Below are 57,671 nucleotides of genomic sequence, written 5' to 3'. Positions count from 1 at the left end.
TCAACAATGTTGAGGGGGGGATAAAGGATTTGTACAACTGGTATTGCGCCTATCGCAGTGAGTCCGTGTGGAAGCGCGCGGCCGGTGTGTATGTCCGAATCCTCAGCAAGCCGCAATTGTTCATTGAAGGTAACAACCGCAGCGGGTCGCTTATCGTCAGCTATTTGCTCATGCGTGCAGGTTTGCCGCCGTTCGTGCTGACGCTGGAAAACGCCGAGGGCTACTTCAACCCGTCATCGGTCATACGCAACTCTGCCAAGCATGGAGTCAAGGCGTTGTACGAATTGCCCAAGATCAAGAAAAAATATGCAGCCTTCCTGGAAGAACAGGCGCCTGATCCAATGAAATTTTTTCTTAAAGACAAGCCCTTGCCCCTCTACCAGGAGGGTCACTGATGAGCTGGAATCCAATGCTCGCTACTAAATGCCGAGCTTCCGGCAGCCGGGTATGGCAAGCCATCCGGCGTGCCATCCCGTTGCAGTTATTCAGGCGTCAGCGCATACGAATTTCGTTCGATATCGATGACACCCTGGCCTGCCAACTTCACCATTGCTCGGTCGAGGCCAGCCGGCTGCCTGCCTGTGTTCATCGTTGGCTGGGTGAACCGTTGCGTATCGGAACACGCTCCCTGACCCAGGAATTACGTCGCCAGGGCTGCAGTATCTGGGTCTACACCTCGTCCGGTCGTACTCCGTCCTACATCAGGCGTTGGCTATTGCTGTACGGCATCCGCGTCGACGGCGTGGTCAACAGTGTGCTGCATAGTCGCGCTCTGACAGCGCATGGCCTGTCCAATGCCCCCTCGAAATTTCCGCCGGCATTCGATATCGACTTGCATGTCGATGATTCCGAGGGCGTGCGGATTGAAGGGCATGATCACGGTTTTCGCGTTGTTGTCGTGCATCCGCAGGATGAGAGCTGGGCGCAGAAAGTCCTGGATGCTGTCGCTGTAGTCAAGGCGCAGCTCGCTAGGCAGCAACCGCTCAGGCATAAGGAACCAGCGCAACAACCCTCGCAAGTTTATTCCTCCTGACGTCGAAACGTCTGAGTTATCTGGATCATTCACAGCAGCATCTTGGGTGGGGCAGTAGGGCGTGTGTCAACACTCCTGCCATAGACCTTGCCGTCCAATAGATCGTAAAGGTGGGATGGCTGGACGCTTACAACCAAGCAACAGGGGCTGTCCATTCACGGGCCTGCTTGGCCATTGAGCTGAGTTGATCCCGGTTTGCCCTATTCGGCCTCTGGTTACATGAGCCCTGGTGGGTAATTGTAAGACTCCCCTATACATGGCACTCGGCCTGCCCAATCATTTACATCAGATTCGATGAGCACACTTCGCGTACACAGGGGCAGAGAACGGCCGGTTTCAGCCCTTCGCGACGGGCAGTAGTCGACCAGTAGTACTACCATTTGCGACAACATCATCTCGCGATTTGAAAAATTAGGCGCTTGGCAATTGATAATAGTGAATGAATAAGCTCCTAAAGAACGCACTAACGCACATGTACGTCTAATATCCACAGACACACATCGGAATTTCTTGAGCCATGTCTAGGTTATTCTCAGATGAAAACGTCTCTCACGATTTTTATCGCGCTTTTGCTGCAGGCGCCGATTTACGCTTGGTCGCAGCTCTCTAGCAGCGCAATTCCAGACTTTACAGCGACTGTGCTGACAGGCGAAAAAGTCAGTTCCGCCCAGTTGATCGGCCAGCCGACGATACTGATCGTTACGCCAAGCACAGATGCTGCAACGGACACCCGCCTATGGGCCGAGGCGCTGCGTAAAAATGTTGACCAGAGTGAGGTGCGCATTATTGACGTGCTTGCGATCGACCTTCCGTTTTTCATGAGCGAGGAAGATGCCATTGGCCGGGCGAAAGAGAAAATCCCGGCGCGCTATCAGGACCAAACCTGGATTTTGAGTAAGTCAAACCTCGAGACCGCTTTGAACATCCCGAGCAGTAGCGCCAAAGCATTCGTATTTGTTTTGAATACTCAAGGGAACATTCTTGCCCGCGTCAAGGGCAAGCCGAACAATGCCAAGCTCATGGAAATAAAACAGGCTCTTCGCTCGATGAAGTAGGAAGAACTTTGTTGGATGCAGCATCACTCATTTAAGGTTGGCGAATTGGAGAAATACCTTGAAAACGTTGCTGCTGAAGTATTGGTATCGTCTTCGGTCGAGTTTCTGGTTTGTACCAACAACCATGGCATGCTTGGCCGTAGCTTTGGCTTTCTCCTGCGTCGCGCTCGACAAAACCGTTACTGACGATTGGTTGCAGCTAGTTGGCTGGAGCTATTCGGGTGGGGCGGAGGGTGCAGGTCTAGTGCTGAGTACCGTTGCGGGGTCGATGATCGCCATTGCCGGGACTGTGTTCTCGATGACATTGGTGGCGCTGTCGCTTGCATCGTCCCAGTTGGGCCCGCGTTTGATGCGCAACTTCATGCGCGACACCGCTAACCAAGTGGTGCTTGGCACCTTTGTTGCGACGTTTGTGTACTGTCTGCTCGTCCTGCGAACCATCCGTCGTGCCGACGAGGTGGCATTCGTACCTCATCTCTCCGTCAGCATTGGTGTGCTGCTGGCGATTATCAGTGTTGGAGTGCTGATCTATTTTATCCACCACATATCGGTCTCGATCCAGGCAGATCAAGTCGTTGCGCGAGTCGGTCGCGAACTCGACGGCGGGATCGACAGTTTGTTTCCCGACGACTTTGGAAGTCCCGGTTCTGAAGCCTCAAACCCCGTAATCGAAGCTAACCTGCCAGCAGTGTTCGCTGGCGACGCTGCTGTGGTGAGCGCCCTTGATGACGGCTATCTCCAACTGATCGATGATGACGTCCTGATGGCGTTGGCCATCAAGGAAGATCTATTAATTCGGCTTGAGCGCCGGCCTGGGCATTACCTCATTAAAAGCAGGGCGATGCTAATGGTCTGGCCTGCTGAGCATGTTACTGAAACCTTGGCGGCCAAACTGCAAGCCGCCTTTGTACTGGGTAACCAGCGAACTGCTGCACAGGATGTGGAGTTCTCCTTCCAGCAGTTGGTCGAGATTGCTTTGAGAGCGCTGTCCCCGGGCATCAATGACCCATTCACGGCTGTCGCCTGCGTGGATCGACTGGGATCGGCCCTCTGTCGATTAGCCCGACGGGACATCCCGTCCCCCCTACGATTCGACAGCGAAGGGCGACTGCGGGTGATCGCGCCAGGATCCACGTTTACAGGCATCGTGGACACTGCGTTCAACCAGATCAGGCAAAGCGGGCGGTCGAACCCGGCGGTAGCTATTCGCATGCTCGATGCCATCGCCCAGATTGCTGACCATGTGCATTGTTCGCAAGACGCGGACTGTCTCCAGCGTCACGTCAACATGATCGTCAAAGGGGCGCGAGAAGCAGTGCCGGATCCGGACGACGTGAGCGCCGTGGAGACGCGCTATACAGCCACAACACTCAGGTTGCGTGAGGTTCGGTGCTGAGAAAACGATGCGTCTTGTCTTCAGATAGATCAAATGTGTTTCGAGTATATATTTCATACCTGAGATGTCAGACCATCGGTTCAAATTGCGAGCGATTCCAACCAATTTAGTGGAGCGCAAAAAAAATTCTGTTTTATTGGGCTGAAGATTCGATCAGCGTTCTGCTACATCGCAGGGAATCACCTTTTTTACCAATTTACCTACGGATATTCCCTGGACCAGAATCGAAAAAGCCACAACCTGGTACGTCAGGGCCACCACAACATCGCGAGCTTCGCCTCGCGGCAGCGACAATGCCAGTGCCACTGATATTCCGCCGCGCAGCCCTCCCCAAGTCATTACACTCCAGGCGCCTTTGGGAAGCCTGAAGCGTTGACCTAAGACTGCAATCGGAGCTCCGACCGTCAGCAATCGAGACAGTAGAGTCAACGCTATGACCATCATGCCCGTAGCGAGCAGTGGACTGGAAAACTGAATCAGAACCACCTCCAAGCCGATTAGCACAAACAACACAGCGTTCAGAATTTCGTCGATCAACTCCCAGAACATGTCGAGATTTTTTTCGGTCTGTTCGGACATCGCGTGGGATCGCCCTTGATTACCTATGATCAATCCCATTACCACCATCGCCAGCGGTCCGGAAACATGCAGGTGCGTCGCCAAGGCATAACCGCCGAGCACAGCAGCCAATGTAATAAGGACTTCTTCCTGATAGCTGTCGATACTCTTGAGCATGCGATAGGTGATGTACCCGAAGACGGCGCCTAAAAGAATGCCTCCCCCCGCTTCCGTCAATAAGAGTTGCGATGCGTTGCTGATCGACGGTACGTCCCCGCTTGCGATGATCGCCAGAATTAGCGAAAACAGTACGACGCTGACGCCGTCATTGAATAATGACTCTCCCGAAATTACCAATTCAACACTATTTGGTGCGCCGGCTGACTTTAGAATGCCCATCACGGCAATTGGATCGGTGGGCGAAATCAATGCCCCAAAGACCAGGCAGTAGGAAAGCGGCAACTCCAGGCTGGTCAGGAATAACAATCCCCAGAGCCCGAAGCCAATGAGCAGTGTCGATAGAGTGGTCCCGATCACTGCTAAGGATGCAATCTGCCATTTGTAGGCACGCAGCTCAGACAAGTCGATGTGCAGCGCACCAGCAAATAGCAGCAGCGACAACATGCCTTGCATTAGCAGCTCGGAAAAATCGATGGACTCAACTAGCGATTTCTCCAAAGTGTGTAACGCGTGGAAACCCAGCGAGTCCGATGCCATGTTTAACAATGACAGACTCAAGGCAATAGCCATTACCCCGATGGCGGAGGGTAGACCGACATAGCGGCGATTGAGATAGGCGAGCACTGCGGTGATACAGAAGAAAGCCGCAATAGTGTCCAGCATGGTCGGATGTCTCCATTAAGGACAATTATTTCGTTGGAAAGAAATTGCCAGTGAACAGACAGATCCTGTTGCCAAGGTAGCTTAGGCACTCTTCATATTTCCACGTTGTTATTAGCCTGACAACCCGTGCGTTCATCGCCAACTCATCGATCAGGATGATTTTTTGTGAGATGCAAGCCCCACCGTTACCGCCAAAGCGTGTAGCCAGTCTAGCTGTGATTAGCCGCGGAACGAGGATAAACACCCGTTATCTAGACATTCACTCACGATAGTTCGGTCCGTGAGGCGTGAAATTGGAATATGCGGCTAGGACGAGTACTCGTTTATCCCATTCAGTTTGCAATAATCCTTCCAGTCCATTTCTACCATTTCTGCAACTTCTCGATGGAATTCCAGGGTCAGGAATTTCAGTTCTTCGGGAGATTCTGAAATCAGCGTTAGCGTCAGTTCCCACACCTCTATCCCCAGACGCGCGGCCTCTTGCTCAAAGGCCGACTCAATGCACAGTTTTGTTTCATCCTGACTCAGTCCCTGGACAGCGTCATTGAGTGATGAGTCGCCATTAAAGAATTTCGAGAGCGCCAATTCTCTTCGTAAATCATCTGAGTTCATCAGCTGTTCCAGCCCTGTGAGCCGTCCGGATCTTTTTGCCTCGACGTAGTATGGTATTGACTCTAGTCAGGCAATATCAGTCTCATCGAACCACTCGCGGATCGTTTTGGTAAAAAATAGATGCATTGTGTCCCACCAACGTTTCCACCAGTTGCCTGGCTCCCCGTTTTCAAGTGCTATCAATGGTTGGCTTCCGAGCTTTTGCCCAGCGTCGTACAGTTCCAGTCTTCCAACGACGGCCCCAATAGCGATAGGCGCTTCGAGCGGTCCATCAATTTCCATGCGTGTCTCTAATTCTCGATTTTTATTCTTGGGTAAGGTGAGGGTCATATCGTCCAGCAACCCCACGGCGATCGATCGTTCTTTACCTTTCCAGAGCGCAGACCACATGAGTATTTTCCCGGCTCTTTTGTAGGTTTGGGTATCGTAGAAACGAAAGCCGTAACCCATGAGTTTTTCCGTTTCTGCAGTGCGTTTATGTGTGCTGCTTGCGCCAAGTATCACACTGATCAAACGCCGCCCGCTCCGATGAGAGGAAGCGACCAGGCAATAACCTGCTGCGTCGGTATGGCCGGTTTTCAATCCGTCGAAGCTTGCGTCACGCCATAACAGAAGGTTGCGATTGGCTTGCCGTATTCCATTCCAGGTGAAGTGTTTCTTGGCGTACAGCCCGTAGGAGTAAGCACCTTCACTGATGATCGCCCGAGCCAATGTGGCCATGTCTCGGGCCGATGAATAATGCTCGCGCTCAGGCAGCCCAGTGGAGTTCATGAAGTGCGTATTGCTCATTCCCAGTGTATTGGCAGTCGTATTCATCATTCGGACGAAGACGCCTTCGCTTCCGGCCACATGTTCGGCGAGAGCAACGCTTGCGTCGTTACCAGAGTCGATGATCACACCGCTGAGTAAGTCGTGAACCGAAACAGAACTGCCGGGGTCGAGAAACATGCGTGAGCCGCCGGTACGCCAGGCATTTTCGCTGACCGTGACCATGGCATCCGCTTTCATACGCCCGGCCTTGATCTCACGTGTGGTGACAAACGCCGTCATCATTTTCGTCAGGCTGGCTGGCGGTAGACGCTTATCGCTGTTGTGGCTGGTGATAACGGTACCCGTTGCAGCGTCGATGAGTATCCAGGCTTTGGCGCCGAGCTTTGGCGCAGCAGGGATCATAGCCCCTCGTGTGGGATTGTCAGCCAGAGCAGGGCTCGCCCAGGCAAAAGGCGTTGTTACGCAGAGAACGGTTAACAGGAGCCGGAACAACAGGTATTTCACAAGCAAAAGGCCTTGGGTCAGCAGAAGTTGCTGACAAGCTAGCCCTCAGGGCCGGGGGGGCCCAAATTAAGCTGGATTAAGTTAAATTTAATGTTCGGCCACCGATGATTACGTAGATCAGTCGGAAACCATCGGGCAGTGAATCAAAACACGGGTACCACGACCGATGGCGGCAGGCTGGATATCCAGCGAGTAATCGTGCAATTTTACAATGGCAGCGACCAACGATAAGCCAAGGCCGTGTCCGGGTTGCATACTGCTTGCCTCACCTCGATAGAGCCTGCGAATGACATGTGTACGGTCCGCCTCTGGTATCCCGGCCCCATCGTCGGCGACCTCAATGATGACCGTTGAGTCCTTTATGCTACCGCGCAATTTGATATGCCCGCCCACCGGCGTAAACTTGATGGCGTTATCCAGCAAGTTGACCAGCGCTTCGAACAGCAACGATGAGTCGCCATACAATCTGGGCAAGTCGCTGGTGATTTCCAGGGACAGCGTCTGAGAGCGGTCCAATGCAAGAGGTTCATAAAACTCATGTGCCTGCTGCAACAGCGCCATGATCGGAAAAGGAGCAAAGGCCGAGCGGCGACGGATATCGTCGAGTTCGGCAACCCGAAGCAGTCCTTGAAAGCGCACCATGATTGATTCGCTTTCTTCAAGGGCCTGATTCAATGTGTGTTGGTGATCACTGTCCAGAGGCAATTGTTGGAGCTGATAAAGCCTTGCGCGCAACCGGGTCAGTGGCGTTCGTAGGTCATGGGCGACCCCATCGCAGACGCTCTTGACCTCATGCATCAGTTGCTCGATATGGTCGAGCATCGTATTCACGGCGCTTGCCAGCATATCCAGTTCATCACGGCGGGCTGACAAGGGCAAACGCTCCGCCAAGTTGCCTGAAACGATACTTTCCGTACAAAGCTGCAGGCGTTTGACACGACGCAACGGTCGGCGTCGCAACAAACGCCAGCCAATTAGCCCGGGAATCAGTGTTAACGAAAATCCCCACATCAAGGCCTGTTCGATAATCCCGCCCACGGCAGAAATCGAGCCGCCGTCACGCGCCAGAATAAGAATATGCCCGTCGGGTCGGCGTGCTAACAGCGCATAACTGCTTCTGGTTTCTTTGTCGGGTAACGCAATGCTCAGTCCGCGCTCAAGATAATGAACCTTGCCGTCATCGGGCAAACTGGAGCGAAGTTTGAGCAGGTCCCCGGCAACGTGCCGTCCTTCGGGAGTGAATAATCCGTAAGCATCGATCCCGGGTGTCGAATAGGCTTCGCTGGCAGCCAGTTCCTTCACCAGTTGTTTATCATCGATCTTTTGATAGTAATGGGCACGCTGCAGTAATGTTCGCTCTGCAACGGTTCCCAGATAGTGGGAGATTTCCCAGTACAACACACCGGTAAAGAGTGCACCCCAGGCCACAAAAAACAGGGCGTAGAAACCGATCAATCGACTACCGGACGAGCGCCATTCTTCAGTCTTTGGCAGCAAGGACATAACCGGCACCGCGTATTGTATGAATGGCGGGGGTCCCTTCATCGCCTTCAATTTTTTTGCGCAGCCGACCGATGTGAACATCTATGATGTTTGTCCCCGGGTCGAATCGATAACCCCAGACCTCTTCAAAAAGCATGGTGCGGGTGACCAGTTGGCCGGCACTGCGCATCAAGTAATTGAGCAGCTTGAATTCCGTTGGCAGCAGCAGGATGTGTTCGTCATTTCGCGTCAGTTTGTGCTCGACCAGGTCCAGTCGCAGGTTTCCGCAACTGAGTTGCGGATGGCTTGCATCTGTACTGGTGCGCCTTAGCAACGCGTCAAGACGCGCAACCATCTCGATAGCAGAAAAGGGTTTGGTCAGATAGTCGTCGCCGCCCGCGCGAAGCCCTTGGACGCGTTCATCCACATCAGAAAGCGCACTGATCATCAGGACTGGCGTCTGAATACCCAGACTACGCAACGTACTGACAATCGTCAGTCCATCAAAGTCGGGAAGCATCCGATCCAGGGTAATAGCGTCGAAACCTCCTGCAATCGCCAGGGCAAGGCCGTCTCGTCCAGTAGCGGCCCATCTTGAACTGAACCCATGGCGTTGGAGTTCAGCAATGATGACCTCCGCCGTCACCTTGTCGTCCTCTATGACCAGCGCGCAACTCATAACTTCCTCCATTGCTACCTGTACTCGGGCGACTCCGACGCAACGTCGACAGCCAATGCAGGCGTACCCTAGTGACCAACGAGCCCGCCGAATATTAAATATTTCTTAACCCACCTTAACCCCATCGCCAGCTAAAGCACGGATATATTCGCCACGACAACGGATCACTCGAACTGAAAGGATGAAAGATGTGACCCCTTATCTGGCTTTCTTTTTACTGACGTTCGGCTTGGTGTGTTCCTACGCGACATGGGCCGCAAAGACTACCAGCCGGACCGTTCTGCAACGTGACGCTGGCGCCAAAAATGGACCCGGCCTTCGAGTATCACCACGTCGCCCTGGACCTTGACGTGTATCCCGTCGGCTTCTACCTCGGCATTGCGCTTGATGTCGCCTTCGGCGACGGCGCGTACACCTTTGAGGCGCCTGAACGACGAAAAATCCTTGAGGTGAATCAACAAAGCGGCCGACAGCCCCGCGGTGTTCAAAACGCCAACTTCGGCCCCAGGTAGGCATTGGCGCTGGCGATGTCGTCATCCCCCAACGCGCCCACATCCGCCGCCAGCCGCAGTTTGGCCAGCAGGTAACGCAGCTTGGCTTCGAACAGATCGCGCCGGGCGGTGTAGATCTGTTCCTGGGCGTTGAGGATGTCGACGTTGGTGCTGGAGCCAGCGAGGAAGCCCTTTTTCGAGGAGTCGAGTGAACGCTCGCTGGATTTGACGGCTTTTTCCAAGGCGCGGATGCGCGCTTCGCCGCTCTGCACCCCGCGAAATTCCCGGGTGGTGCCGGAGATGATTTCCTCGCGGGTGGCGTTCAGATCCTCTTCGGCCTGATCCCGGGTGGCGACGCTTTGCCGGGCGCGGGCGCTGACGTAGCCGCCGCTGTACAACGGAATATTCAGCTCCACGCCAGCCGAGCTGTAGCGGTTGCGCTGGTTTTGAGTGGACAGGGTTTCACTGTCGGCGGCGGTGTAGCCCAGCACCAGATCCAGGGTCGGCCAGTGACCGGCCTTGGCCTTGGCCACTTCTTCGTCGGCGGTGTTGACGTTCAAGCGGCGGGCCCGGATCGAGGGGCTGTTTGTCCCCGCGCGAATAATCCATTCCTGCAGATTGTCCGGTTGCAGCGGTGGCGTGGGGAAGGTGTCTTGCAGGGTGGCGATTTCATCGGGTGTCTGCCCGAGGTATTCCTGCAACAGTCGCCGTGCCACGGTCACGCTGTCTTCGGCTTCGATCAGCTCGGCCTGGGCCAGGTCACGACGGGCCACCGCTTCGTCGACGTCTGTGATGGTGCCGTCGCCGAGATCCTTGCGCCGTTGGGTCGAAGCCACTTGTTCATTGAACGATTTGAGTTTGGCCGTCGCCAGTTCCACGGTCTCGTGGGCCAGCAACACGTCAAAGTAGCGCCCGGCCAGCTTAACGGCCGCATCCTGCGCCTTGCCGTCGAACACCGCCACACCGTACTCGGCCTGATATTCGCCTTGGCGATACTCGGCCATTTTCTGCTTGTTGAAGAGCGGTTGGCGCAGTTGCAGTGTCGCGCCCCGGGAGTTGTAGTTCAGGTCATTGGTCTGGCTATTGCCGAAAAAATCCGGCTGCTTTTGCGTGCCGTTGATGTGGTTGTCGAAGGCGGTGATGCCGATTTTCGGCAGCAGCCCGGATTGACCGATAGTGCGGTTTTCCAGCGCCGCATCGCGTTCGTGACCGGCAGAAAGATAGGTCGGGCCCTGGAACTGCATCAGGTTCCAGGACTCGCGAAGGTCCAGCGCCGCCACCGACTGAGCCAGGCCCAACAGGGCGACGAAACCGATGAACCGACCCCGGCTGCTCACGTCATTGCTCCTTGAACGCACTGTTGACGCGGTCCAGCAGCGGCTTCAACAGGTAGCTGAGCATGTTGCGCTCACCGGTCTTGATGGTGACTGACGCGGGCATGCCCGCGCGGATGTGATTGCTGCCGAGCAGGGCCATGCCGGCGGGCGTCACTTCGATCTGTGCCAAATAGTAGGGCTGTTTGTTGTCGTCGCTGACCAGGCGGTCGGCGGAAATGGTCAGCACCTGGCCCGGAATGTTCGGTGTCTGCACGTGATTGAACGCGGGGAACGAGATGGTCACCGGCAGGCCTGGCGTCATCCGGTCGATGGCTTGCACCGGCACCATCGCGTCGATCTGCAACGGTTCGTGGGCCGGCACGATCTCCATGATCTTGAAACCGGGCGCGATCACGCCGCCGATGGTCGACACGTTCAGGCCCTGGACCATGCCGTCGATGGGCGAGCGGATTACCGTGTGCCGGACCTGATAATCCAGGGCCTGCAAACGGTCGGTGAGGGCACTGTTTTCCTTCTGCACATCAGCCAGTAGCGACTGCACTTCCTTGCGGTAGTCGTACTCGCGTTGCAGGATGCGCAGCTTGATGTCGGCGACTTGGCCCCGCGCCCTGGCAATGTTGTTGAGGTTGTCGGCCTGCGAGGCGTTCAAGTCCGAACCGGTGCGTTCGAGCTCCAGCATGCGGTTGCGGGGCACGTAGCCTTCGGCGGCGAGTTGGCGGACCCCGACCAGCTCCTGATTGAGAAACCCTATCTGAGCCGAACGGGCACTGAAGATGTGCTGCAAACCCTTGATCTGCGCCTCGGCGGAGTTGAGCGACTCGCGCAAGATGCCGATCTCGCCCTCAAGGCTGGTGCGGCGCGTGGCAAACAGATGACGTTGCAGGTTGATGGCGTCTTTCAGGTGATCGTTGCCGGCATAGCGCTGCAACATGGCGGGGTCGAAAACCACGTCGGCGGCGCCATCGCGTTCGGCTTCCAGGCGGTTTTCCATGGCTTTGGTGGCGATGTACTGCGCGTTCACCACCCCTTGTTCCGAGAGTGCCTGGGTGGCGTCGAGCCGCACCAATTCCTGATCCTTGCTGACGCTGTCGCCTTCACGCACTAGAATCGCGTCGACACTGCCGCCGGTGATGTGCTGGATGGCTTTGCGGTTGCTGGTGACCTTGACTGTGGCGGTGGCGACGATGCCGGCGTCCAGCGGGGCCAGCCAGGACCAGAGCAGAAATCCGCCAAAGCCGAGGATCACCAGCAGCACGCCCCAACGTGCGGGGCGAAGGTCGTCGACATCGATACTGGCTGCCGCGCGCACCAATTCCTGGCCTCGCGGATCAAGACTCAAGGCGCCCATTTATTCTCTCCCGCGAACGGCTGACAGGGTTGGAGCGCCCACCGACGGCAGCACGCTGGTCTGGCGCAACGCCGCGAACACTTCATCCCGGGGGCCGAACAATTGTGTGCTGCCTTCACGCAGCATCAGGACTTTATCGACGGTGCCGAGGATGCTCGGGCGGTGGCTGATCAGCACCGTGGTGCAGCCCCTGGACTTGAGGTCTTCAAGCACCTCGATCAGGGCTTTTTCCCCGGCGTCGTCGAGGTTGGCGTTCGGCTCATCCAGCACGATGATCGACGGCTCGCCATACAGCGCACGAGCCAGGCCGATGCGTTGGCGCTGTCCACCGGACAGCGGGTTGCCGTCCACATCCAGGGGCGTGTCATAACCATGGGCAAAGCGCAGGATCATGTCGTGCACGCCGGCCCGCTTGGCTGCCACGATCACGGCATCACTGTCGACTGCGCCGAAGCGGGCGATATTGTCGGCAATAGTGCCTTCGAACAATTCCACGTCCTGGGGCAGGTAACCGACCCAGGGGCCGAGCTCTTCCTTGTTCCACAGGTAGACGTCCACACCGTCGAGCCTCACTTTGCCGCTTTGCGCCGGCCAGATGCCCACCAGCAGCCGTGCCAGGGTTGATTTGCCCGACGCGGACGGGCCGATGATGCCCAGTGATTCACCCGGCGACAGGTTGAAGTGCGGCCCGCGAAGGATCGATTGGCTCATGCCCGGCGCCCCGGCGTGCAAGTGCTCCACCGAGAGCATGCCCAGGGGCCGTTGCAGCTTCATCGCATCGGCTCGGGGCGGAAAATCTTGCAGCAGTTGCTTGAGCCGCGCCCAGGCGCGGCGGCTGGTCAGCAATTGCTTCCAGCTGCCGATCAGTTGCTCCACGGGTGCCAGCGCGCGGCCGCTGAGGATCGAGCTGGCGATCATCATGCCGGGGGTGATTGAACCTTCGATCGCCAGCAGGGCACCAGTGCCGAGGATCAGCGATTGCAGGGTGATCCGCACGAAACGCGCGAGGCCGCTGATATAGGCCGCGCGGTCGGACGCCAGGGTCTGCATTTCGAGAATCCGCAGGTGGCTGCCGAACCAGCGCCGGGTGATCGCCGGCAGCATGCCCATGGCCTCGATGACTTCGGCGTTGCGCAGATTGTTGTTGGCGAAAGTGCCCGAGATCTGTGACGCCAGATTCGCTTCGTTCAACGGCTTTTTGGTGGCGATTTCAGTGAGCCAGGTCAGGGATACCAGAATCAGCGAGCCGCACAGGGTGACGATCCCGAGCAAGGGGTGGATCAGGTAGGCGACGAATAGGTAAATGGGCGTCCACGGCGCATCGAAGAACGCAAACAGGCCGTTGCCGGTAAGAAACTGGCGTACTTGCGCGAGGTCTTGCAGGGCTTGCGCCGGGTTGCCGCCAGCACGCTGCAGGTTGCGCTCGAAAGCGGCGGTAAAGACACGCCGGTTCAGGGCCATGTCCAGTCGGTTGCCGACCCGGATCATTACGCGAGTGCGCACCACTTCCAGCATGGCCAGCAAGGTGTACAGACCGATCATCAGCAGGGTCAGCATCAGCAGCGTGGTGAGGTTGCTGCTGACCAGCGCCCGGTCATACACCTGCAGCATGTAGATGGCCGGCGCCAGCATTAGCACGTTGATGACACCGCTGAATCCGGCCAGCGAGTAGAACGTGTGGCGCAGCCGAAAAAACACCTCGGCAAACTCGGATCGCTGCTGGTTTTTCTTGTCCATCGGAAGGTCCATTGCTGTCGGTGTATGTACCTCAGCGTAGGGGGACGACGGTTGGTCGGATGACGCGCCGACCCGGTTTTTACGCGTCAATGTTTTTTTGACGTGTTTGACGGTGTTTAAGAACAACAGGTTGCGTATTTTCTTTCGGTAGATAGTGATGAAAGTTGCTTCTTGGCGGACTAATTTCGTGCGACCTAAGTCTAATTTGTGGCACCGAGGTGTTCGCCCATTCGATCAGTGCACAGCGTTCGCCGGGGTTACCTGCTATTAATCAATGGGAGTACGAATGCTTGACCATTTCAGGAGCGTGTCATGAACCCTTTCATTCGGATCGGCATTGTCGACGACCACCCGATGTTGCGTGAGGGAGTTGCCAACACACTGAGGAAGAGAACGGATTTGCAAGTCGTAGAGCAGGGGAGCACTGCGAACGAAGCCCAGGACATCGCACTGCGCTTGAGACCGGACGTGATGCTGATGGACGTCAATATGCCGGGCGATGTGTTTGCTGCCGTTCGTTACATCTCCACTCAGCTTTCGGGTGTGAAAGTCCTGATGCTCACGGTGTCCGAGTCCGAAGATGACGCCTACTCAGCGCTCGAAGCGGGGGCACGCGGTTATGTATTGAAAGGGATCAGCGGTCCGGACCTGGTTCTTGCGATACGCTCGATCTCCAGGGGCGAAACGTACATCACCCCGGACTTTGCGCAAAAGCTCCTGAGCAACTTCAAAAAGCATGAAGCCGAAGTCCGTAAGATCGACCTCACCCACCGGGAGGAGCAGATCATTCGTGAAGTATCAATGGGCCTGACCAATAAGGAAGTGGCTTCAAAGCTTTTGATCAGCGAAAAAACCGTGAAGTACTACATGACCTGCGTGATGCAGAAGCTTCATGTGCGCAACCGTGTCGAGGCCGTCACAGCCCTGCGGCGCTATTGGGAGCGCGAGGCCGTCGGTCGCCTGCACATCGGGGCAGTGAGTAATCACATGGATATGTAAGGTAGCCCATGGCTAAAGCTTGAACTGTGCATTCACCGCAGTGCCGTCGGCGGATGAATCGATGCTGAACAGTCCCCCCAAGGATTCAACGCGGTTGCGCAAACCGGCGAGCCCCAGTCGAGTTCTGCCGGCTGTGTCGACCATCATGGCGTCAGCCGACATACCCGGCCCGCTATCTTTGACGCTGATGTGAAGCAGGCCGTCCATGTAGTCCGCGCTGATGGCCTGGCCTTGGCCCCGGGCATGACGGTAGGCGTTGTTGAGGGTCTCCTGCACAAACCGGTAAAGACACAGTTTGAAGGGCAGCGGCGCGTCCTCGGGTAACGCCCCCAGCGTGACTTTGACTTTGGTGCCGGTGCGTTGTTGGTGTCGCTGTGCCACCAGGTGCAATTCATCCTGCAGGCTAAGGTTGTTTATCTCTGGAAGCGCCAGACCCCGCGATAGCTCTCTGACCTCACGCAGGGCATCGGTCGCTGCGCCGCGAATGGTTTCCATTGTCTCCTGATCGACCGCCGTGCAAGTCTCGGCCAGGTCATCGAGGCGGATCAGAATCAAGGTCAACAGCTGCGCCGGGCCGTCATGCAGGTCTGCACCGATGCGGCGCAGTGTCAGTTCGTTAATCCGTGAGAACTCTTGGGTCGCGGTGCTCATCTTGTGCTGGAGCGTGGCGTTGTGATCATGCAACCGGTTTTGTTCCTGCAACCTCATTCGCAAGGCCACCTGCTGGCGTTGAATGATTTTGTCACCGCCTCGCACCAGGAAGAACAGCAGCGTCAGCATCGCCATGGTCGCGGCACCAACCACCATCCATACTTGCTGGCGGACGCGTTTGATCTCCTGTTCCAGGCTGTCGGCCTTTTCATAAAACTCGCCTACGGCGATGATTTTTCCCGTGGAAATCTCGCGCAACGGTGCATAAATCTCATAGAGAGGCACATTCATGTTTCGCTCGAATTCGTTCTCTTCCTGCGTCAGGTCCTCAAGGTCGGTCACCACGTTACCTTTGAGTGCATGGGCAATTTCTTCCATCGGAAACTTGCGATTAGTGATGGATTTGTCCGTGCTATAGACCACCGTGCCGTCCGGTCGCCAAATTTTGATGGAGACGATGTGCCGTTTCAGCGAACGGCTGTCCATCAAGCGGTCCAGGGAGCCGACGCTTTGCGGCGAGAGGATGTTGTCGCGACTCATCTCCTGCACATAGGGCTCCAGAAACGCCTCCATGTAGTGGGCGCCGGCTTCCGCCGCGCTTTGTACGGCGGCCCTTTCTATGCGCTCACTGACCAGCTCGCCGACAAAAAACATGGTAAGCCCCAGGATTAGTGCGGCGACCATCACGAACTGCGTGGAGCGGCTTAGCTTGCGTATCTGATCCATCAGTCGGCTGCGCAGGTTGGCATGCCGACCACTATCGGAGACCGGTATCGGGCCATCCGGCGTCTCACCCTGTTCGGCGATAAATGTCTCTCTTTCCGAGTGGGCGTTTGAGTCATTCGCCATTGCTTCAATTCCCCAATCATTGCTCGCCGTGGGTGGTAAAACAGTGCATCAACCGCAGAGTGCCATGGTCCAACTGCCTATACGAACAGCCTCACTATAGATGGACATTCGGTGCAACAGGCGACGGCCTGTTGCAGGGCGTGTAGCGACCTGTCCAATCTGGGGCGATTCACTCTTCAGGGGCGACCAAAGTCGAGTGTGCGCCTGCGACGAAGGTCCCGATTCTTGATTGGACCTTCGCATCTATCGGTTTTCGTTGGCCTCCCCGATGCTTTAGGTGACGAAAAAAGCGATTTGGACTCACTCGCTTACGGGCTGCCCTCAAGGTTGGGATCAAGGCCAGGCCAGTCATGACAGATCTGAAGTTTGAAACCTAATTTGACAGGTGAAATATCATGGCCACGCGCTATATTTTGAAGCCTTTTCGATTCAATTTTTCCGATCTGGATTTCATGAGGAGTCAAATTGGATTTCGTCCACTCTTCGATGCGGATGGCAATGCGATCATCGATTGGAGCGGGTCGAGTGCGATATACGATTCGCAACACCGGTTAATCTACGATCCGGGCAGCACGACCCTGAGCCAGACCCAGATTGACAGTAATCTTGCGATGTATGGCCACTCATATGCATCGGTGACGGCCTCTCAGGGCCTGCGCGATCTGTCGGGGCTGAACAACAACCTGTACCTGGTCAATGCCAGTTGGGGATCAGCCGACCAGCCCTTTCTGCAACGCATGGCGGTGGCGTTCGATCAGTACGTAAAGCCCATGGCTGGGCTTGGCAGCGACCCCAACGCGTTCTACGCCAACACGTTTACAACCAGTCCCAACACGGCCGCGGCCGACTACACCAAGCAAGGCGACAACCTCGGGACGCCGATCAACGAGGCGTCTCCCGCTCACGACGTTGTGGATTACACGCCGCGCATGATCAGTCGGTTGGTCACCACGGCAGATGTCACCTTCCAGACGGAGCCCGATAGCACTCACCTCGTCAAGGACGTCAATGGTTTCACCCAGGTTGCTGACTACGGCATGCTGGAAGCCCTCGGCCAGCAAGACGCCCAACGCGGCTATGACTTGCAGTTTGATGCCAGCGGCAATCCGGTCTGGCAACTGGATGGCAATGGCGAGCCGGTCACTGACCCGCTGACCGGCGCCAACGTTCAAGCCTATTCGTCTGTGCAAAATGATGAGTATTTCATTGGCGCACAGAACCCTGGTGTGTCACCGGTCAATGGCTGGTTCGTCCTGTTCGGCCAGTTTTTCGATCACGGCCTCGATTTCATCGGCAAGGGCGCGGACGGCACCAAGATCACGATCAACTTGTCCCCGGACGATCCGCTCTATGGCGTGATCAACCCCACCACCGGCCAGCCTGCCACCAAGATCGTGATTTCCCGCGCGGATGTGAGCGGCTTCACCGCTGAAGGAACGCCGCAATGGAACAACCACACATCGCCTTATATTGATCAGAGCCAGACCTACGGCTCCGACCAGGAAGTCACCGACCTGTTGCGAGCGTGGGTGTCCACCGATGGCGGTATCACTTACCACGCCGGCGCCCAAATGCTGGACGGCAACACGTCGGTCGCCTGGAAGAATGCGTTTGGCGAAACCACTCACGCCACGCTGCCTACGCTGAACGAGCTACGTGCGCACCTGATGCTCACCCAACGTGCTGACTTGACCTGGGAAGATGTGCTCGACCTGCGCAATCGCGATGCGGCTGGCAACGTGGAAACCGGAGCAGAGGCCGGTAACTCTGGCCAGGCGCTGATTCTTGATATGAACCCGCGCTTCGACGAGGCGCACTTCAAAAACCCGTTGAACCCCGAGGCTGCGACTGATTTCCTGGCCAATATTGCGACCCTTCGTGACGCTGCGCAGGCGTTGGGCGCCGGTTATGAGTTCGCCTATGTCGACGGTGCGGGCCCCAATGATGGACACCTGGAACTGAAACTGCCGGCCGGCGCCATGGGCCCGGGATCACCGGCGGTGACGCTGACGGGAGCCAGCGCGTTGGCGCTGTGGGTGAACTTCAGCGACTTCAGCATCAAGACATCGATGCAGGTGGGCCCTACAGTGATCGCACTCACTCCAGCAGTGCACGCCGCCGTCGGCGAGCTGCTGATGGCGGCGGTGGGCGATCACTACATTGCCGGTGACGGCCGAGTGAACGAGAACATCGGTCTGACCGCGGTACACCATGTGTGGCACGAAGAGCACAACTTCCAGGTGCGCAACATTCAGGATGCCGTTGCGGTCGAGGACTTGCGACAAGAGCGGCTCGATCAAGCGGGTACATACAACCATGACCTGCTGCATGAGTGGCAGGTCTCGGTGCTCACCCAGGCGACAGATGTCGTGGCGGCCGGTGTGAGCGTGATCGGCAATCACTACGAAGATGCCCAAGGCAATTACGTTTACGCCGGTGGTGCCATCGCCTGGGACGATACCAAACTGTTCAATGCAGCCAAAATCACGGTCGAGATGGAGTATCAGCATACGGCGGTGGACCAATTCGCCCGAACCATCACACCCAACATCGCCGAATTCGTGGGCTACAACAGCGGCGAACAAGCCGATGTGAGCCTGGACTTCTCTCAAGTGGCCTACCGCTTCGGCCACAGCACCTTGCGCGAATCAATCGACCTGATCGACCCGTCGGGAGGCATCACCGGCAGTGTGATGCGCGTTGCACTCGAGCGAGCATTCCTCACGCCTGAGCTGTTTGCGCAAAAGGGCGCGGCCGCCATCGCCCTGGGCATGACCCACCAACAGGCCAACGAGGTTGACGAATTCGTCACGCCAGCGCTGAACCAGGGCCTGCTCGGCCAGCCGCTGGACCTGGCCGCGATCAACATCGCCCGTGGCCGCGACGTTGGCATCCCCACACTCAATGAGTTCCGCGCCGCCATTGGCCTGAGCGAATACAGCAGTTGGGCCGACTTTGGCGCCAACATGATCCACCCGGACAACCTGGTGAATTTCATTGCGGCTTATTCGTTCGACGGCAACGTCGCACGCGCCGCCGCGCTGATCGGTCTGGAAAACGGCAAGATCGCCGAGGGCAGCATCGAAGCCCAAGGGTATACGTACAACCAGGCACTGGACTTCCTCAACAACACCTTCAACAGCCCCGCTGACGCAGGCAGCTATGGCGTCGACGGCTTTCAACACATCGACACCTGGTTGGGCGGTCTGGCGGAGGTGCACGTCACCGGGGGCATTCTGGGTGAAACCTTCGACACGGTGTTTGTCGACCAGATCAGCCGACTGATGAACGGCGACCGCTTTTACTACCTCTATCGACTGGACCAGTTGCAGATGGGAGAGGGCATCGTCAATGAACAGTTCAAGGACATCGTCGAGCGCAACACCGGCGCCGAGCACCTCAATGGCAGCGTTTTCGCCTATGCCGACAAGTACTACGACCTGGCGCAGAACGAGGTCGCCAATGCCAAGACCGAGCACAAGTACGCCGATGCGATCAAGGCTTACGAGGATGCTCATCCCCTCTACGCCGCCGATGGCATCACGGTGATTGGTCATCAGTCTCTTGGCATTTATTCCACTCGGGGCAATGCCACCACCAACAACGGCGACATCGTGACCGTCAATGGCGTGCAGTACATCCGTGACTTCCGTGTCGAAGACAGCGCCGCGACCTCTGGCACCACGGCGATCAATGGAGGGGTAAATCTCGACGGCACGCTGAACAGCGGTGCCGAGTCCCACGAGGTAATAGTGGCCAGCGACAGTAACGACCTGATTTACGCCTGGGGCGGTGACGATACGGTCTATGGCGAAGGCGGTAACGATATTATCTACGGCGGCAACGGTATCGACCGCCTGTACGGTGGTGATGGTAACGACCGCATCTACGGCGGCGATGGCGGCGATCTGCTGGATGGCGGCGCCGGTGACGACTACTTGAGCGGCGAACAATCCGCCACGGCAGCGGCGGGAATCGACCAGATTATTGGCGGCGAAGGCAATGACATCCTCCACAGCGGAGTGGGCATCGACAAGCTGTCGGGGGAGTCGGGAGACGACTTCCTGTTCGGCGAAGGCGATACCGATCCCTTCACCCACGGTGGCGATGGCAACGACATCCTTGACGGCGGTGCCGGTGGTGATCTGCTGTGGGGCGACGGCGGCGACGACCTGATCATCGGCGGCGACGACCAGGATGTTTCGGGCGGCCTCGATGGCGACGATATCCTGCGCCCGGGGGCCTTCTCCCAAGCCATGGGCGGTGGGCCGGACGAAGTACTGGGTGGTGACGGCAAGACCGACCTGGGCAACGATGGCAAGGGCATTGGATTCGACTTGATCGACTTCAGCGACCATGCCAAGGCCCCCCAAGGCCTTACGATCGATTTTTCGACCCAGCAGAACCCGGCGGTGGCGATCGACCTGACCACACCTTTTCCGGCGTGGGTTGGCATTGAAGGGGTCATTGCCAGCCAGAACAATGACACTGTCCTGGGCGATGCGAGCGCCAACTGGCTGATTGGCGGCAGCGGCAATGACAAGCTGGTCGGCGGCATTGGCAACGACGTGATCGTGGGTGACGGTATCCGTCTGGACAGCCTGATCGGCACGTACGCCGGTGGCTACGACAATTACCAGGATGGCGCCAGCTACCGTGCTGCCGGATTTATCGGCACTAACGGTCTGCTGGACGCGGCGGGGCCTGGCTTCGACAAGCACTTCACCGAGATGCTGAAGTCGGCCACTTTCGAGAATCTGGAACTGGGCGGTAGCCAAATCACCCGTTTGTGGCGCAATGGGGTCGCGAGTTCCAATCCTGCCGATCTCGCCGATAGCGTCACGGTCGGTGACGGTGGTACGGCGGGCCTGTCGGACATGGCGTTGTTTACGGGAAACCGGTCGGAATACACGATTCAGAGGATCAACTTTTTGACTCAATATCAGGGCCTTATCACCGCCTTCAAGATCACCGACAGCGTGGCGGGCCGCGATGGCAGCGACATTGTGGTTGGCGTGGAGAAACTGGGCTTCGCCGACCGCACGGTCAACCTGAGCATCACCAATCATCTGCCGACCGGGAATGTGGCGCTGTCGGGCTATGCCACTGCGCCGACCACGCCAAGTCGTCCGGTGCCTGCCCAATACCGGCTGACGGCCAACACCTCGGCCATCCAGGACGCCGACGGCTTGCCTGGACCAAGCGGGTTCTCCTATCAGTGGCAAGCGCTGGTGGGCGCCGCCTGGCTGAGCATAACCGGGGCCAATGCGTCGACCTTCGCACCCACCTCGGCGCAGTTCGGCCAGCAATTGCGAGTGATCACCACCTACACCGATGACAGCGGCACGGTGGAACAGCTGACGTCGGCCCCGTCGGAGGCAGTCGGGCGCTTGATCGAGGGCACCAACTTCTTCAACAACACGCTCAATGGCACCAACTTTCAGGACATCCTGATGGGCTACTCGGGCAATGACATCCTCAACGGTGGCTTGGGCTCCGACGTGCTGGACGGCGGCACGGGCAACGACACAATGCGCGGCAATACCGGCAACGACGTCTATATGGTCGATGCCAATGGCGATGTGGTTCAGGAGAACCTTAACGAAGGCAACGACACGGTCATGTCGTCGGTCAGCTACACCCTGGGCGCCAACGTCGAAAACCTGACCTTGCTGGGGTCGAACAACATCAACGGCATCGGTAACGCACTGGACAACGTTATCAATGGCAACAGCGGCAACAACCAGCTCACTGGCTTGACGGGTAACGACACGGTGTTCGGGGACGCCGGCAACGATACGCTGCTGGCCTCCTTGAACGATGGCAACGACCACTATGACGGTGGTGCGGATGTCGACACCTACGATTTGTCGGCCACATCGGCGCCAGCCACGGTCGATTTGATCGCGGGTACGTCAACCAGCACTCAGACTGGCAGCGACAGTCTGACCGGCATCGAGAACGTCACCGGCAGTTCGGGTGACGATCACATCCAGGGCGATGGCGTCAGCAACCTGTTGCAAGGCCAGGGCGGTAATGACTGGATCAACGGTGGCAGCGGCGACGATACGTTGATTGGCGGGCAAGGTGCGGACAGTCTGTTCGGTGGGCTTGGCAACGACACCTTCCGGGCGTCGGTCAATGACGGCAACGACAGCTACGACGGCGGTGGCGACACCGATACCTACGACCTGTCGGGGACCTCGGCCAACGCATCGGTCAATCTGCTCACCGGCCTTGCCAGCAGTTCGCAAACCGGCAATGACACCTTGACGGGTATCGAGAATGTGATCGGCAGCAGCGGTGCCAATATCCTGACCGGTGACGGTGGCGCTAACGTGCTGACAGGCCTGGGAGGCAATGACACGCTCGGCGGTGGCGGTGGCAACGATACTTTGTTCGGTGGAGCGAACCGGGACACCCTGACCGGTGGAGCGGGCAATGACCTGTTTGTCTTCTCGGCCATTGGGGATTCAGGCACGTCAACCCTTACCCGAGATGCAATTACCGACTTTACCCAAGGGCAAGACCTTATCGATCTGTCGCTGATGGATGCCCGGACCTCCGGCGCAGGTTCCGCCGGTAATCAGGACTTCACCTTCCTCGGCGAGTGGAACGGCACCGGCAACGAGTTCAACAACCAGGCGCAATTGAAGTACCACTTCGTCAATGTCGGCGGGGTCGATCACACCTATGTGGAGGGCAATGTGAACAGCGGCAATGGCGCCGACTTCCAGATTGATCTGGTCGGGCATGTGGCCCTCACTGCGAGCGATTTCGTCGGCGTGGTATAGGTTGGCAGCGTAAAAAGGGCGCCCCTTTTCATTAAGGGGCGCCCTTTGTTTTTTGCGGGAACGGACGTGAGCTAGACCACGGCGCCAAACAAGTGCCCCACCAGCGCCGTAATCCCCATGGCCAGCGCCCCCCAGAAGGTCACCCGCCAGGCACCGGTGATGACCTTGGCGCCGCCGGCCCTGGCGGCAATGGCGCCCAGTGTCCCGAGAAACACCAATGACATGCCCGATATCCAGGGCACCACGCTGTGCTCCGGCGCGACAAACGTCACCGCCAGGGGCAGGGCGGCACCCACCACAAAGCTGGCGGCGGAGGCCAGGGCGGCCTGTAAGGGTTTGGCGGTAAGGGTGGCGCTGATACCCAGTTCGTCCCGGGCGTGAGAGCCCAGTGCGTCATGGGCCATCAATTGATCGGCCACCTGATGCGCCAGTTCGGGTGATACGCCACGGTGCATGTAGATGTTGGCGAGCTCGATGTGTTCGGCTTTCGGGTCACTGGCGAGCTCGGCACGTTCGCGGGACAAGTCGGCGTGCTCGGTATCGGCCTGGGAGTGCACGGAGATGTACTCGCCTGCCGCCATGGACATGGCGCCGGCCATCAGCCCCGCCATGCCCGTGACCAGCAACGTGGCGTGGCTGGCGTTGGCGGCGGCGACGCCGATCAGCAGGCTGGCGGTGGAGACAATTCCGTCGTTGGCCCCAAGGACGGCGGCGCGCAGCCAGCCGATACGATCACTGCGGTGGGACTCGGTGTGTCTGTGCATGAATTTCATGGTTGAGCGCGACTCACTGTCATTAGGCGGTTCACATCGGACGGGTTTCAATCTGCGCCTGCAACTGGCCGCCGACAATGGATATTTCCTTGAATTGTTGGCCGTCGCGAAGCACGAACAACGCGTCCATCCCGCGTTCCTGAGCCAAGCGTGGGCCTTCGGTTTCACCCAGCACCATCAGCGCCGTGGCCCAGGCATCGGCGAGCATGCACGAAGCGGCCACCACGGTGACGGCGGCGAGCGGGTTGCACAGCGGCGCGCCAGTGGCCGGGTTCATGGTATGGGCATAGGCTTGACCGGCCACGTCGACCCACCGTCGGTAGTCCCCGGAGGTCGCGATCGCGGCATCGCCAAGCTCCATCACGCCCATGACTTCACGCACGCCCCGGTTAGGTTTTTCCACCGCTACGGTCCAGCACTGGCCATCGGGTTTGACGCCCCGGGCGCGCATTTCGCCGTCGATGCCGACCAGGTAGCGGGTTATGCCCAAACCTTCCAGGCAACGGGCCAGTTCATCGACGCCAAACCCTTTGGCGATGCCATTCAAGTCAAGGTGCAGCTGTGCGCGTTTACGCACCTGATGACGTAATGGGTCAATCACCAACGCTGCGCTGGCTGACAGCCGGGTGCGCGGCGGCATCGTCGCGAGCGCCTGCTCTGTGACCGTCTGCTCCCCGGGGCCGAACCCCCAGGCATCAACCAGATCACCGACCCCGATGTCGAAGGCGCCGCCGGATTGCTGACTGACACGCAGTGCCGCAGACAACACCGTTGCCAGTTCCTGGGGCACTGATACCCATTCCTGCTCGGGGGCGGTGTTGAGGCGGTTGAGGTCCGAGTCGGGTTTCCAGGTGGACATTTGCTGGTCCACCCGGGCCACGGCGCGCGCCAGGCGATGGCCAATTGCGTCGGTATCGATCCCGGCCCCGGCATAAAACAGGGCGATGTAGCGCGTGCCCATCGTTTCGCCGTTCAGGCTATAGCGTTGCAACTCAGTAAACGTCTTCACGGTAGCGTCCTTGTGCCTTGAGGGTCAGCACAGTCAGATTGAGAGGTGCCAACACTTCATCGAGGGCTTGCATCACGCCTTTGGCCATTTCGCGACTGCCACACACCAGCACCTGGGCACCTTTTTCAATCAGCCGGCGCAAGGTCAGGGCATCGCCGATCAACCGATCTTGCACATAACAGCGGTCCTGAACCTGAGAAAAGGCGGCGCGCAATGCCGTCAGGCGTCGGTCGGCCAGGTACTGATTGAGCTGCGGTTCATAGAGAAAATCCGAGTCCGGGTTGCGCCCGCCCCAATACAAGTGCATTGGGTGTCGCGCCTTGTTGTTGCGGATAAAACCGGCCAATGGACCGATGCCGGTACCGGCCCCGATCAGGATCACCGGGTGCGTGCCCGACGCCGGGCGAAATTGCGGGTTGGGCTGGATAAACGCTTCTATCTGCGCACCAATGTCCAGGCCATGAAGGAATTCCGAGCACACGCCTGCGTTGTGTTTGCGAACGCAGATTTCCAGCACGCCGTCCTGCGAACCACTGGCCAGCGAGTAGAAACGGGGGATCGGACTGCCCGGAGGCACAATCCCGACCAGGTCACCGGCCAAGAAGTCCGGCAGCGCGCCGGGTGCCTTGAAGCGCAACACGTGTGTCGGTGCGTTCACCTGTTCGCCGTAGACAATGCGCTCTGTCAACTCCAATGGATGGGTCTGTGGCCGCTGCGGGGCATGGACCAGTGTCAGGTCATGTTTGAGCACGTCGCCCAGCGCGTGGCCCCAACGTGCAAATTCCTGAGAGGATTGGCGGTTGACGGTTTCCAGCCCCAGTAACGGCAAGCCACCGGCCTGCAACATCGCGTCCTGCACCTGATGGGCGAACTGACAGAACTGCGCAAACTGGCGGTCACCAAAGCCCAGCACGGCAAAGGGCTGGCCGGGCTTGAGGCCGGTTTTGGCCAACCGCGCCAGGAACTGCGAAGCCGAGGCTGGCGCGTCGCCGTCACCGTGGGTCGCGGTGAGGATGATCACGCGTTGGGCGCTGCGGTAGTCGTTGGCGTATTGATTCATCGCCGCGCTATGCACTCGGTGTCCGGCCAGGTGCAAGGCGTCATGCAAGGTCTTGGCAAAGCCCCAGGTGCTGTTGTTTTCACTGCCCACCAGAATCACGCTGTCGGCAGAGTGGGCAGGGCTGTTGTGGCCGATGTTCGGGATCGCCTTGCGGCGGCGCCACCATAACAGGAGGCCGGTGACGCTCATCAACGGCACACAGAGGGCACAGAGCCCAAGCGGCAGGCCCAACCACCACAGGCCTTCACCGGTGTGCAGCTGATAGATCAATTCATAGAGGTTGTGCATCGAGTCGTGTGCCTGATAGGACAACAAAGCGCCGCTGGCCTGATCCACGTAGCCGTCGCCCTGGGCCGTGCGCAGGGAAAACACGTCCTTCGGGTTACCGGGGCTGGGGTAGACCAGCTCGCGCAGGTCATTCAGGTCGGTGGCCTGCAAGGCTTGCAGGTTCGCCACCGGCAAGGCCGGGCCGGCGCTGACGTGGACGGGGAAGGCGGGTTCACTCTGACTGCCGTCGGCGATAAAACCAAAAGTGGTGGCGGACATGTAAAGCCCGCTCAATGCCGACAGCAGCAGCCCGAGCAAGGCCAGTCGCCCGACTTCAGCATGCCAGCGCTGGCTGAAGGTGCCGTGCAGTGGCCGCAGCAGGTTGCGCCAGCCACCCAGGCGCCGGGCCAGCAACAGCGCGCCGGACACTGACAGCATCAGCATGAACAACGCGCCGACTCCCGACACTCCATGGCCTGGCGTGCCAAGGAACATCGAGCGGTGCAGCTCTTTCACCCAACGCGTGAACGCGGAGGGTGCATAAGGCGCGAGGCCTTCTCCGGTCAGTGGGTCAACCGTTTCAGCCCCGGCCTGACCGTTCTGGGTGTAGTAGACGATGACCGTCCCGGACGCTGTGCGCTGGATCTGCTCCACGCCCGGAAAGTGACTGGCGACACGCCCGGCCAGTTGGCCGACGTTAAGTTGCCCGGCCGCGGTGGCGGTGTTGTGCAAGCGTTCCAGCGCCGGGTCGACCGACAGGATCGCGCCGCTGATGGCCAACAGCATGACCAACAGGGCGGCGATCAGGCCGGGCAGGGAATGGGACTGGCGAAGCATGTTCAGCCTCCAGAAAGGGCAAGTGCTACAAATCGTAAGTAAAGGACTCGACATAGGTGCTGCCGGTTACCGGCTTGCCGGCGCCCTTGGACGTCAACGGCACGCCGACATCGGCGCGAGCGTCACGTTTGTCCTCGACGGCGCTGTCGATGCGGATCTGATACCCGGCATCGATCAGGGTGTCTGCCAGCTCGACGCTGACCTTGAGCGTGCTCCCGCTGCCGACACTGGCGCCGCTGACGCCGTCAAACTCGCTCCGGTTCATCCCGCTGCCACGGGCCCAGTCGCCCAGGTGCTTGTAGTACTTGGCCTTCTTGCCGGCCACCCACAGGGTTTTCTGGTACTGGCCGTTGGCGTCGGTTACGTAGATCGCCAGGTAAGCATCATTGCCGCTGTAGTCCTTGAGCTGGGTGGTCAGGGTCACTTCCCGGGCCTGGGCCAACCCCGGCAGGGCAATGGCGCCGGCGAGGCAGGTGGCTGCGATGATCTTTTTCATGAGGGTGTCCTTTTGATCGTTAGGTCGAGAGCCTGGACCTGCTTGCTGACAGCAACCTGAAGCGCAGGAAAAACTCGACAGGAGAGGCGTCATTCGGTGAGCGGGTTGCCGAGGTAATCCCTGGCATCGCCGTCGTCGCGGAAATGGATCTCGAGGGTGCGCAGGCGCAACGAGGCCGGTGAGTAGTTGGCTTCGATAACGTTGCCCTTGCGGTCCAACCCCTTGAGCTCGTAACAACCGTCGTCGACCTTGATGCGTTGCACGCTCCAGCCGTATTGCCGCTCGACCTGCTCACGCAGGTTTTCGCGCGGTTGCCAGTCGCTCACCGGGTCGCTGCAGTCGTCGGCCAAGGCGTAACCGCTGAGCATCAGGCTCAACAGCGCGGCATGGGCAATAAAACCTGATTTCATGATCTGTCTCCTGCCGAGGTCGGCGTCTGTGGCATACCCTAAGGTGCATTCCTGACAACCAGCTGAATCTTCAGATTCACGTCAGGTAGGGCGATTAAGGTGCGGCACAACAATCACCACAGGAGGTGCCAGATGCGGGTTTTATTGGTCGAGGACGCGCCAGGGTTGGGGGAAGCGGTGCGCGAGCAGATCGCCGATGACGGCCACGCCGTCGATTGGGTGCAGCGCCTGGCCCATGCGCGCAACAGCGTGCGCACCACGCCTTACGACCTGATCCTGCTGGACCTGATGCTACCGGACGGTCGCGGGCTTGATTTCTTGCGTCAGCAGCGCTCGGCAGGGGACGTGACCCCGGTGATTATCCTGACAGCCCAGGATCAGATTTCCGATCGCATCGCCGGCCTCAACGCAGGCGCCGACGACTACCTGGTCAAGCCGTTTGACTTGTTTGAGCTCTCGGCCCGTGTGGCGGCGGTGGCCCGACGTTACAGCGGCAACCCCAATCCGCAGATCAGACTCGGCGATTTACAGGTCGACATGAGCGCCCGCACCGTGCAGCGTGCCGGCACCACCGTGGACTTGACGGCCCGCGAATGGGCGCTGTTCGAAGCGTTCGTGCAGCGCCCCAGCGCGTTGTTGTCCAAGTCGCAGCTGGAAGAGCGGCTGTATGCCTTCGGTGCCGAAATCGAGAGCAATACCATCGAGGTCTACATCAGCCGGCTGCGCAAAAAACTGGGACGCGAGCTGATTGAAACCGTGCGAGGCATGGGCTACCGGTTGATGGCCGTATGAAGTCTTCTTCGAGCCTGCAAAAACGCCTCGGCCTGGGGCTGACCCTGGGCATGACCTTACTGTGGCTGGGCGCGACTGTCGGCGCCTGGCTGGTGGTGCAACATGAGTTGAACGAAGCGTTCGACAGTGCGCTGGAAGAGACCGCGCAACGCATCTTGCCGCTGGCCGTGATGGAAATCAGCAACCGGGAGGAACCCCGTGAAGCGCAGCACGTTGCGACGTTGAAAATGCACAAGGAATACCTGACGTACCTGGTGCGCGATGCCAGCGGCAAGATCCTGATGCAGTCCCACGACGCCAACCCGAAGATCTTCAATCAACAGCCGACTGAGGGGTTTACCACTTCTGAAAAATACCGCTTGTACGGCGCCAGTGCGTTGCGCGAGACGCTGTTTATCGAGATAGCCGAGCCCCTGGATCACCGCCGTGAAGCCGCGCGGGAGGCCTTGTTTGCCTTGTTGCTGCCGCTGTTGGCGCTGATTCCTGTGAGTCTATTGGGCACCTGGTTATTTGTGCGGATCAGCCTGCGCAGTGTGTTGGCGTATCGTCGTGCGGTTGAGGCGCGGGGCGTGGGTGACTTGTCGCCAATCAAGGTGGCCCGTCTGCCGGCAGAAATCGACCCGTTGGCCGAGGCGGTCAACCACCTGCTGGAGCGCATGCGCAAGGCCCTTGAAACCGAGCGCAGCTTTACCGCCAACAGCGCCCATGAACTGCGCACGCCACTGGCCGCGACCCTGGCGCAGATCCAGCGGTTACGCCACGAGGCGCCCGAAGGGCCGTTGCGAGTGCGTGCGGCGAAGATCGAAAATGCCTTGCGCGAGCTGGCACGCCTATCGGAAAAGCTCATGCAACTGGCCAAGGCCGAGGGCGGCGGGCTGTTGTCCGAAACGCCTCAGGACTTGATTCCATTGCTGGCCCATGGGGTCGACGAGTGGAGCCAGCGCGGCGGCCAAAGCATTGAGCTGCATCTGCCGGGCCAGGCCAGCGTGTACTCGAACATCGACCCTGACGCCTTTGGCATCTTGTTGCGCAACCTGATCGAGAATGCGTTGAAGTACGGCGCAACCGATCAACCGGTGGAAGTCAGCCTCACCGAACAGGCACAGCTGCGGGTAGTCAATGGCGGCCCGGCGGTACCGGAGTCGGTGTTGCAGCACCTGACTGAGCGCTTTGTGCGAGGTCACCGTGAAATCAGCGGTTCAGGACTGGGCCTCGCGATTGCCAAAACGATTGCGCAGGGGGTCAACGCGCGTATGCAATTGATCTCTCCTGCAACCGGTCGACAAGAGGGTTTCGAAGTGCGCGTCTGGTTACCGCTTGAACGAGCCCCATGAAAGACAGGACACCGTTTCCCCCTTACGATCGCGCTGATCCTCCTTGAGTGCATTCTCTTGGGGATGAATGCCCGAGGTTCTAAAAAGAACTTCGATGGCCACCGTCAGTCATGAGACTGCTCCCTTTCCTGCCCTTTGAAGTTTTTCCTGAAGCCCCGGAGATTCATTAGGAATAGACAAACCTGTAAGGCGATCAATGCAAACGCCTCTGCATAGGCTCCCCAAATCACCCACAACACGTTGCTCAAGCTGAAGCACACAAACCCGATCATCCGCCGTCCTGACCGCTGCGATCCGATTAGCCATGCGGCGAGAACGGTCACAAGCATCGCGGGCCATTGAACCCAGTCCAGATAAGCCAAAATCTCCTCCCAACACCTTTCGATGCACTAGATCGCTAAGCACCGCGTAATTTCATCGGGGCTTTGATGGTTAACTACGGTCACCGATTTCCCCAGTATGTAGCAGGGATGAAGCTGACCATTAGGATGTGTCGTGACAACCACGGATATCAATGACCAGCCCTCATGAAGCTTCAGGTTTGATTCGTTGGCCGACAACGCTTCCATGACTTGAGTAGCCTCGGTCATATGCATTTCGTAACTCTCGAACTTTTGGTGCAATCGTTAGGCGCCGAGCTATGTGCGTTACGACGAGACCACCGCGTCGCGGTTGCTAGCATTGGCAAACAAGCTCACCATTGAATACGCTGGCAGGGTGAGCAACATTGTGGAAGCGAGCCCTGAGCATCAGTCATTCGAAAACCGATTATCCGAATTTGAAGGAATCGGGCCGAAGACGATCGAGATATTTATGGGGAAGCCGCCGCAGTGCTGTTCTGAGCACCCAGAAACTGTTCACTTACATGATCGGCGTCCTTGTTCACGACTGCCATCTCAGCTACGTGCAGCAAGGGAAAACCATGGCAACGCACAAACTGACCATTAAAGACTTGCAGGTAAACGTGTCAATCTACGGTAAAGGCTCGCCGCTTTTATTGCTCAATGGCCAGGGTGGTTTGATCCGTACCTTCGACTCCCTGCGCGATGAGTTGGTGGACTTCACGACTATAACGTTGGACGTGCCCGGGGTCGGGAAATCGCAAATGCCCCGCTGGCCGATGCGTCTGCCGCGCTATGCTGACTTGGTCGCCGAGATGCTCAAGCAATTGCCAGCTCGCCGCCTTGGTCGGCTGGACAAGCCTGCTGCGGATTGTCCGTCTGCGCCAGCGCACGCTGATCCTCACCGGCGATATGCCCTAGATTTAGCGATGGTCACTTAATACGAAATTGGGGCAGCAACGCCGCTCAGGCCTGAGGTTGACCGAAGTCCCACACATATGATGCGCATTGGAATATAAGGATGATGTTGACTAAAAGGCGCAGATCTTTATTGGGTTTCATTCTCATGGCTGCCGGCTTGGTCGGTTTTTCGGCCCTGTTACTGCTTAAGTCAGAAACTCAACGCAGGGAGACGCGCTTCTCGGATTACGTGCAGAACATCTCGAGCATCGTGCGAAATAAGCTTGATACCAATGAAGCGGTATTGTCGGGGTTCTCTGCCTTTCTCCAAGCGGTCGATCAGAGCGACACGGAAGCTGCAGCCCGTTATGCGTCAGCCGTATTGTCCGCATACCCTCATATTTACATGCTTGAGGCGGCGAGGGCGGTTCCCATCTTGGAGCAGGCTGCATTTGAGACTCTGATGCGCCGCACTTGGCGTCCGGACTTTGAGCTCAAAGACTTCCCGAGTCTCACCCAGCAACCTGCCCAGCATCAGGCCTACCTCAGTGAGACTTGGCCTGTGTTGTTTATGTACCCGCCGCTTCCCGAATCCAGTTCCATCTATGGCGTTAGATTGGAAACCGTTGGGCATCTTTCCTACGCGTTGGCCCGCACTCACAATAATCCGAAGCCGGTTGTATCACCTGTCTTCTCTATGTACGAAGGAGGCAGCGCTTACATTCTCATGCAGTCCGTGAGTCGGCCCGAAAATCTAAGGGAGAGCAATCGGCCCAATTTTTTCGGAAGCACCATGGTGTCTTTGCTTTTGATCCAGACCGGCTCGCTGTTGGATGCGGTCAATGATTCGAACATAGATCCCTTGGTTCATATCAGCGCAGTCATGAAAGCCGGGGCAGGGTCTGAAAGTAACGTGTTCTCTACGAACGCCAACAATGCTGGCTTTCTTGATCGTCTGATTTTGCCGCGCCTGACTGATCGAGTCGAAATCAGAAGTACCTCGCAACCGATGACACTGCTGTTTGAGCGTCAGTTACGTTTTGCAGACGTTTTGACTGCGCAAGCGCTGATCATCCTTTCGGTTCTCGCCGCGGCTCTCTTTCTTATTCCAGGGGTACTGATTCGGCACTTCAGGGCGATAGAAAGAGCTGAGGTTGAGCACGAAAGATCCGCCTATCTTGCGACCCATGACGTACTCACCGAACTGCCAAACCGCTACCTATTTGCTGATCGTTTTCAGCAAGCCTTCTCCGATTGGAAAGAGCGGGCGGAACCGTTTGCGGTGCTGTTGATCGATCTGGATCATTTCAAACAGATAAATGATCAGCACGGTCATGAGATCGGTGATCAGGTTCTTCAAGCGGTCGCAAGTCGCATGCTTCAGGCCACTCGCTCGACTGATACGGTCGCCCGCTACGGAGGAGATGAGTTCGTGATTCTGATTAAGGATTTATCCAACCCCGGAAGTGCTGAAACTAGAGCAGCGAGGGTGCTCGACTCCATTGCGGGTACAGTCGTGACAAGCGTTGGGGAGCTTTCCCTTTCTTGCTCTATCGGCGTCTCAATTTGCCCGTTGCATGGACAGAGCCTCGACGCATTGCTCAAGGCAGCGGATCAAGCTATGTACGGGGTAAAACAGCTAGGGCGCAAAGGTATTGCGATCACTGAATACCCAGAACCTTGAGATATTTATGATCACCAAGTCATTTCACAACACCGCTTGTCGCACGGTCTCGGTCATCGTGGGGTTATGGAATGCGGTTGCGACTTCTCGTTCGAATGGTGATGAGACGATAGAGGCGGGGGGGGGCGTAAAGTGGTCAGCGAGTGCCCGTGCTTAGAGCTGGCCTTTTTCGATCAATGGTATTGAGTCTGGCGCTTTAGTGGGAAGGCCCGCATTTGCGGCGTCCTCAGCGTGACGAATCAACCTTACGAGTTTCATCGCGAGCCTAGGCAGCGAGCCATCCGTCAAAGTGACGTACGGAGGTGATGGCATAGTGATATCTTGGTATCCACCAGCCTCAGTAATGGCTTGAAAGTAGGCAATCAAATGCACGATGACTTCAACACCCAAAGCTCAGACGCTATGAATCTGCTGGTGCAGGCTGCTGCCTACTCGGCAGACTGCACCAGGGGACTGCTTGTGGGTGGAGTGCCAGGGAAGTGGTCGATTATCGCCAGTTACGGCGTGCAAGAAGACCTGGTCGTCGAGGCCCCTACTGAAAGCTTTCTACGTGAGGTCGTTTCCCAAAAAGCTTTGATCGCAATCAGTGAAGCCGCAGGACAGGTCATGCCTATCTTGTTTCACCGGCTTATGTATTTCCGAGAAGGCTTTCTGATTGGCCTAGCCGTCCGTGGGGCGGACAACAGTTTGTTGGGCGTTTTGCTGGTCAGCAGTGCTGAGCCGCAACAGCGCTTGAGTGCCGCGCAAACATACGCCTTACAAACGCATGGCGCTCTTTTTAGTAAGCTGATTGAGTCAAAGGGAACCGAACCTGTCCCGGCTATTGATCCGTTGATCGAGCGCTTGAGGCTACTTGAGTCTGTGGTGGTCAATGCGAAAGACGCAATCCTGATCACTGAGGCCGAGCCCATAGATCAGCCCGGCCCGAGGATTGTTTACTGTAATCCCGCGTTCATCACCGCTACGGGTTTTAGCTCTTCAGACGTAATCGGGCTAACCCCTCGTATTCTCCATTCGGAAGATACGAGCAGAGCGACTCTCGATTCAATTCGTGCCGCATTGTCGAAGTGGGAGCCCATTGAGGTTGAGCTTATCAACGCGCGCAAAGACGGCAGCAAATTCTGGGTGCAACTGAGCATCGTTCCTGTCGCCGACGAGCGTGGGTGGTTCACCCATTGGGTTTCCGTTCAGAGGGATATCAGCGAACGCAAGGAAGCCGAGTTGCTGGCACTTCAGGCTCAGGCTGATAGAGACGCGAAGGTCGCGTTGGAGACGCGGCTGTTAGAGAGGGAGCGCATTGAAGAGGAGCTTTCATATGCAGCCTTTCACGACGATCTGACCTTGTTGCACAACCGGGCTTATCTTATGTCCAGGTTGCTGAGTATGTTCACTGCGAGCAAGCCTCACTATGTACCTGCGGCCACGGTACTTTTTCTAGACCTTGACCGATTTAAATTTGTCAACGATAGCCTTGGCCACAGCGCAGGTGATCATCTCCTGAAAGTCGTCGCGCGGCGCCTTGAAAGCTGTATCCGGGGAGACGATATCTTTGCCCGCATTGGCGGCGACGAATTTGCAATTCTACTGGCTGGGGGTGAAACGGCTCCTCTAGCCATTGAGCTCGCTCAACGCATCGTTAGCCAGCTCAGCCAGCCAGTTGCGATTGATGGCCAAGATATTTTCACGTCCTGCAGCCTGGGCATTGTCACAACTGACGCCTCACACGAAACACCTGAAGATTTGCTTAGAGACGCTGATGTAGCGATGTACGCCGCTAAGAAGAAGGGGCGTGGCCGCTGGACGATATTTGATGCCTCAATGCGAAAGGCTGCTATTGATGCACTCCTGATGCAGAACGCGCTGAAGCAAGCCATTGCGCGCGAAGAGTTTTCAGTTGTTTACCAGCCGATTTATAACGTCAAGACCGGTGAAATAAGTGGCGTCGAAGCTTTGGTCAGATGGCTACATCCAGAGCTGGGGCATGTGCCTCCAGACGTCTTCATCCCGGTAGCGGAAGATATCGGTGTCATTCATGAGTTGGGCCATTGGGTCATGCAACAAGCTTGCACAGAACTAATGCGCTGGAAGCACGAATTTCCTTCTCTACGATTGCATTTGAATGTGAACGTATCAGGTACTGAGCTCATTCGTCCTGGTTATGTAGCTCAAGTCAGCAATGTGCTGTCGACCACGGGAGTTTGCGCACACGAGCTTCAGATTGAAATTACGGAATCTGTTTTTCTTCACGAACCTGAGATGACCGCAAGCGTGCTGGAGGGGGTTCGGCAGCTAGGTATTCGCGTGGCGCTTGATGACTTCGGTACGGGCTACAGTTCCCTAGGATATATTGATCGCTACCCGCTCGATGCCATCAAAATCGACCGTTCCTTCGTTTCTAGAATGATGTCCTTCGACCGAAGTGATGCCATCATCAGAAGTATACTTTCCCTTGGCAGGACGTTGAATTTGGCTATCACAGCGGAGGGCATTGAGACGCTCGCTCAGCTCCAACGATTGAAAGAAATGGATTGCCCATTCGTGCAAGGGTATCTATTCAGCCCTCCAGTACGTGCGGAAGAATTATCTACATTGCTGCAGTCCTGGTCAGCGAGCTGAGGGATAGTAAATTGTGGTGAGCCTGTCGTAGTTGCTTATGATAACGATGCGTCCCCAACGTTTTTATGGCCATTTCGAAACTCTATATGATTCGGATGCCAACGGGCTGGGGACTAATGACGGCCCGGCTTGTTAGTGTTGATTGAAAATTGACACAAAACGGAGTGCAGAAAAACGGGCTGCGGCGATCAGAATCCGCGCCACTCGAGTCCAGTCTTGGACGGAGGACTTTATTCCAGAAGGGTTCTCACTAGCGGCGCGATTAAAATCAGAGTTGTACAAAACCTGTATATGCGGGCGAAACTCAGGCACTCGTAAGCCTCGCCAAGTAAAGTTCTATAAAAACCCTCACACAGGCAAAGTCGTCGAAACCAAAGGCGGCAATCACAAGACCTTGAAAGAATGGAAAGCAGAACACGGCTGCCCGAACGTTGAGTCCTGGCTGACCAGGTGATTTTGGTTTGAGTACAAAAGGGCCTCTATCTGCCAAAGACGATGGTAGTGATGTGTGTGCACTCATTCATGCTTCAGAAATCGACCGCGATGATCGGGAGAAGGCGATTGGCAGGAATCATATTTGCCAAATAGCCGGTAACGGTTGAGGGCGATCTTGTTGTACATCCAGTCGCGGAACGGGCCAGGGATGATTCGGGCGACTTTCAGCCAGCGCCATGGTGCAGATAAGCGATCAAAAATTCTGAACATCGCATCGGAGCGAACGTGGAATTGGTGATTAGCGATTAATACGATTGTGTTGAACTCATGCTGGGGTAGGCCGGCCCACTCCAGCAAGGCCTGACCCTCAGGAGACTGCACCGTCGCTAGCTTGATCCGATGTGCCCGGTCATGTCGGATGATGAATTTCGCCCACCCATTGCAGAGTTTGCAGGTACCATCGAATAGAACGACTGCTTCGCCTGGTGGCACTAGCCGTCCGCTTCCTGAGCGATGGGGAGCCATATTCCCTTTCAATTCACACTCCATCTGAAAACGGCCTATAGGCATTGTGTGTTGGTTGAGGATTCTCGGCCTCAAGCGATCCTTTCTATGGCGCCTACTCGATTATCCGTTCTGGAACGGCCTTAGGGATCAAGTTCATATCACGCAGTTTGTCGAACACATCGAAAAATGCCTGATCGCTCGCCTGGTAGGCGGTGAAACCCATGGCCCGGCTCTTTGACATATCCGTGACAACTTCGATGGGCCGACCCAGGTCTGCGTCGGTGTGCCATGGGGAGACCAGACGCCCAATATCGGGTTCTTTCAAACCGTGTTCCGCAACTATTTGCGTCCATACGGCTTGGTCGTCAGCCATCTGCTTCTCAAGGGGTGAGAGTGAAGCGGGATAATCGGCAGCAGGCAAGTCGAAGTATTTGGCGATCCTGCTCCACATCCATTTCCAACGAAATACATCGCCGTTAGTGACATTGAATGCCTGGTTGGCTGCAGCCGGCGTGGTGGCCGCCCACAGTTGTTGTTTCGCCAACTGCCGGGCATCCGTCATATCGGTGAGGCTGTCCCACTGCACTCTTGATCCGGGAAACACAAAAGGGCGATTGGTTTGTTTGCAAATCGAGGCGTAGACGGCGAGGGTGGTTGCCATATTCATCGCGTTCCCTACGGCAACCCCGGTGACGGTATGGGGGCGATGAACGCTCCAAGTGAAGCCGTCCTTTTCAGCGGCGGCGAAGAGTTCGTCTTCTTGGGCGTAGTAGAAATTTTCGATGTCCAGACGACCCTGCTCTTCGCGAAAAGGTGTTTGAGGAAGGCTTCCTTTGCCATACGCTTCGAACGGGCCGAGGTAGTGTTTGAGACCAGTAACCAGTGCTACATGCTCAACACTCCTGGCCGGGCGAATGGCGGCGAGTACGTTGCGTACCATGGCGGCATTGACGCGAATATTCTCGGCCTCCGTGGCTTGCCTTGACCATGTGGTAATGAATACATGAGTGGGTTTCAAATCCGCCAGCGCATGTTCCAGCGACGCCGGATCCTGAAGGTCTGCCGCGATAGGGATCATTCCGGGAGCCTGCGACGGATGTCGCGACAACGCAGCGACCTGCCACTTGTTGTCGATCAGTAACTGACTAATGGCGCTGCCAACGATGCCGCTGGCGCCCACGACCAATGCTGTCTGGGTCATACGTTTCTCCTGGATGTAGAGTTGGGAGTCCGCATAAGCAACAGAGGTTCAAACTAAACCGGATCCGCATTGGCCTCTCTTGTGTGCCAATGTGTGCCAGGCAGATCATTCGCGCCGAATAATCGCTTGGCCATCCACCATCTCCGCTGCTTCGCCCGCCGTGTCAGCTCATCTATGAAATAGGCATACGGATCATGCCCATTCATGCGTGTTTAGATATCCAGGCAAATTTTGCCGAAATGCTGGTTGGTTTCCTGATACTTGAACGCTTCGACAATCTCGCTCAAAGGGAAATGACGATCAATAATCGGGCGCATGCCATTAGCATTGATGGCTCGGACCATGTCTTGCTGCTGGCTGCGGCTACCCACCAATACACCCTGCAGACGCACTTGCTTGATCAGTGCCGGTACAAAATTCATTGCACCGCTTACGCCACTCAATATCCCGATGATGGAGATGTGACCAGCAACCCGAATTGCAATCATCGATTGCTCAAGCGTCGCAGGGCCGCCGACTTCGATGATGTGGTCAACACCGCGGCCACCCGTTAGAGCGCGTGCAGTTTCGCCCCAGTTAAGGTCTTTGCGGTAATTGATCACATGATCAGCACCTAGCGCTTTCAGACGTTCAAGTTTTTCGTCGCTTGAAGAGGTAGCAATGACGGTAGCACCGGCCATTTTAGCGAACTGCAGGGCGAATATTGAAACGCCACCAGTACCTTGGACTAGCACGGTGTCGCCCGGCTTGAGTGAGTCATCGGCCATCAGGGCGCGCCATGCAGTAAGGCCGGCGGTGGTAAGCGTCGACGCTTCAGCATGGCTGTAGCCAGTAGGCGCGAGAGTGAACGATGTGGCTTTGGCCGTCACTTGCTCACGGGCGTAGCCGTCAATGCCATCACCTGGCACGCTAACAAAGCCTTCAACCAGTGGCACACCGTTGATCCACTCCGGGAAGAAGGTGCTGACGACCGAGTCACCCACCTTGAATTCAGTGACATCTGGGCCGATAGCAATGACTTCACCGGCACCATCGGCCATGGGGATGCGTTTTTCGCTAGGGCCCCACATACCGCTGACCACCGCGAAGTCGTGGTAGTTGAGCGAGTTGGCGTGGAGGCGTACGGTGATTTCGCCACGTGCTGCGGCTCGGACTTCGCTGCTGCCAACCACAACCTTTTCATAGCCGCCACCGGGTTGGACGAAGATAGTTTTGCTGCTCATAGGGGTTTCCTTATATTTTCTAATTACGCGAAATAACGAAATTAAAATTTAAAAATTACAATTCGATAATCAGCCTAGCCGTAAAGTCATCAATCGCGTGCTGATTGCGCCTTCTTCTCGCCATGTGTTGAGCAATTCCGCGTAGAATTCGCGTCCATCTTCGGCCACCAATGCCAGCGATATAAGCTTCGCTGCCGCCGAGAGCTGGGTCAATTCGCAATCAAGAAAGAGTCGCATGCCGTCAGAACTCCGTAATGACCAGGGGTCGCCTGGATATGTCGCAGGGGATCGAAGGCCCGTTCGTGAGACGGTCACGCTTTAAGCACGTCATGCAAGTGATGCAGCTGACGGGCTTATCACGCGACTGCCGAAGGAAAGGCTTTCGCGAGCGTTAAGGGGCTCTCGGATCGAAATCGAAGTGGGGATGTGACGTCTATGCAGGTCCCCGATGACACCAGTCAGTAACAATCCTAGTAAAATTTGTCGAGCTAAGTACCACTCCTTTGAGATGTCCTATGAACTCTGAATTAACTGAAGAAGAAATGCGTCGTGCCCTGTTCGGTACGGATGAGCCCGAAGTGCAGGTTTCTGCTCCTCCGGTGCAGGAGCCTGCGCCCGAGGTTGTACTTACCAAGCCGGTTGAAGCTCCGATAGTTAAGAAAGCAGTAACGAAAGCGTTTACGCCTAGGCTTAGGGTCACGCTCCGGGTTGGTAATGAATTTGAGGGGAAGATGCACGAGTTGATTCACGAGGCCGATACGTTGAGCTCGTTGCTTGCCGAGCAAGAGGCCGTGAAGGCTGCCAGGAAGAAGTACAAGTATGTTGAAGTAGTATCGGTCAAGTCGATGTAGAGACGCTCCTAGCTTCCTAGCTTCCTAGCTTCCTAGCTTCCTAGTTTAGGCGGTTAATCGTGCCTGCGTCAGGATCATTGAGTATGGTGCCAGCAGTCGCGCTGTGACAAACCGAGTCGTTGGCGACGGTGTGCGACTTGTCGCTACGGGCTTTCATATTTGCCTATCCTCGCTCAGCTTGCTTCATGCATAGATGGTTGTTGGCTGACAATTAGCGAATCCAAGGTCCATGCGCGAGGCTAGTGAGATTGAGTTTTTCATAGGAAAATCTCTTAGATAGACCCTTTTCGGGCAGGACTTGGAGGTTCCGATTGGTGAACTGGGATTGGTTAGCGAGAACCCGGGCTTTTATGCTTAAAAGCGACGGACAAGCTTTTTACGATGCATCCAATCGACTCATGCCCGGTCGTGCTTCTCATCGGAAACTGACTGCGGTCGCTTGCGATAGTGGCCTATAGCCGCTAATAGTGAGGAGGTGCTTGGAGAGGGCGTGAAGATGATTTCGAGATTTGTTGTTGTCCCTGCAATCCCAACGGAAACGGGATCAACGCGTAAAGGAGTGCGCTTTTACTGCCAGACCGCACCAATAGGCTTCAACCTCTATGACAATGAGGAAAAGCTGCGTCTGAAGACCACCTATCAGACCCGGGAAGAAGCGGAGAGTGAGTGCCTGCGGGTTAACATGGAGCGGCTTCAGAGCGTCCTATCGGAACGGGAATCCGTGCCTGCTCTATAGGCCTTCAATCCCGCATAGTTATCAGGGGCCGGATTTCGAAACGAGTGGATCAGGAGCTGGCGGAAGCACGACTTACCTCATTCTGGCGTCGATGCTCGGTATTCAGGAGCGAACAAACTGCGTTTGCCTCCATCCTGACTTTGAACACACCATGCTTGCTAGCTGAACCTCCCTCTACAAGATCAACGACCCTGTATCGCTTACTGCCATCGTCCAGTGTGGTGTTATCCCGGCGACACCGCCATCGCCTACACTTCATAGGTCTGACTGCGTAGCAAACTCCTCTTGAAGCAGGTTCTGAACAAACCATGACCACATCAAAATTGCCCGTCCGTGCATTGATGCTGATGTTTGTATTGTTTGCGGCACTGCCGCTCCGAGCCGCCCAACTGGACCCTGGCTGGCCACGTGAAATTGTCCGGGAGGACGCGACCCTCATCTACTACCAGCCACAGATCGACGACTGGAAAGATTTCAAGGAGCTGAGCGGTCGGATGGCATTTAGCATTATCCCTCGCGGTAGCAAACCACAGCTCGGCGTGGCCGCGTTCCAGGCGCATACCGATGTGGACCTCGACAACCGCACGGCACTTTTAACCAATCCGCAATTCGCCAGCACCGCGTTTCCCGGTATGGACCCGCAAACCAGCCAAAAGCTGGATCAACTTGTGCGCACGTTTCTCAATCCACAGGCTTCAATGACCCTGTCAGTCGATCGCTTGGTGGCGAGTGTACAAAACAAAAATTCGCCGCCCGTGACAGAGGTCAAGAACGATCCGCCAGCCATCTTAGTGAGCTATGCGCCGGCGATCTTGCTGTATGTCGACGGGGAGCCGACGCTCGCACCGGTCCAGCATTCAGACCTTTCGTTCGTGGTAAATGCCAACTGGCCACTGTTCACAGACTCGGCCAGCCACCAGTACTACCTGTTCACCGGACAGTCATGGATGACCTCGACCGACCTGAAAAGCGGCTGGGTCGAAACGAAAGCGCTTCCCGCCTCGATGTCAAAAGTGCCGGCGGATCCGACGTGGGCAGATCTGAAGCCCTTTATTCCGCTACCCAAAGGGCAAAAGGCCGAGGCGCTTGGCGTGTACTACAGCAGTCCCCCTGCCGAGTTAATTGTCTTTGACGGGCCGCCGGTCTACACCGCGATACCCGGCACCCAATTGGTGGTCGCCAAGAACACTGAGAGCAATGTGTTCGTTTTTTCACCGACCCGGACGTTCTACTACCTCACCGCCGGCCGATGGTTTTCCGCTCCCGGTCCTGGCGGGCCGTGGACGTTCGCAACGAACCAGCTGCCGCCTGACTTTGCCCTGATACCGCGTGACAGCGAGGCTGCCTGGGTCCTGAGTTCCGTGCCCGGCACACCAGAGGCCGAGGATGCAGTACTGCTCGCACAGATCCCGACAACCGTTGAAGTCAACCCTGCTGCGGCGGCGAGCGCCGTCAAGGTGTCATACAGCGGCGAACCTGAGTTCCAGCCCATTGAAGGCACTGCACTCTCATACGCAACGAACACGCCGGACAAAGTGATCAAGGTCGACAATCGTTACTATGCCTGCACTCAGGGCGTGTGGTTCGACTCGTCGACACCGGCGGGACCGTGGCAAACCACGACTTCTGTGCCGCCCGCCATCTATACGATCCCACCGAGTTCGCCCGTCTACAACGTCACGTATGTCACGCAGCAAGTCATGCCTGCCGGCACGGTGCAGGCGAGTTACACGCCGGGGTATCTCGGTGTGTTCATCGCAGGCGCAGTCGTTGGCGCGATCATCGCGCAAGGGAACGGGTATTACTATCCGCCCTACATCGGTATCGGGGGCGGTCGTTATCCTTCGTATTACCCACGTCCGATGCCCTATGCCTATCACACATACAACCCTTACACGGGTGCCAGCGGCATCAGAAGAGGCACTTACGGGCCCAATGGCGGCGCGCAATGGGGGGTGTCGTACAATCCCAACACTGGCACCTACGCTCGGGGCGCTGCTGTGTCGGGGCGATACGGCAGCGCCGCTGTCGGCCAGGCCTACAATCCTTACACCGGGGCTTATGGCGCGACGCGTCAAGGCTCGAATGCTTATGGCCAGTGGGGTAGCTCCGTCGTGACGAAGGGTAACCAGTGGGCGGCGACTCAGCATCAGACGACGGCCAGAGGCTCGGTGGGGACGTACCAGAATTCGGCAGGCGGCAAGGCCATTGCCGGCACCAGTATCAATGGCCGTGCGGCGGCCGGCAAAACCGCGAGCGGCGATATGTACGCCGGACGTGACGGCAACGTCTATAAAAACACCAACGGGAACTGGCAAAAATATGATGATGGCTCCTGGTCTTCGGTGAACAAGCCCACGCCAAAAAACGCGTCACCGCCAACACAAAGCGCGCAACCAAAACGCGCTACCGCAGGAGATGCGGCCAGTTCTGCCACCAACGCGCAACCTGCAAAAAAACCGCAACAACAGCGCACCGAAGTCAATGAGGCAACCACGCAGCAGAGGGCTCGGAGCGCTCAACAACAGCGACCGGCGGCATCGAGTGCTAACAGACCGAGCGCAGGTGCTCAACAGAGTCCTGCCAGTGGCTATAACCGAGCAAATGGCCAAGCATCCATGGGTGAGTTGAATCAGGATAGGCAAAATCGACAGAGAGGTGCGGACCAGACTCGCCGCCACGTTCAGACCCAACGCGGCGGCGGTGACTTTCGCCGTTAGCGAACAATCAAACCAGGTGGCGGCTATTTGACTTCCTCGACTTCATAGTTCACGTAGCCGAACTCACTGCTGCGCGCCGCCACGTGTTTGCCGTCCTAGCGGGGGTAGAGTCGAAATCATTCTCGTAGCCAATGTCGCCAGCCCAGCTAGGCTTGTAACGTCAGAAGGGCGTTATCGACGAGGGTATGTTTATGCCAACTCTAAAAACTGCTCTTGTGCTTGCTGGTGGTGGAAGCCTCGGGGCGGTTCAGGTCGGGATGCTGCAGGCTCTGGTTGAGGCTGACGTCGTATTCGACCTGGTGGTGGGAGCGTCGGTCGGCGCCATCAACGGTGCCTACTTCGCAGCCAGACCGAATGCCAAAGGCGTGAGCGAACTCGCGGAGTTCTGGCGCAGTCTGCGTAAGTCAGATGTGTTTCCGTTCTCGGCGTTCGATACCTCAAGGGCATTCTTAATCGACGTGGGCACTTGCTGAGCGCATCCGCATTGCATCGTTTAGTGAGCAGATCACTGCCGGTCAAATTGATCGAAGACACCGTGTTACCGCTTTATATCGTCACCACCAATTTGCTCAGCGGTGCCGAAGAGCTTCTGTCCAGTGGGAGTGCTGAACAGGCTTTGCTCGCCAGCGCTGCGATTCCGCTTGTGTTTCCCAGCGTGCGAGTCGGAGAAAAGTTCCTGGTCGATGGCGGAGTCAGCAGCAATACGCCGATTGCCAGTGCGGTGGCATTGGGGGCAACACGGGTTCTGGTTCTTCCTACCGGATTCGGTTGTGCCTGCCCATGTCCGCCCAGTGGACTCGTTGCGCTAGCCTTGCACACGCTCAATTTGATGAGCATGCGTCAACTTGTGCGTGACATCGAGTTGTACCGCGACCGCGCAGCCATCCATGTCGTCCCGCCGTTGTGCCCACTGGACGCTTCAGTGTTCGACTTCAACCAGACAGACCAACTGCTGCAACGTGCTTATCAGTCAACCCAAGTCTGGGTAGAAGAGGGCGGATTGATTCGCGATGGAATACCCGATTCGCTACTCGCCCATACTCATCATTTTGGTGAAGGGTGATCTTCGCCAATCAAAAGACAGGTCTACCGATTGATGTGAAGCAGGGGGCGCATCATTTGCTCAGTGTGTTGCTGGGCATTCGAGTTTTGGCACGGCTTAATCCCGATCCCGCGTGTGTAACAGACGCCATTAGTATTGCAATGAACTGCGTAACGCATCGGATCTCACGTTTCCACACGTTCTCATCAATTACGTTTAGCAGACGTACTGAGTGCTAGCCAGTCTCCAAAGCGTCAGATATGGAAACGGAGATTCGTGACAGGGCGACCTAAGGGAAAGTGTGAGGATGGAGCGCCAACATTACTGATTTTTCAGCAAGCGGGGTTTTGTGGAAAAGCGACCGGGGATAAGTGGAAATGGACAGAGACTGGCTTCCTAAAGGTATATGGAATTTAACATAATATACATTATGCGTAACGTTGGATTGCGCGGTTAGCCCGGTTGGGCGTGGATTTCGAGGTGGCCTCTTCTCAAATGGTGGTCATTTGATCGTCGGGCTCTTGGGACCGGTTCGGATGCTTGAGATCTGGTTTGCTTGTGTTGATCTTGAAGATGATTGCACAACTGCGTTTGCGCTTCGTTGTCCTCTACCTCGACTTGGTTTGGTCGGCGCTGCATTTCTCAGTTTGAAAACCTTTTGCTTGGTGGTTCAGTTGGTGCGGTATCTCAAAGTCAAAGTCAAAAGATCGCAGCCTTCGGCAGCTCCTACGGTGTTTACGATGTTTCGCGTGATCATGATGGAGATGGATTTTTGCCCCGGCTTGCTGTTGTCGAGATTTGAGCTCGCAGTGTTGACCCGTATTGAGGACGAGACCCATGGCCTGTTTGTTGACTGGCGTTATGGTCTGTCAGCCAACTGGCATTGATGTCGATTCGTGAAAAACGCCTATTCCCTTAAGAAGCAAGAGAGTTAATTGGCCTGAGTGTGAGGTGCCTGAAGCGCTAAAACCATAATTTGGCGAGCAATCTTCCGCAAACCAGAGGTACAGCCCAGCATTCCAAGTGAACACTCGCTCTGGCTGTGATCTAGAATAAAAGACCTGCTCTATTGGACAGCTGAACGAAGGTAGAATTTAACTATACTAAATGTCTCTTTAGTTGAATTAGATTTTACCGCGTCCCAGATCACCTCCATCTCCGTCTTTGTCACACCGCAGGTTGATGGCAGGTCACGCAGTGAATCCCGCCACCACCCGCTGCAATCGCGTCAATGTTCAGCATTACCATCTCCCTGTCCGGATAAAGTCCGGACAGCAGTTCCAGTGCCTTCGCATCTGCGTTGTCGAGGTTGGCGATCACCACGCCCGGCTTGACGAAACGTGCGTAAAAATCCACGTGGGTCTCGGTGATGCCTTTGCCTTTGATGCCCGGTAGCCAGATGATTTTGCGTAAACCCAGGCGTTCGTTGAGCGCTTGTTCGACCTCGGCTTTGCTCCAGTCGGGGTTGCGGTTGGATTTGATCCAGCTGCTCTCGGCCATGATCCCGGTTCCATGGCCGTCCACTTCGATGGCACCGCCCTCTCCCACCAGTTCGCTGCGCAGATAGACAGCTTCGCTGGTTTGGGCGACAACAGCGGCCAGAATGGTTGCAAGCCAATCTGCAGGCGCCGGCTACCGCATCCGCTCGGTGCTGACCGCAGCCCGGGACATGACCAGTTCTTCGCCGCGCAGGCAGGTGGCGTAGTAGTCCTTGAGCGCTTCCTCCCAGCCAATGACTTCGTCCAGCAGGTGCTCGGCGTGTTCGCGGGTCAGGGCGAAGTGCGCGTGGTGGCTGAGCAGGTTGACGCGGCTGATCCTGGTGCCTTCGCGGCCCACCGCCATGGACAAGGTCTGGGCAGGTCCCTCATCGATAATCGGTAAAACGTCGTACATCGGTGACAGACGCCATTGCCCGCCAAGCCAGATGATCGAATGGTTGCGCGGATGATCGTCGCTGTTACCCACCAGAGCGTTGTAGCACATGCGTTTGAACAGCTCCTGCAGATCGCCGTCGGGCACGCCGCGCCGGCGCATTTCATCAGCCACCGAGGCGTAGCGCCAGTCACGGTGGTACTGCTCGTTCCATTCGGAGTCAAGCAAGGTCAGCGCGCTGAGCATCGGGATGCGTCGGGCGCCGTCGGCCAGCGGGGTGCGGTCGAAACGCTCGATCAGCAGCGTCGACGGTGATTCGGCGTGCAATGCGGTGTTGGCCACGTTCAGCCCTTTCGACGCGGCAAAGGTCATGCAGGCGTATTCGATTGCAGGGAAATCATAGAGGTCAAAACGATCGCGGGGCTTGGCCAGGATCAGCATTCCGCTGTCCTGCAAGGTGCGCTTGGGTCGTGCACCGCCCAGGGACGAGCGCTGCTGGCGGATGTTGAGCATGGCGATCGACTGCTCATCGAGCTGGCCGTCGTACACCGCTTCGCAGGCCTCGATAAACTTCCCCAGGCCTTTGAGCGTAGGCACCGGCCCTTCCCCCAATCCGGGCGCGGGCACAGTCGCAGTGCCAGCCAGGAGGTTGCCGACCCGGTCGTTGTTCGGCGACTTGAGCAGGAAATCGATAGGTGCCAGCACCTGCCCAAATGCACGCTGCAGCAGGCGCTCGCCCCAACCGTCCGGCATTGCGTCATTGACGAAGCCGGGGATGCCGCGGTTTTTGCTGATGCCGGTATAGGCTTCGGTACGCAAGGGATAGTTGATCGGATCTGGCACCCAGCCGCCGCGCTCGACGTAGTCGGGGGCATAAATGAACTCGCCGAATTTACCCTGCAGCGTCACCCGGCCCAGGGTCAGCAGTTCACCAGTGTCCGGGTGCTCCATGTAGATATAGGCACGGGACATCAGAACTCCTCCGCCTTGGTTTTCGGCAGGCGCACGCGCTTGTTGGCGATGCTCTGGTAGGCATCCGCGTCAGTGACGTAGCGAGCAACCTGCGACGTGGTTTCCACCCCGTCCAGTGACGCAAAGACCGTCTCGTTGATCCCCAGGCGCCACAGCACCAACATGAATGAGCGAAGATCGACTGACTCCGAGCCATTTTCGATCTTGCGCAGGATGTGCTCGGAGATGCCCAATGCGGATTTGAGATCAGATTGACGCAGGCCCAGAGCCAGTCGCCGGGATTTCACCAGGAGACCTATCCTGCAGAGGGTATCGCTGCAGGCAACCGGAAAAAAGTCGTTCATAACATGCACCAATTGGAGCTTTAACCTTAATAAGGTTAACCATAGCATGCTTTATAAGGTGTATTAAAAATATAAAGCGCATCGGAATCAGTATTAAACAGTCTTATGCTGGTATTGGTTAACATTATGGGCGTGCGGCACTGCTTGGAAAATTACCCCCATAGGTTCCTGGCGATCACCGCATCCTGTTGCCTTTGCTCAGCGTCGCTCTTGGAGCCTGCATGCCAGGCAACGTCTTGTGCACTTCCCGGCGGCGGTCGCAGTCTGTGTCTACTATAAAAGCCTGTGCGAGCTGACTTTCGATCACAGAACGAGAATCCCGATGACCAGGAGGATTGCAGGCATCGCCCCAAAGGCTGGATCGCCTGGCTGTCCGTGGTGCTGCCGATCTCCGATTAAACTGGATCGATCATGAAAACGCTCACGGTTATCTGCACCTGTCTGCTTGCCGCCAGCGCGGCGACAAGCCTCTGCGCCAGGGCTGCCACCCCTGCCCCCCTGTTTAAAACCAGCTTCGATTGCGCCAGCGCGAGTGCACCGGTGGAAAAGCTGATCTGTCGTGACTCGCAACTGGCGCGAATGGACCGTGAACTGGACCGTCTCTACCGCCTGGCGCTCACGGACGAGCACTCGGTTCCGCCCCCGGGAAAAGTCAGCACCGACCAGCAAATCTGGACACTGACGCGCAATCAATGCTTCATCGAAGCGGATCCCAAGGCGTGTACGGTGAGCCGCTATGCCGAACGCGCCCATCAGTTGCGCCAGGGCTCTGCCATCGTCAGGACCAAGGACCCGGACCGGCTCACCGAAGGCCCGCTGGCGATTCGATGTGCGGGGCTTAATGCGCTGATCGCCGCTACCTGGTTCAACGCCGACCCCGGTGTGGTTTACCTGCGCTGGGCCAACTCGTCGATCACCCTGAGCCAGGAACCTGCGGGGACAGGTCGGCGCTACAGCGGCAAGGACAACACGGGTTACTTTAGTTTTTCGCAAACCGGTGATGATGTGCTATTCCAGAAGCCGGGCTCCGGGACACTGCGCTGCAAAATGGAGCCGACGGGGTGATGCACTATCTACTTCGGAAAGTCAGGGGGCGGGACGCGTGTATGGGTGATGCATTGAAGTGGCTGGTGTTGAGCGTAGTCATGCTGTTTCAAGCCAGCACCGCAGTGCTTTGGGCGGCGGAGGCGCCAAACCCGATCTCCGCAGTCCCGGGAGCGCCCTCATTTTCGGTGTCCCAAAGCGAGTTGCAGGACTTGCAGGTTCGCCTGGATCGCATCAAGCAGCAAGTCTCCCAGGCGAACAACCTGAGCCTGATGGTCGGCCTGCAGGATTCGGTGCAGCTGTATATCAATGACATCGACACCCTGCAGTCAACGCTGCTGCCCGAGCAGAAGCAGTTGCAGGCGCAACTGGACGTGCTGGGGCCGGTGTCGCCGGTCGAGGTCGGCGCAGAGAAGTCGGAAATCGCCATGCAACGCGCTGACCTGTCTGAGCAAAAGCGCCGGATCGACGCCAGCCTCACCACACTGGCAGCGCTCAGAGCCAGCGCCGCCGGGCTCATCCCGCAGATCGCCGGCATTCGCCGCAGCCTTCTGGAGAGCGAGGTCACCCTGCGCAGTGGCAGCATCCTGGGGCCGGAGTTCTGGTCGCCGTTGTTCAGCCCGCGCAAAGACGATCGCCAGCGCTTGAGCGAGTTCGTAGAGCAGGCCCAAGACGCCCTGGCAGTCGCCTGGCAACCGGGCAAACGTCTGGCTACCGTGTTGTTGGTGGTGCTGGCACTGGCAATCTGGAGCTGGGGCCGCAGGGTGGCTGATCGCGGACTGACCTGGCTGTGTATTCATCGCATGCCTGAAGGACGTTTGCGTCGCAGTTCGCTTGCCCTGGCTTCGGTGATCGCCACGGTGCTCGCTACCGCGCTGGCGATGCAGTTGCTGTTCTACGCACTCACCCGCCAGCTGCCGCTGACACCAATGCTGCAGAATTTCGCCGACGAGTTTGAAAAGCTGATTTATCTGTGCGTGATGATTACCGGGTTGAGCCGCGCGCTGTTGTCGACCGCGCATCCGTCGTGGCGGCTGCCGACCATCTCCGACTCCGTGGCCCACGCACTCGAACCCTTTCCGCGGATAGTGGCCTGCACCCTGCTGGTATTGGTGGGCCTGGCGCAAATCAGCAATGTCAGCGGCATGAGCGCCTCGGCCATATTGCTGGGGCGCGGGGTGATTGCCCTGGTCGTCACCGTGCTGTTTGCGATGCTGTTTCGCCGCGCCAACAAAGCCCGCAGGGCCGTAGTGGTGGCCGGCGACTCACCGGAGGCCAGTACCACGCTGGCCGGGCTGATTTATTCCGCTGCCACCGTGGCCATGATCATTTCGCTGTTCGCCCTGCTGATCGGTTACGTGTCCCTGGCACGCTTCATCACCTATGAACTGGTCTGGGGCTTCCTCGTCCTCTGCGGTTTCTACCTGCTCATCCAGCTGCTCAAGGACAGCTGTGAATACCTGTTCTCCGCCAAGAGCGCGAGCGGCAAGGCGCTCAAACAATTGCTCGGCATCGGTGACACTCGTCTCGAGCAAATTTCCATCGTGCTGTCCGGTGTGGGCCGCGCCGCGTTGCTGTTGCTGGCGATCATTTCCATGTTCGTCGGTGGCGTCGGAGTCACGCTGGGGCAATTATTCAGCCAGGTGGTGGCTATCCTCGGTGGCGACGGCTTGCGCAAACTCAATGTGGTTCCGGCTCATTTGCTCAACGCGGTGCTGGCGCTGCTGATCGGCATCTACCTGATCCGCTCGCTGCGCCGCTGGCTGGATAACGAGTTCCTGCCCAAGACCAATATGGATCCGGGCATGTGCGCGTCCCTCAGCACGCTATTTGCCAACATCGGCTACGCGCTGGTGATCCTGCTGACGCTGTCGTCCCTGGGTATCCAGTGGACCAACCTGGCGTGGATCGTCAGCGCCCTGTCGGTGGGCATCGGTTTCGGTTTGCAGGAGATCGTGAAGAACTTCGTTTCCGGCCTGATTCTGCTGACCGAGCGCCCGGTAAAGGTAGGCGACCTGATCAGTATCAGCGGGGTCGAAGGCGATATTCGCCGGATCAACGTGCGGGCCACGGAAATTCAGCTCAGCGACCGCTCCATCGTCATCGTCCCTAACTCGCAGCTAATCTCGCAGAACCTGCGCAATGTGACCCTGGGCGGCAGCGCGCAGGGGGTGGCCAGCCTGGAGCTGACCTTTCCGCTGGACATTGACCCCGAGCAAGTCAAGAACCTGCTGTACGACACCTACTGCGAGCACGAAACCATTCTCGACAAGCCTGCGCCGATGGTGCGCTTCAGCAAGCTCAGCCCCGAGGGCATCACGCTGACCGTCACGGGCTACGTCAGCAGCCCGAGGATCGTCGCCGCGACCAAGAGTGATCTGTTGTTCGAGATACTGAAGCGGTTAGGCGCGGCGGGAATCGCGTTGGCCACACCTGCGCCGACAGTCTGATTGGGATAAAGATACGCCTGCGAAAAACAGCGGGAGCGAGCGCCCTCGCCACAGGGATTGGCAGACACAGGATCATCCAGTTGCGCGGTGGTTTCGGCCACTGCGCTTGAGTGTCTCGCTTGGCAGTTCCTTGAACAACGCACGGTAGCTGCTGGAAAACCGCCCCAGATGCCAGAACGACCACTTCATCGCGACCTCGGCCACGGTAGTGTCCATGGGTCTGCACCCGAGCAGTTCGCGGTGCGCACTGTTCAGTCGGCGCAAGCGCAGCCAGTGGGTGGGCGTCATGCCGGTGTAGGCCTTGAACGCGTGCTGGACCTGGCGCAACGACACCCCGGCAACCTGGGCAAGTTGCAGCAGGTTGAGGGTTTCCTCCGGCGAGTCCGCTGCCCACTCACCAATGCGCTTCATCACCGCCCGTTCCTCGGTGCGGCGCTGCAGACCACCGTGATCCAGGCACACACTGGCATTGTCGAGCAGATAGAGGCAGTCCTCGAGCAACTGTTGGGTCAGGGCTTCCCTGCTGGGTGGATCGATTGTCTGTGTCAGCTGGGTCAAGGTGCTGCTGAGCCAGCGACTGAACAAGGCGTTCTGTCCTGAATTCAACGGCGCCAGGAACAGACCCTCGAGCCTGGCAACGTCCAGGCCGTGACGTCGCACGAAGTCCGGACCGAACACCACGGCGATTTCCTGGTAGTTCTCCGGGGTGATCCAGATGTTGCGGCTCTCGCCATTGAGCACATACAACGCGTTGTCACTGCGATCGAAACAGAACGCCAGCGCCCCCTGGGGCGCACTGAAATTCTGCTCGACCCGGGTGTTCATCTGCTCTTCGTAAATCTCCACGCCCTGCAGGTCCAGGTAACGCACGCGCCCGGCGAAATGCCCCGGTGACATCTGCTGGTATTGCTGCACCCACCCGGGCGTGGCGCGGATCTGTTCGGCCACATCTTCGGTGTTGAACGCTTGGACTTGTAACGGGCTGGACGCTGTCATGGGTGAACCTTACGCACTCGTTTGGTGCGTTTTGGTGCTGCTGAAAGTGGATAGATGGAACTGCAAGGCTCGCCCAAGATAGTCGTCAACGCGTCCCAGGGGAAGGGTGTGGTGGATGAAACCGCCCTCCCCGGCGTTAATAAAACCAATAACGAGGTCTGTATGAATGTCCCTTTCGATCAGCTGTTCACTTGGCTGAAAGATCACAAGATTACCGAAGTCGAGTGCGTCGTCAGCGATTTGACCGGCATTGCACGCGGCAAGATTGCACCCACCAACAAGTTCCTGCATGAGCGAGGCATGCGCCTGCCGGAAAGTGTGCTGTTGCAAACGGTGACCGGGGACTTTGTCGATGACGACATCTACTACGACCTGCTCGACCCGGCCGATATCGACATGGTCTGCAAGCCCGACGCCGACGCGGTGTACGTGGTGCCGTGGGCCATCGAGCCGACGGCTATCGTTATCCATGACACGTTCGACAAGTTCGGCAACCCCATTGAACTGTCACCGCGCAACGTCCTGAAAAAAGTCCTGCAGTTGTACACCGACAAAGGCTGGCGACCGATTGTTGCGCCGGAAATGGAGTTCTACCTGACCCAGCGCTGCGAAGACCCGGACTTGCCCCTCAAGGCACCACTGGGCCGTTCGGGCCGTGCGGAAAGTGGCCGGCAGTCGTTTTCCATCGACGCCGCCAATGAATTCGACCCGTTGTTCGAAGACGTCTACGACTGGTGTGAACTGCAAGGCCTTGACCTGGACACACTGATCCACGAAGACGGCCCGGCGCAGATGGAGATCAACTTCCGTCACGGCGACGCGCTGGACCTTGCCGACCAGATCACCGTATTCAAGCGCACGCTGCGCGAAGCGGCGCTCAAGCACAACGTGGCGGCAACCTTCATGGCCAAGCCCATCGGCGATGAGCCCGGCAGCGCCATGCACATTCACCAGAGCGTGGTGGACATCAGCACCGGCCAGCCGATTTTCGTCGACGCCGACGGCAAGATGAGCGAGCTGTTTTTAAACCACATTGGCGGCCTGCAGAAGTACATCCCCAAAGTGCTGCCGATGTTCGCGCCCAACGTCAATTCGTTCCGCCGCTTCCTGCCGGACACCTCGGCCCCGGTGAACGTCGAATGGGGCGAGGAGAACCGTACCGTCGGCCTGCGGGTACCGACCTCAAGCCCCGAGGCGATGCGCGTGGAGAACCGCCTGCCCGGCGCAGATGCCAACCCCTACCTGGCGATTGCCGCCAGCCTGTTGTGTGGTTACCTGGGCATGATCGAAGGCGTGCAGCCAAGCGCGGCGGTAGAGGGTCGCGCCTATGAGCGGCGCAACCTGCGCCTGCCGATCACCATCGAGGACGCCCTGACGCAAATGGAAGAGTGCCAGACCATCGAAAAGGTCCTGGGCAGCAAATTCGTGCGCGGGTATGTCGCGGTGAAGCGCGCCGAACACGAGAACTTCAAGCGGGTGATCAGTTCGTGGGAGCGTGAATTTCTGTTGTTCAGCGTTTAGGTATCAGGCGTCTGCGAAGGCCCCATCGCGACCAGGCTCGCTCCCTCAGGGGAATGCATGCCATTCGTTCCCACTTTGGAATGCCGTCAACTGTGGGAGTGAGCCTGCTCGCGATGAGCCACCAACAACACGACAGAAACACCTGAAAAATCCAATAACTCCAAGAGGTGTCGAATGCGTCTATTGAAATCCGTGGTCCCGGCAACGCTGGCCTTGCTGTTCAGCGCAGTGTCTCAGGCCCAGCCTACCGTCAGTGTCTACAACTGGACCGATTACATTGGCGAGACCACCCTGGTCGACTTCCAGGCGAAAAGCGGGATAAAAGTCATCTATGACGTCTTTGATTCCAACGAAACCCTCGAAGGCAAGCTGCTCGCCGGGCGGACCGGATACGACGTGGTGGTGCCGTCCAACCACTTCCTCGCCCGTCAGGTAAAAGCCGGCGCGTTCCTCAAGCTCGATCGCGCGCAATTGCCTAACTACAAGCACCTGGACCCCAAGCTCCTCGCCCTGCTGGAAAGCAACGACCGGGGTAACGAGCATTCGGTGCCGTACCTGTGGGGCACTAACGGCATCGGATACAACGTTGAAAAGGTCAAACAGGTGCTCGGCATCGACCGGATCGACTCCTGGGCCGTGATGTTCGAGCCGGAAAACCTGAAAAAACTCAGCCAGTGCGGCGTCTCGATGATGGATTCGGCGGACGAAGTGTTCCCCGCCATTCTCAATTACATGGGCATGGACCCGCGCAGTGAAAATCCCGAGGATTACAAGAAAGCCGAAGCCAAACTCCTGAGCATCCGCCCATACATCACGTATTTCCACTCGTCCAAGTATGTGTCCGACCTGGCCAATGGTGACATCTGCGTCGCCTTCGGCTATTCCGGCGACGTGTTCCAGGCCGCCAACCGCGCCAAGGAAGCCGGGAACGGGGTGAACATCGCCTACGCCATCCCCAAGGAAGGCAGCAACCTGTGGTTTGACCTGCTGGCGATTCCAGCCGACGCTAGCAACCCTAAAGAAGCCCATGCGTTCATCAATTACCTGCTCGACCCGCAAGTGATTGCCAAAGTCAGCGCCTCGGTCGGCTACGCCAACCCCAACCCTGACGCCAAACAATTCATGGACCCGGAGCTGGTAAACAACCCCGAGGTCTATCCTCCTCAGGCCGTCCTCGACAAGCTCTACATCTCGACTACCCCGCCCCAGGCGATCATGCGACTGATGACGCGTTCGTGGAGCAAAGTGAAGTCCAACAAATGAACCAGTACACTCAGGAACATGCGCACTCTTACTACGCCGCCACGGCCCGGGACCTGACGGCCTACCCGAGCCTGGCGACTGATCGGGTAGTTGACGTGTGTGTGATAGGCGGCGGTTTTACCGGGGTCAATACCGCGATCGAGCTGGCGCAGCGTGGGCTTTCGGTGATTCTGCTCGAAGCACGGCGGATTGGCTGGGGCGCCAGTGGGCGCAATGGTGGACAGTTGATCCGTGGGATCGGCCATGACGTCAGCGGGTTTGGCCGTTACATCGGGGCGGATGGCGTGCGTTATCTGGAGCACGCCGGCACAGCATCGGTCGAACTGGTGGGCCAGCGCATTCGCGAGCACGCCATTGATTGCGACTTGCGCTGGGGCTTTTGCGAACTGGCCAACACCCAGGCGCAGTTCGCCGCATTCAAGGCTGAGCAGCAGCAACTGCAGACGAGTGGATACGCCCATGAAACCCGCCTGGTGGGGCCGCAGCAGATCCGCCAGGAAGTGGTGGACTCCGGCGTGTATGCCGGCGGCCTGGTGGACATGGGCTCGGGGCACCTGCATCCGCTCAACCTGATCCTTGGCGAAGCACGCCTGGCTGCGTCCCTCGGGGTGCAGATCTTCGAGCAGAGTCCGGTGCTGGAGTTGATCCATGGCGATACGGTGCAGGTGCGTTGCGCGGGTGGCACGGTGCGTGCGGGCAGGCTGGTGCTGGCGTGCAACGCGCACCTGGATGAACTCGAGCCCAAACTCAGTGGCAAGGTGTTGCCCGCCGGCAGCTACATCATTGCGACCGAGCCGCTGACCGCGGATGCCGCCAGTGCATTGATCCCCCACAACCTGGCGTTGTGCGATCAGAAGGTCGGGCTGGATTATTACCGGCTTTCGGCCGACCGACGCTTGTTGTTTGGCGGTGCCTGTCATTATTCCGGCCGCGACCCGGCGGACATTGCCGCCTATATGCGCCCGCAGATGCTCAAGGTGTTCCCGCAACTGGCGGATGTGCGCATCGACTACCAATGGGGCGGCAAGATCGGCATCAGCGCCAATCGCTTCCCCCAGGTCGGTCGCTTGGGCCAGCACCCGAATGTCTACTATGCCCAGGGTTACTCCGGGCATGGGCTGAACGTGACCCACTGGTGCGCCAAGCTGCTGGGTGAAGCGATACATGCCGGACACAGCCAGGGCTTCGATGTATTCAGCGCCGTGCCGCACATGACCTTCCCCGGCGGCCCGATGCTGCGCTCGCCGCTGCTGGCGCTGGGGATGTTGTGGTATCGGGTGCGCGAAATCCTGGGCTAAATCCGCCCCCGCAGGAGCTGCCGAAGGCTGCGATCTTTTGACCTTGACCTAAATAAAGGCAAAGATCGCAGCCTTCGGCAGCTCCTACAGAGCTCATGCCTTCTGTCTTCTCATGGCTTTGATTCAATTTCGATTTGCTGATTCGCCACTCGCCTCTATATTGAGGAGGTGCTCTGCCTTCAAAGCCTCTTATTGAGCGCGACCCATGGCCTCGAACGACCAGTTGATCATCTGCGAGCATTGCGATTGCGTGTTTCAAAAAGCGACGCTCGCCAAACATCAGAAAACCCTGTGCTCACGTTGTGGCGGGGTGCTCCAGCGCTATAACGGCTTGACCATAGAGCAGCGCCTGGCGTTGAGCCTCACGGCGCTGGTGGTGTGGATCTTCACCAACTTCTACCCGGTAATGAGCATCAGCCTCAAGGGCTTGAAAAACAGTGCCACGCTCTGGGATTCGGTACTGGCCCTCAGCCAGGGCCCCATCACCTTCATCGCCATGGTCGCAGCCATCGCCATGATCATCGCCCCGATCTTTCAGCTGGTGCTGCTGATCTGGGTACTCGGTTTCGCCCTCTCCGGGCAACGCTGCCCCGGCTTCAAACCCTGCATGCGCTGGCTGGAAACCCTGCGCCCCTGGAGCATGCTCGAAGTCTGCCTGCTGGGGGCCATGGTCGCCGTGATCAAACTGGCAGGGTTGCTCGATGTATTGCCCGGCATCGGCCTGTTCGCCCTTGCCGTGCTCAGCCTGATGATGATCCGCATCGCCGGGCGCGACGTGCGTGATCTGTGGGACACCCTATGAGCCGACCGCCAGTGGCGCATGACCTCGACCTATGCCTCTGTCACAGTTGCGGCCTGGCGTGCGACATGACGCATGAACCCCATGAGTGCGAACGCTGTGACGCGCCCTTGCACCGACGCAAGACCAACTCGATCACCCGGACCTGGGCTTACCTGCTGACCTCGCTGGTGTTCTACATTCCCGCCAACCTGTTGCCGGTCATGAACACAAAGATGGTCGGCAATGGCGCCGACAGCACGATCATGAGTGGCGTGCTGGAGTTCTGGGAAGCGGGTGCCTGGGACATCGCCCTGATCATCTTCATCGCCAGCATCGCGGTGCCGGGCATCAAGTTCGTGGCCCTGACGCTGCTGCTGGTGACCGTCCAGCGCAACAGCCTGTGGGCACGCAGGGAGCGCTCGAAAATGTATCGCTTCGTCGAGGTGATCGGCTACTGGTCGATGCTCGACGTCATCGTCGTGGCGCTGGTCGCCGCCCTGGTGAAATTTCAGGCCCTGGCCGATATCGAGCCAAGGCCGGGTATTCTGTTTTTTGGCCTGGTGGTGGTGTTCACCATGCTGGCGGCGATGAGTTTCGACCCACGCCTGATCTGGAATGAATCGCGGGAAAAGCCGCATATCGAGGAGGTCATGGATGAAGTCGCAAGCCACTGACGGGCCCCAGGCCCCCGGCCAGGCCCCGATCAAGACCCGCAGGTTCAGCGTTTCCCTGGTGTGGATCGTGCCGATCGTTGCGG

The 57,671-nt window shown here is 57.7% G+C and carries 44 protein-coding genes and 4 pseudogenes (2 of these 48 cut by a window edge); 25 read left to right on the top strand and 23 right to left on the bottom strand.

Annotation, left to right across the window (positions count from 1 at the left end):
• The 4 genes from UB23_RS06145 to UB23_RS06130 all read left to right on the top strand — a co-directional run.
• Positions 1–395: the 3' portion of a hypothetical protein gene (locus UB23_RS06145; protein ID WP_045058435.1), read on the top strand. Its footprint begins 304 nt before the window's first position; 395 of the gene's 699 nt are visible here — the last part of the coding sequence; its start codon lies beyond the left edge, outside the window; its stop codon occupies positions 393–395.
• Entirely contained in the window at positions 395–1,033 is a 639-nt protein-coding gene (locus UB23_RS28310; RefSeq protein WP_082069135.1) for a hypothetical protein, read from the top strand. Before UB23_RS06145 ends, UB23_RS28310 begins: the two co-directional genes overlap by 1 nt.
• A 536-nt stretch (positions 1,034–1,569) precedes the next feature.
• The gene (locus UB23_RS06135; RefSeq protein WP_052672969.1) at positions 1,570–2,088 is read left to right on the top strand and encodes a peroxiredoxin family protein; all 519 of its coding nucleotides are present in this window, start codon (positions 1,570–1,572) and stop codon (positions 2,086–2,088) included.
• Positions 2,089–2,146: 58 nt separating this feature from the next.
• The gene (locus tag UB23_RS06130; RefSeq protein ID WP_045058433.1) at positions 2,147–3,484 is read left to right on the top strand and encodes a DUF2254 domain-containing protein; all 1,338 of its coding nucleotides are present in this window, start codon (positions 2,147–2,149) and stop codon (positions 3,482–3,484) included.
• Between the two features lie 153 nt (positions 3,485–3,637).
• Here the strand turns inward: UB23_RS06130 and UB23_RS06125 are convergent, their stop codons facing one another.
• The 9 genes from UB23_RS06125 to UB23_RS06085 form a co-directional block, all read right to left on the bottom strand.
• Complete coding sequence (locus UB23_RS06125; RefSeq protein WP_045058432.1) at positions 3,638–4,885, bottom strand: cation:proton antiporter; 1,248 nt, start codon at positions 4,883–4,885, stop codon at positions 3,638–3,640.
• 306 nt (positions 4,886–5,191) lie between these two features.
• Complete coding sequence (locus UB23_RS06120) at positions 5,192–5,497, bottom strand: DUF6388 family protein (protein ID WP_045058431.1); 306 nt, start codon at positions 5,495–5,497, stop codon at positions 5,192–5,194.
• A gap of 66 nt (positions 5,498–5,563) precedes the next feature.
• Positions 5,564–6,670 carry a D-alanyl-D-alanine carboxypeptidase family protein gene (locus UB23_RS06115; protein WP_236695841.1) on the bottom strand — a complete coding sequence of 369 codons (1,107 nt, stop codon included), beginning with the start codon at positions 6,668–6,670 and terminating at the stop codon, positions 5,564–5,566.
• Positions 6,671–6,889: 219 nt separating this feature from the next.
• Complete coding sequence (locus UB23_RS06110; protein WP_045058430.1) at positions 6,890–8,275, bottom strand: sensor histidine kinase; 1,386 nt, start codon at positions 8,273–8,275, stop codon at positions 6,890–6,892.
• Positions 8,253–8,933, bottom strand: a complete 681-nt coding sequence (locus UB23_RS06105; RefSeq protein WP_045058429.1) for a response regulator transcription factor — start codon at positions 8,931–8,933, stop codon at positions 8,253–8,255. Before UB23_RS06105 ends, UB23_RS06110 begins: the two co-directional genes overlap by 23 nt.
• A gap of 263 nt (positions 8,934–9,196) precedes the next feature.
• Positions 9,197–9,421: a hypothetical protein gene (locus tag UB23_RS30170; RefSeq protein WP_045058428.1), complete on the bottom strand. Its 225-nt coding sequence runs from the start codon at positions 9,419–9,421 to the stop codon at positions 9,197–9,199.
• A complete protein-coding gene (locus tag UB23_RS06095) occupies positions 9,418–10,761 on the bottom strand; it encodes a TolC family outer membrane protein (protein WP_236695840.1) in 1,344 nt (447 codons plus the stop codon). The genes UB23_RS30170 and UB23_RS06095 overlap by 4 nt, the downstream gene beginning before the upstream one ends.
• Position 10,762: 1 nt before the next feature.
• On the bottom strand, positions 10,763–12,109 hold the full coding sequence (locus tag UB23_RS06090) for an HlyD family type I secretion periplasmic adaptor subunit (RefSeq protein ID WP_045058427.1): 1,347 nt from the start codon (positions 12,107–12,109) through the stop codon (positions 10,763–10,765).
• Complete coding sequence (locus UB23_RS06085; protein ID WP_045058426.1) at positions 12,110–13,846, bottom strand: type I secretion system permease/ATPase; 1,737 nt, start codon at positions 13,844–13,846, stop codon at positions 12,110–12,112. It lies immediately after the preceding gene.
• Positions 13,847–14,158: 312 nt separating this feature from the next.
• Between UB23_RS06085 and UB23_RS06080 the strand changes: the two genes are divergently transcribed.
• On the top strand, positions 14,159–14,845 hold the full coding sequence (locus UB23_RS06080; RefSeq protein ID WP_045058425.1) for a response regulator: 687 nt from the start codon (positions 14,159–14,161) through the stop codon (positions 14,843–14,845).
• 12 nt (positions 14,846–14,857) lie between these two features.
• Here the strand turns inward: UB23_RS06080 and UB23_RS06075 are convergent, their stop codons facing one another.
• Positions 14,858–16,345, bottom strand: coding sequence for a sensor histidine kinase (locus tag UB23_RS06075; RefSeq protein WP_045058424.1), 1,488 nt, complete (start codon positions 16,343–16,345; stop codon positions 14,858–14,860).
• Positions 16,346–16,956: 611 nt separating this feature from the next.
• Between UB23_RS06075 and UB23_RS06070 the strand changes: the two genes are divergently transcribed.
• On the top strand, positions 16,957–23,139 hold the full coding sequence (locus UB23_RS06070; RefSeq protein ID WP_201777868.1) for a peroxidase family protein: 6,183 nt from the start codon (positions 16,957–16,959) through the stop codon (positions 23,137–23,139).
• A 71-nt stretch (positions 23,140–23,210) separates the two neighbouring features.
• Here UB23_RS06070 and UB23_RS06065 read toward each other — a convergent pair whose 3' ends face one another.
• The 5 genes from UB23_RS06065 to UB23_RS06045 form a co-directional block, all read right to left on the bottom strand.
• Entirely contained in the window at positions 23,211–23,912 is a 702-nt protein-coding gene (locus UB23_RS06065; protein ID WP_045058422.1) for a VIT1/CCC1 transporter family protein, read from the bottom strand.
• A 31-nt stretch (positions 23,913–23,943) separates the two neighbouring features.
• The gene (locus UB23_RS06060; RefSeq protein ID WP_236695839.1) at positions 23,944–24,921 is read right to left on the bottom strand and encodes an FAD:protein FMN transferase; all 978 of its coding nucleotides are present in this window, start codon (positions 24,919–24,921) and stop codon (positions 23,944–23,946) included.
• Positions 24,905–27,085, bottom strand: a complete 2,181-nt coding sequence (locus UB23_RS06055; RefSeq protein WP_045058421.1) for a PepSY domain-containing protein — start codon at positions 27,083–27,085, stop codon at positions 24,905–24,907. The genes UB23_RS06060 and UB23_RS06055 overlap by 17 nt, the downstream gene beginning before the upstream one ends.
• Positions 27,086–27,110: 25 nt before the next feature.
• The gene (locus UB23_RS06050; RefSeq protein ID WP_045058420.1) at positions 27,111–27,581 is read right to left on the bottom strand and encodes a DUF2271 domain-containing protein; all 471 of its coding nucleotides are present in this window, start codon (positions 27,579–27,581) and stop codon (positions 27,111–27,113) included.
• 89 nt (positions 27,582–27,670) lie between these two features.
• A complete protein-coding gene (locus tag UB23_RS06045; RefSeq protein ID WP_045058419.1) occupies positions 27,671–27,991 on the bottom strand; it encodes a PepSY domain-containing protein in 321 nt (106 codons plus the stop codon).
• A 132-nt stretch (positions 27,992–28,123) separates the two neighbouring features.
• Between UB23_RS06045 and UB23_RS06040 the strand changes: the two genes are divergently transcribed.
• Together UB23_RS06040 and UB23_RS06035 are read left to right on the top strand one after the other, a co-directional pair.
• Positions 28,124–28,783: a response regulator transcription factor gene (locus UB23_RS06040; protein ID WP_045058418.1), complete on the top strand. Its 660-nt coding sequence runs from the start codon at positions 28,124–28,126 to the stop codon at positions 28,781–28,783.
• Positions 28,780–30,117, top strand: coding sequence for a sensor histidine kinase (locus tag UB23_RS06035; protein ID WP_045058417.1), 1,338 nt, complete (start codon positions 28,780–28,782; stop codon positions 30,115–30,117). Before UB23_RS06040 ends, UB23_RS06035 begins: the two co-directional genes overlap by 4 nt.
• A gap of 104 nt (positions 30,118–30,221) precedes the next feature.
• Here the strand turns inward: UB23_RS06035 and UB23_RS30165 are convergent, their stop codons facing one another.
• Complete coding sequence (locus tag UB23_RS30165; RefSeq protein ID WP_236695838.1) at positions 30,222–30,479, bottom strand: hypothetical protein; 258 nt, start codon at positions 30,477–30,479, stop codon at positions 30,222–30,224.
• A gap of 277 nt (positions 30,480–30,756) precedes the next feature.
• Here UB23_RS30165 and UB23_RS30160 point away from each other — a divergent pair.
• From UB23_RS30160 to UB23_RS29995, 5 genes and pseudogenes are all read left to right on the top strand, one after another.
• Positions 30,757–30,959 (top strand): annotated as a pseudogene (locus UB23_RS30160) (DNA methylase); the annotation flags it as partial.
• 23 nt (positions 30,960–30,982) lie between these two features.
• Positions 30,983–31,399, top strand: coding sequence for an alpha/beta fold hydrolase (locus UB23_RS30155; RefSeq protein WP_236695837.1), 417 nt, complete (start codon positions 30,983–30,985; stop codon positions 31,397–31,399).
• A gap of 83 nt (positions 31,400–31,482) precedes the next feature.
• Entirely contained in the window at positions 31,483–33,042 is a 1,560-nt protein-coding gene (locus UB23_RS06020) for a sensor domain-containing diguanylate cyclase (protein ID WP_045058654.1), read from the top strand.
• Positions 33,043–33,408: 366 nt separating this feature from the next.
• Positions 33,409–35,658: a putative bifunctional diguanylate cyclase/phosphodiesterase gene (locus UB23_RS06015; protein WP_045058416.1), complete on the top strand. Its 2,250-nt coding sequence runs from the start codon at positions 33,409–33,411 to the stop codon at positions 35,656–35,658.
• A gap of 304 nt (positions 35,659–35,962) precedes the next feature.
• Positions 35,963–36,112 (top strand): annotated as a pseudogene (locus tag UB23_RS29995) (histone-like nucleoid-structuring protein, MvaT/MvaU family); the annotation flags it as partial.
• 62 nt (positions 36,113–36,174) lie between these two features.
• Here the strand turns inward: UB23_RS29995 and UB23_RS06010 are convergent.
• The 3 genes from UB23_RS06010 to UB23_RS06000 form a co-directional block, all read right to left on the bottom strand.
• Positions 36,175–36,618, bottom strand: coding sequence for a thiol-disulfide oxidoreductase DCC family protein (locus UB23_RS06010; RefSeq protein WP_045058653.1), 444 nt, complete (start codon positions 36,616–36,618; stop codon positions 36,175–36,177).
• A gap of 94 nt (positions 36,619–36,712) precedes the next feature.
• A complete protein-coding gene (locus UB23_RS06005; protein ID WP_045058415.1) occupies positions 36,713–37,801 on the bottom strand; it encodes an SDR family oxidoreductase in 1,089 nt (362 codons plus the stop codon).
• 212 nt (positions 37,802–38,013) lie between these two features.
• Entirely contained in the window at positions 38,014–39,024 is a 1,011-nt protein-coding gene (locus UB23_RS06000) for a zinc-dependent alcohol dehydrogenase family protein (RefSeq protein ID WP_045058414.1), read from the bottom strand.
• A 515-nt stretch (positions 39,025–39,539) separates the two neighbouring features.
• Between UB23_RS06000 and UB23_RS05995 the strand changes: the two genes are divergently transcribed.
• The 4 genes and pseudogenes from UB23_RS05995 (at position 39,540) to UB23_RS29165 (ending at position 45,260) form a co-directional block, all read left to right on the top strand.
• Complete coding sequence (locus UB23_RS05995) at positions 39,540–39,875, top strand: hypothetical protein (protein ID WP_045058413.1); 336 nt, start codon at positions 39,540–39,542, stop codon at positions 39,873–39,875.
• 1,044 nt (positions 39,876–40,919) lie between these two features.
• Positions 40,920–43,331 carry a hypothetical protein gene (locus UB23_RS05985; RefSeq protein ID WP_152644245.1) on the top strand — a complete coding sequence of 804 codons (2,412 nt, stop codon included), beginning with the start codon at positions 40,920–40,922 and terminating at the stop codon, positions 43,329–43,331.
• A 191-nt stretch (positions 43,332–43,522) separates the two neighbouring features.
• Positions 43,523–44,394: pseudogene (locus UB23_RS05980) on the top strand (patatin-like phospholipase family protein).
• 515 nt (positions 44,395–44,909) lie between these two features.
• Positions 44,910–45,260: a hypothetical protein gene (locus tag UB23_RS29165; protein ID WP_152644244.1), complete on the top strand. Its 351-nt coding sequence runs from the start codon at positions 44,910–44,912 to the stop codon at positions 45,258–45,260.
• Positions 45,261–45,540: 280 nt separating this feature from the next.
• Here the strand turns inward: UB23_RS29165 and UB23_RS05975 are convergent.
• The 3 genes and pseudogenes from UB23_RS05975 to UB23_RS05965 form a co-directional block, all read right to left on the bottom strand.
• Positions 45,541–45,975 (bottom strand): annotated as a pseudogene (locus UB23_RS05975) (agmatine deiminase family protein); the annotation flags it as partial.
• Positions 45,976–46,005: 30 nt separating this feature from the next.
• Positions 46,006–47,217 (bottom strand): type II toxin-antitoxin system HipA family toxin, encoded by a 1,212-nt coding sequence (locus UB23_RS05970; RefSeq protein ID WP_045058410.1) that lies wholly within the window; start codon positions 47,215–47,217, stop codon positions 46,006–46,008.
• Complete coding sequence (locus UB23_RS05965) at positions 47,217–47,561, bottom strand: helix-turn-helix domain-containing protein (protein WP_045058409.1); 345 nt, start codon at positions 47,559–47,561, stop codon at positions 47,217–47,219. Before UB23_RS05965 ends, UB23_RS05970 begins: the two co-directional genes overlap by 1 nt.
• 411 nt (positions 47,562–47,972) lie before the next feature.
• Here UB23_RS05965 and UB23_RS05960 point away from each other — a divergent pair, with 411 nt between their 5' ends.
• Positions 47,973–48,626, top strand: coding sequence for an MliC family protein (locus UB23_RS05960; protein WP_045058408.1), 654 nt, complete (start codon positions 47,973–47,975; stop codon positions 48,624–48,626).
• A gap of 41 nt (positions 48,627–48,667) precedes the next feature.
• Positions 48,668–51,055 (top strand): DUF3772 domain-containing protein, encoded by a 2,388-nt coding sequence (locus UB23_RS05955; protein WP_045058407.1) that lies wholly within the window; start codon positions 48,668–48,670, stop codon positions 51,053–51,055.
• Between the two features lie 72 nt (positions 51,056–51,127).
• On the opposite strand, the gene UB23_RS05950 is transcribed toward UB23_RS05955, so the two are convergent.
• Positions 51,128–52,051 (bottom strand): helix-turn-helix domain-containing protein, encoded by a 924-nt coding sequence (locus tag UB23_RS05950; RefSeq protein WP_045058406.1) that lies wholly within the window; start codon positions 52,049–52,051, stop codon positions 51,128–51,130.
• 162 nt (positions 52,052–52,213) lie between these two features.
• On the opposite strand from UB23_RS05950, the gene UB23_RS05945 reads away from it, so the two are divergent.
• The 6 genes from UB23_RS05945 to UB23_RS05920 all read left to right on the top strand — a co-directional run.
• On the top strand, positions 52,214–53,572 hold the full coding sequence (locus tag UB23_RS05945) for a glutamine synthetase family protein (protein ID WP_045058651.1): 1,359 nt from the start codon (positions 52,214–52,216) through the stop codon (positions 53,570–53,572).
• Positions 53,573–53,746: 174 nt separating this feature from the next.
• Complete coding sequence (locus tag UB23_RS05940; RefSeq protein WP_045058405.1) at positions 53,747–54,835, top strand: polyamine ABC transporter substrate-binding protein; 1,089 nt, start codon at positions 53,747–53,749, stop codon at positions 54,833–54,835.
• Positions 54,832–56,133, top strand: a complete 1,302-nt coding sequence (locus UB23_RS05935) for an NAD(P)/FAD-dependent oxidoreductase (RefSeq protein WP_045058404.1) — start codon at positions 54,832–54,834, stop codon at positions 56,131–56,133. The genes UB23_RS05940 and UB23_RS05935 overlap by 4 nt, the downstream gene beginning before the upstream one ends.
• A 205-nt stretch (positions 56,134–56,338) precedes the next feature.
• Positions 56,339–56,935: a paraquat-inducible protein A gene (locus UB23_RS05930; protein ID WP_045058403.1), complete on the top strand. Its 597-nt coding sequence runs from the start codon at positions 56,339–56,341 to the stop codon at positions 56,933–56,935.
• Positions 56,932–57,588, top strand: coding sequence for a paraquat-inducible protein A (locus UB23_RS05925; RefSeq protein ID WP_045058402.1), 657 nt, complete (start codon positions 56,932–56,934; stop codon positions 57,586–57,588). The genes UB23_RS05930 and UB23_RS05925 overlap by 4 nt, the downstream gene beginning before the upstream one ends.
• On the top strand, positions 57,569–57,671 hold the beginning of the coding sequence (locus UB23_RS05920; protein WP_045058401.1) for a PqiB family protein. The gene runs 1,553 nt beyond the window's last position; the window shows 103 of its 1,656 coding nt (coding positions 1–103); the start codon lies at positions 57,569–57,571; the stop codon falls past the right edge of the window. The genes UB23_RS05925 and UB23_RS05920 overlap by 20 nt, the downstream gene beginning before the upstream one ends.

This window comes from Pseudomonas sp. ES3-33 (assembly GCF_000952175.1).
Lineage (GTDB): Bacteria > Pseudomonadota > Gammaproteobacteria > Pseudomonadales > Pseudomonadaceae > Aquipseudomonas > Aquipseudomonas gregormendelii.
This window is presented reverse-complemented; position numbering and strand designations above follow the sequence as displayed.

Excerpts from the sequence above, each read along its gene's own strand:
- UB23_RS28310 (WP_082069135.1), top strand. The coding sequence starts at position 395 with ATGAGCTGGAATCCAATGCTCGCTACTAAATGCCGAGCTTCCGGCAGC.
- UB23_RS06135 (WP_052672969.1), top strand. The coding sequence starts at position 1,570 with ATGAAAACGTCTCTCACGATTTTTATCGCGCTTTTGCTGCAGGCGCCG.
- UB23_RS06125 (WP_045058432.1), bottom strand. The coding sequence starts at position 4,885 with ATGCTGGACACTATTGCGGCTTTCTTCTGTATCACCGCAGTGCTCGCC.
- UB23_RS06120 (WP_045058431.1), bottom strand. The coding sequence starts at position 5,497 with ATGAACTCAGATGATTTACGAAGAGAATTGGCGCTCTCGAAATTCTTT.
- UB23_RS06115 (WP_236695841.1), bottom strand. The coding sequence starts at position 6,670 with ATGATCCCTGCTGCGCCAAAGCTCGGCGCCAAAGCCTGGATACTCATC.
- UB23_RS06110 (WP_045058430.1), bottom strand. The coding sequence starts at position 8,275 with ATGTCCTTGCTGCCAAAGACTGAAGAATGGCGCTCGTCCGGTAGTCGA.
- UB23_RS06105 (WP_045058429.1), bottom strand. The coding sequence starts at position 8,933 with ATGAGTTGCGCGCTGGTCATAGAGGACGACAAGGTGACGGCGGAGGTC.
- UB23_RS06090 (WP_045058427.1), bottom strand. The coding sequence starts at position 12,109 with ATGGGCGCCTTGAGTCTTGATCCGCGAGGCCAGGAATTGGTGCGCGCG.
- UB23_RS06085 (WP_045058426.1), bottom strand. The coding sequence starts at position 13,846 with ATGGACAAGAAAAACCAGCAGCGATCCGAGTTTGCCGAGGTGTTTTTT.
- UB23_RS06080 (WP_045058425.1), top strand. The coding sequence starts at position 14,159 with ATGAACCCTTTCATTCGGATCGGCATTGTCGACGACCACCCGATGTTG.
- UB23_RS06075 (WP_045058424.1), bottom strand. The coding sequence starts at position 16,345 with ATGGCGAATGACTCAAACGCCCACTCGGAAAGAGAGACATTTATCGCC.
- UB23_RS06070 (WP_201777868.1), top strand. The coding sequence starts at position 16,957 with ATGTATGGCCACTCATATGCATCGGTGACGGCCTCTCAGGGCCTGCGC.
- UB23_RS06065 (WP_045058422.1), bottom strand. The coding sequence starts at position 23,912 with ATGAAATTCATGCACAGACACACCGAGTCCCACCGCAGTGATCGTATC.
- UB23_RS06055 (WP_045058421.1), bottom strand. The coding sequence starts at position 27,085 with ATGCTTCGCCAGTCCCATTCCCTGCCCGGCCTGATCGCCGCCCTGTTG.
- UB23_RS06050 (WP_045058420.1), bottom strand. The coding sequence starts at position 27,581 with ATGAAAAAGATCATCGCAGCCACCTGCCTCGCCGGCGCCATTGCCCTG.
- UB23_RS06045 (WP_045058419.1), bottom strand. The coding sequence starts at position 27,991 with ATGAAATCAGGTTTTATTGCCCATGCCGCGCTGTTGAGCCTGATGCTC.
- UB23_RS06040 (WP_045058418.1), top strand. The coding sequence starts at position 28,124 with ATGCGGGTTTTATTGGTCGAGGACGCGCCAGGGTTGGGGGAAGCGGTG.
- UB23_RS06035 (WP_045058417.1), top strand. The coding sequence starts at position 28,780 with ATGAAGTCTTCTTCGAGCCTGCAAAAACGCCTCGGCCTGGGGCTGACC.
- UB23_RS30155 (WP_236695837.1), top strand. The coding sequence starts at position 30,983 with ATGATCGGCGTCCTTGTTCACGACTGCCATCTCAGCTACGTGCAGCAA.
- UB23_RS06020 (WP_045058654.1), top strand. The coding sequence starts at position 31,483 with ATGTTGACTAAAAGGCGCAGATCTTTATTGGGTTTCATTCTCATGGCT.
- UB23_RS06015 (WP_045058416.1), top strand. The coding sequence starts at position 33,409 with ATGCACGATGACTTCAACACCCAAAGCTCAGACGCTATGAATCTGCTG.
- UB23_RS06010 (WP_045058653.1), bottom strand. The coding sequence starts at position 36,618 with ATGGCTCCCCATCGCTCAGGAAGCGGACGGCTAGTGCCACCAGGCGAA.
- UB23_RS06005 (WP_045058415.1), bottom strand. The coding sequence starts at position 37,801 with ATGACCCAGACAGCATTGGTCGTGGGCGCCAGCGGCATCGTTGGCAGC.
- UB23_RS06000 (WP_045058414.1), bottom strand. The coding sequence starts at position 39,024 with ATGAGCAGCAAAACTATCTTCGTCCAACCCGGTGGCGGCTATGAAAAG.
- UB23_RS05995 (WP_045058413.1), top strand. The coding sequence starts at position 39,540 with ATGAACTCTGAATTAACTGAAGAAGAAATGCGTCGTGCCCTGTTCGGT.
- UB23_RS05985 (WP_152644245.1), top strand. The coding sequence starts at position 40,920 with ATGACCACATCAAAATTGCCCGTCCGTGCATTGATGCTGATGTTTGTA.
- UB23_RS29165 (WP_152644244.1), top strand. The coding sequence starts at position 44,910 with ATGCTTGAGATCTGGTTTGCTTGTGTTGATCTTGAAGATGATTGCACA.
- UB23_RS05970 (WP_045058410.1), bottom strand. The coding sequence starts at position 47,217 with ATGTCCCGTGCCTATATCTACATGGAGCACCCGGACACTGGTGAACTG.
- UB23_RS05965 (WP_045058409.1), bottom strand. The coding sequence starts at position 47,561 with ATGAACGACTTTTTTCCGGTTGCCTGCAGCGATACCCTCTGCAGGATA.
- UB23_RS05960 (WP_045058408.1), top strand. The coding sequence starts at position 47,973 with ATGAAAACGCTCACGGTTATCTGCACCTGTCTGCTTGCCGCCAGCGCG.
- UB23_RS05955 (WP_045058407.1), top strand. The coding sequence starts at position 48,668 with ATGGGTGATGCATTGAAGTGGCTGGTGTTGAGCGTAGTCATGCTGTTT.
- UB23_RS05950 (WP_045058406.1), bottom strand. The coding sequence starts at position 52,051 with ATGACAGCGTCCAGCCCGTTACAAGTCCAAGCGTTCAACACCGAAGAT.
- UB23_RS05945 (WP_045058651.1), top strand. The coding sequence starts at position 52,214 with ATGAATGTCCCTTTCGATCAGCTGTTCACTTGGCTGAAAGATCACAAG.
- UB23_RS05940 (WP_045058405.1), top strand. The coding sequence starts at position 53,747 with ATGCGTCTATTGAAATCCGTGGTCCCGGCAACGCTGGCCTTGCTGTTC.
- UB23_RS05935 (WP_045058404.1), top strand. The coding sequence starts at position 54,832 with ATGAACCAGTACACTCAGGAACATGCGCACTCTTACTACGCCGCCACG.
- UB23_RS05930 (WP_045058403.1), top strand. The coding sequence starts at position 56,339 with ATGGCCTCGAACGACCAGTTGATCATCTGCGAGCATTGCGATTGCGTG.
- UB23_RS05925 (WP_045058402.1), top strand. The coding sequence starts at position 56,932 with ATGAGCCGACCGCCAGTGGCGCATGACCTCGACCTATGCCTCTGTCAC.